The sequence below is a fragment of the Amycolatopsis sp. WAC 01416 genome (genome assembly GCF_003947485.1).
GTDB lineage: Bacteria > Actinomycetota > Actinomycetes > Mycobacteriales > Pseudonocardiaceae > Amycolatopsis.
In genome coordinates, this window is record NZ_QHHX01000003.1 from 456,675 (window position 1) to 512,943 (window position 56,269).

At 69.5% G+C, this 56,269-nt stretch carries 52 protein-coding genes (2 of these 52 only partly in view); 27 read left to right on the forward strand and 25 right to left on the reverse strand.

The features are described from left to right. Positions 1-1,508: the beginning of an AAA family ATPase gene (locus DL990_RS11995; protein WP_125798691.1), read on the reverse strand. Its footprint begins 1,618 nt before the window's first position; 1,508 of the gene's 3,126 nt are visible here — the first part of the coding sequence; its start codon is at positions 1,506-1,508; its stop codon lies beyond the left edge, outside the window. 256 nt (positions 1,509-1,764) lie between these two features. On the opposite strand from DL990_RS11995, the gene DL990_RS12000 reads away from it, so the two are divergent. Continuing rightward, entirely contained in the window at positions 1,765-3,039 is a 1,275-nt protein-coding gene (locus tag DL990_RS12000; protein ID WP_199746315.1) for a cytochrome P450, read from the forward strand. 3 nt (positions 3,040-3,042) lie between these two features. Here DL990_RS12000 and DL990_RS12005 read toward each other — a convergent pair whose 3' ends face one another. After that, on the reverse strand, positions 3,043-3,669 hold the full coding sequence (locus tag DL990_RS12005; protein ID WP_125783930.1) for an alpha-ketoglutarate-dependent dioxygenase AlkB: 627 nt from the start codon (positions 3,667-3,669) through the stop codon (positions 3,043-3,045). A 98-nt stretch (positions 3,670-3,767) separates the two neighbouring features. On the opposite strand from DL990_RS12005, the gene DL990_RS12010 reads away from it, so the two are divergent. Further along, positions 3,768-4,547, forward strand: a complete 780-nt coding sequence (locus tag DL990_RS12010) for an alpha/beta fold hydrolase (RefSeq protein WP_125798692.1) — start codon at positions 3,768-3,770, stop codon at positions 4,545-4,547. Here the strand turns inward: DL990_RS12010 and DL990_RS12015 are convergent. Next, positions 4,519-5,094 carry a hypothetical protein gene (locus tag DL990_RS12015; RefSeq protein ID WP_125798693.1) on the reverse strand — a complete coding sequence of 192 codons (576 nt, stop codon included), beginning with the start codon at positions 5,092-5,094 and terminating at the stop codon, positions 4,519-4,521. The two genes, DL990_RS12010 and DL990_RS12015, sit on opposite strands and share 29 nt — an antisense overlap. A gap of 138 nt (positions 5,095-5,232) precedes the next feature. Between DL990_RS12015 and DL990_RS12020 the strand changes: the two genes are divergently transcribed. Next, a complete protein-coding gene (locus DL990_RS12020; RefSeq protein ID WP_125798694.1) occupies positions 5,233-5,838 on the forward strand; it encodes a hypothetical protein in 606 nt (201 codons plus the stop codon). A gap of 42 nt (positions 5,839-5,880) precedes the next feature. On the opposite strand, the gene DL990_RS12025 is transcribed toward DL990_RS12020, so the two are convergent. Next, entirely contained in the window at positions 5,881-6,843 is a 963-nt protein-coding gene (locus DL990_RS12025) for an RluA family pseudouridine synthase (RefSeq protein ID WP_125798695.1), read from the reverse strand. Positions 6,844-6,873: 30 nt separating this feature from the next. On the opposite strand from DL990_RS12025, the gene DL990_RS41460 reads away from it, so the two are divergent. Next, entirely contained in the window at positions 6,874-7,980 is a 1,107-nt protein-coding gene (locus DL990_RS41460; protein ID WP_370306105.1) for a hypothetical protein, read from the forward strand. 200 nt (positions 7,981-8,180) lie between these two features. On the opposite strand, the gene DL990_RS12035 is transcribed toward DL990_RS41460, so the two are convergent. Further along, positions 8,181-8,576: a DUF5313 domain-containing protein gene (locus DL990_RS12035; protein WP_125783940.1), complete on the reverse strand. Its 396-nt coding sequence runs from the start codon at positions 8,574-8,576 to the stop codon at positions 8,181-8,183. A gap of 104 nt (positions 8,577-8,680) precedes the next feature. On the opposite strand from DL990_RS12035, the gene DL990_RS12040 reads away from it, so the two are divergent. Both DL990_RS12040 and DL990_RS12045 read left to right on the forward strand, forming a co-directional pair. Beyond that, entirely contained in the window at positions 8,681-9,124 is a 444-nt protein-coding gene (locus tag DL990_RS12040) for a MarR family winged helix-turn-helix transcriptional regulator (RefSeq protein WP_125784049.1), read from the forward strand. Between the two features lie 100 nt (positions 9,125-9,224). Next, positions 9,225-9,656: a DUF6292 family protein gene (locus tag DL990_RS12045; RefSeq protein ID WP_125783942.1), complete on the forward strand. Its 432-nt coding sequence runs from the start codon at positions 9,225-9,227 to the stop codon at positions 9,654-9,656. On the opposite strand, the gene DL990_RS12050 is transcribed toward DL990_RS12045, so the two are convergent. Further along, entirely contained in the window at positions 9,657-10,169 is a 513-nt protein-coding gene (locus tag DL990_RS12050; protein ID WP_125783944.1) for a YceI family protein, read from the reverse strand. After that, positions 10,166-10,762, reverse strand: coding sequence for a hypothetical protein (locus DL990_RS12055; protein WP_125798696.1), 597 nt, complete (start codon positions 10,760-10,762; stop codon positions 10,166-10,168). Before DL990_RS12055 ends, DL990_RS12050 begins: the two co-directional genes overlap by 4 nt. 111 nt (positions 10,763-10,873) lie before the next feature. On the opposite strand from DL990_RS12055, the gene DL990_RS12060 reads away from it, so the two are divergent. Next, complete coding sequence (locus DL990_RS12060) at positions 10,874-13,600, forward strand: AAA family ATPase (protein ID WP_125798697.1); 2,727 nt, start codon at positions 10,874-10,876, stop codon at positions 13,598-13,600. On the opposite strand, the gene DL990_RS12065 is transcribed toward DL990_RS12060, so the two are convergent. Continuing rightward, positions 13,590-14,276 carry a thioesterase II family protein gene (locus DL990_RS12065; protein ID WP_125798698.1) on the reverse strand — a complete coding sequence of 229 codons (687 nt, stop codon included), beginning with the start codon at positions 14,274-14,276 and terminating at the stop codon, positions 13,590-13,592. The genes DL990_RS12060 and DL990_RS12065 overlap by 11 nt on opposite strands. A gap of 208 nt (positions 14,277-14,484) precedes the next feature. On the opposite strand from DL990_RS12065, the gene DL990_RS12070 reads away from it, so the two are divergent. Further along, positions 14,485-15,375, forward strand: coding sequence for a TIGR03854 family LLM class F420-dependent oxidoreductase (locus DL990_RS12070; RefSeq protein WP_125798699.1), 891 nt, complete (start codon positions 14,485-14,487; stop codon positions 15,373-15,375). A gap of 88 nt (positions 15,376-15,463) precedes the next feature. Here the strand turns inward: DL990_RS12070 and DL990_RS12075 are convergent, their stop codons facing one another. Beyond that, the gene (locus tag DL990_RS12075; protein WP_125783954.1) at positions 15,464-16,984 is read right to left on the reverse strand and encodes an MDR family MFS transporter; all 1,521 of its coding nucleotides are present in this window, start codon (positions 16,982-16,984) and stop codon (positions 15,464-15,466) included. Positions 16,985-17,095: 111 nt separating this feature from the next. Between DL990_RS12075 and DL990_RS12080 the strand changes: the two genes are divergently transcribed. Genes DL990_RS12080 through ligD form a run of 3 tightly spaced genes read left to right on the forward strand, consistent with a single transcriptional unit; the run spans position 17,096 to position 20,363 of the window. Next, entirely contained in the window at positions 17,096-18,247 is a 1,152-nt protein-coding gene (locus tag DL990_RS12080) for a DUF1015 family protein (RefSeq protein WP_125798700.1), read from the forward strand. Between the two features lie 38 nt (positions 18,248-18,285). Then, a complete protein-coding gene (locus DL990_RS12085) occupies positions 18,286-19,365 on the forward strand; it encodes an ATP-dependent DNA ligase (protein WP_199746317.1) in 1,080 nt (359 codons plus the stop codon). Further along, the gene (gene ligD / locus DL990_RS12090; protein WP_125798701.1) at positions 19,362-20,363 is read left to right on the forward strand and encodes a non-homologous end-joining DNA ligase; all 1,002 of its coding nucleotides are present in this window, start codon (positions 19,362-19,364) and stop codon (positions 20,361-20,363) included. Before DL990_RS12085 ends, ligD begins: the two co-directional genes overlap by 4 nt. A 68-nt stretch (positions 20,364-20,431) precedes the next feature. On the opposite strand, the gene DL990_RS12095 is transcribed toward ligD, so the two are convergent. After that, a complete protein-coding gene (locus DL990_RS12095; RefSeq protein WP_125783960.1) occupies positions 20,432-20,698 on the reverse strand; it encodes a hypothetical protein in 267 nt (88 codons plus the stop codon). 102 nt (positions 20,699-20,800) lie between these two features. After that, positions 20,801-21,817: a GTP-binding protein gene (locus DL990_RS12100; RefSeq protein ID WP_125783962.1), complete on the reverse strand. Its 1,017-nt coding sequence runs from the start codon at positions 21,815-21,817 to the stop codon at positions 20,801-20,803. A gap of 375 nt (positions 21,818-22,192) precedes the next feature. Here DL990_RS12100 and DL990_RS12105 point away from each other — a divergent pair, with 375 nt between their 5' ends. The 4 genes from DL990_RS12105 (at position 22,193) to DL990_RS12120 (ending at position 24,773) form a co-directional block, all read left to right on the forward strand. Next, a complete protein-coding gene (locus tag DL990_RS12105; RefSeq protein WP_199746319.1) occupies positions 22,193-23,401 on the forward strand; it encodes a nitric oxide synthase oxygenase in 1,209 nt (402 codons plus the stop codon). An 88-nt stretch (positions 23,402-23,489) separates the two neighbouring features. Next, positions 23,490-23,996, forward strand: coding sequence for a flavodoxin domain-containing protein (locus DL990_RS12110; protein ID WP_199746320.1), 507 nt, complete (start codon positions 23,490-23,492; stop codon positions 23,994-23,996). Positions 23,997-24,035: 39 nt separating this feature from the next. Beyond that, positions 24,036-24,305 (forward strand): DUF1905 domain-containing protein, encoded by a 270-nt coding sequence (locus tag DL990_RS12115; RefSeq protein WP_125783966.1) that lies wholly within the window; start codon positions 24,036-24,038, stop codon positions 24,303-24,305. Further along, a complete protein-coding gene (locus DL990_RS12120; RefSeq protein WP_125798702.1) occupies positions 24,306-24,773 on the forward strand; it encodes a hypothetical protein in 468 nt (155 codons plus the stop codon). Between the two features lie 520 nt (positions 24,774-25,293). On the opposite strand, the gene DL990_RS12125 is transcribed toward DL990_RS12120, so the two are convergent. Next, complete coding sequence (locus tag DL990_RS12125; RefSeq protein ID WP_125798703.1) at positions 25,294-26,814, reverse strand: exo-alpha-sialidase; 1,521 nt, start codon at positions 26,812-26,814, stop codon at positions 25,294-25,296. 189 nt (positions 26,815-27,003) lie between these two features. Here DL990_RS12125 and DL990_RS12130 point away from each other — a divergent pair, with 189 nt between their 5' ends. Then, positions 27,004-27,588 (forward strand): hypothetical protein, encoded by a 585-nt coding sequence (locus DL990_RS12130; protein ID WP_125798704.1) that lies wholly within the window; start codon positions 27,004-27,006, stop codon positions 27,586-27,588. A gap of 11 nt (positions 27,589-27,599) precedes the next feature. Next, entirely contained in the window at positions 27,600-28,148 is a 549-nt protein-coding gene (locus tag DL990_RS12135; protein WP_125798705.1) for a hypothetical protein, read from the forward strand. Here the strand turns inward: DL990_RS12135 and DL990_RS12140 are convergent. Then, positions 28,120-28,818: a Crp/Fnr family transcriptional regulator gene (locus tag DL990_RS12140; RefSeq protein ID WP_125783976.1), complete on the reverse strand. Its 699-nt coding sequence runs from the start codon at positions 28,816-28,818 to the stop codon at positions 28,120-28,122. The genes DL990_RS12135 and DL990_RS12140 overlap by 29 nt on opposite strands. Positions 28,819-28,868: 50 nt before the next feature. Next, positions 28,869-30,293 carry a PLP-dependent aminotransferase family protein gene (locus DL990_RS12145; RefSeq protein ID WP_125783978.1) on the reverse strand — a complete coding sequence of 475 codons (1,425 nt, stop codon included), beginning with the start codon at positions 30,291-30,293 and terminating at the stop codon, positions 28,869-28,871. Between DL990_RS12145 and DL990_RS12150 the strand changes: the two genes are divergently transcribed. Next, complete coding sequence (locus DL990_RS12150; RefSeq protein WP_125798706.1) at positions 30,292-31,188, forward strand: DMT family transporter; 897 nt, start codon at positions 30,292-30,294, stop codon at positions 31,186-31,188. The genes DL990_RS12145 and DL990_RS12150 overlap by 2 nt on opposite strands. A gap of 56 nt (positions 31,189-31,244) precedes the next feature. Beyond that, the gene (locus DL990_RS12155; RefSeq protein WP_125798707.1) at positions 31,245-32,420 is read left to right on the forward strand and encodes an MFS transporter; all 1,176 of its coding nucleotides are present in this window, start codon (positions 31,245-31,247) and stop codon (positions 32,418-32,420) included. Here DL990_RS12155 and DL990_RS12160 read toward each other — a convergent pair. Further along, entirely contained in the window at positions 32,398-33,387 is a 990-nt protein-coding gene (locus tag DL990_RS12160) for a YeiH family protein (protein ID WP_125798708.1), read from the reverse strand. The genes DL990_RS12155 and DL990_RS12160 overlap by 23 nt on opposite strands. A gap of 71 nt (positions 33,388-33,458) precedes the next feature. Here DL990_RS12160 and DL990_RS12165 point away from each other — a divergent pair, with 71 nt between their 5' ends. From DL990_RS12165 to DL990_RS12175, 3 genes are all read left to right on the forward strand, one after another. Next, on the forward strand, positions 33,459-34,364 hold the full coding sequence (locus DL990_RS12165; protein ID WP_125798709.1) for a LysR family transcriptional regulator: 906 nt from the start codon (positions 33,459-33,461) through the stop codon (positions 34,362-34,364). A 154-nt stretch (positions 34,365-34,518) separates the two neighbouring features. Next, positions 34,519-36,273, forward strand: coding sequence for a cytochrome c oxidase subunit I (gene ctaD, locus DL990_RS12170; RefSeq protein WP_370451312.1), 1,755 nt, complete (start codon positions 34,519-34,521; stop codon positions 36,271-36,273). A 22-nt stretch (positions 36,274-36,295) separates the two neighbouring features. Further along, a complete protein-coding gene (locus DL990_RS12175; RefSeq protein WP_125783990.1) occupies positions 36,296-36,841 on the forward strand; it encodes a bifunctional nuclease family protein in 546 nt (181 codons plus the stop codon). Positions 36,842-36,908: 67 nt separating this feature from the next. Here the strand turns inward: DL990_RS12175 and DL990_RS12180 are convergent, their stop codons facing one another. From DL990_RS12180 to DL990_RS12200, 5 genes are all read right to left on the reverse strand, one after another. After that, complete coding sequence (locus DL990_RS12180) at positions 36,909-42,398, reverse strand: carboxyl transferase domain-containing protein (RefSeq protein ID WP_125798711.1); 5,490 nt, start codon at positions 42,396-42,398, stop codon at positions 36,909-36,911. Between the two features lie 591 nt (positions 42,399-42,989). Next, on the reverse strand, positions 42,990-44,192 hold the full coding sequence (locus DL990_RS12185) for an HNH endonuclease signature motif containing protein (protein WP_125798909.1): 1,203 nt from the start codon (positions 44,190-44,192) through the stop codon (positions 42,990-42,992). Between the two features lie 359 nt (positions 44,193-44,551). Continuing rightward, entirely contained in the window at positions 44,552-45,994 is a 1,443-nt protein-coding gene (locus DL990_RS12190; RefSeq protein ID WP_125798712.1) for a glycosyltransferase family 39 protein, read from the reverse strand. 25 nt (positions 45,995-46,019) lie between these two features. Next, the gene (locus DL990_RS12195) at positions 46,020-47,318 is read right to left on the reverse strand and encodes a GGDEF domain-containing protein (protein ID WP_370451304.1); all 1,299 of its coding nucleotides are present in this window, start codon (positions 47,316-47,318) and stop codon (positions 46,020-46,022) included. Between the two features lie 318 nt (positions 47,319-47,636). Beyond that, complete coding sequence (locus DL990_RS12200) at positions 47,637-48,896, reverse strand: MFS transporter (protein WP_125798713.1); 1,260 nt, start codon at positions 48,894-48,896, stop codon at positions 47,637-47,639. Between the two features lie 118 nt (positions 48,897-49,014). Between DL990_RS12200 and DL990_RS12205 the strand changes: the two genes are divergently transcribed. Continuing rightward, on the forward strand, positions 49,015-49,305 hold the full coding sequence (locus DL990_RS12205; protein ID WP_125798714.1) for a hypothetical protein: 291 nt from the start codon (positions 49,015-49,017) through the stop codon (positions 49,303-49,305). Here DL990_RS12205 and DL990_RS12210 read toward each other — a convergent pair. Continuing rightward, positions 49,302-50,240 carry a GlxA family transcriptional regulator gene (locus DL990_RS12210; RefSeq protein ID WP_125798715.1) on the reverse strand — a complete coding sequence of 313 codons (939 nt, stop codon included), beginning with the start codon at positions 50,238-50,240 and terminating at the stop codon, positions 49,302-49,304. The genes DL990_RS12205 and DL990_RS12210 overlap by 4 nt on opposite strands. A 92-nt stretch (positions 50,241-50,332) precedes the next feature. On the opposite strand from DL990_RS12210, the gene DL990_RS12215 reads away from it, so the two are divergent. The 4 genes from DL990_RS12215 to rnhA are packed head-to-tail and all read left to right on the forward strand — an operon-like array spanning position 50,333 to position 52,811. Then, a complete protein-coding gene (locus DL990_RS12215; protein WP_125798716.1) occupies positions 50,333-50,752 on the forward strand; it encodes a DUF6010 family protein in 420 nt (139 codons plus the stop codon). A 24-nt stretch (positions 50,753-50,776) separates the two neighbouring features. After that, positions 50,777-51,070 carry a putative quinol monooxygenase gene (locus tag DL990_RS12220; protein ID WP_125798717.1) on the forward strand — a complete coding sequence of 98 codons (294 nt, stop codon included), beginning with the start codon at positions 50,777-50,779 and terminating at the stop codon, positions 51,068-51,070. Between the two features lie 45 nt (positions 51,071-51,115). Then, positions 51,116-52,306, forward strand: coding sequence for a DNA polymerase IV (gene dinB, locus DL990_RS12225; RefSeq protein WP_125788340.1), 1,191 nt, complete (start codon positions 51,116-51,118; stop codon positions 52,304-52,306). 22 nt (positions 52,307-52,328) lie between these two features. After that, on the forward strand, positions 52,329-52,811 hold the full coding sequence (gene rnhA / locus DL990_RS12230; RefSeq protein WP_125788339.1) for a ribonuclease HI: 483 nt from the start codon (positions 52,329-52,331) through the stop codon (positions 52,809-52,811). Here the strand turns inward: rnhA and DL990_RS12235 are convergent. The 4 genes from DL990_RS12235 to DL990_RS12250 all read right to left on the reverse strand — a co-directional run. Next, the gene (locus tag DL990_RS12235) at positions 52,808-53,479 is read right to left on the reverse strand and encodes a hypothetical protein (protein WP_125788338.1); all 672 of its coding nucleotides are present in this window, start codon (positions 53,477-53,479) and stop codon (positions 52,808-52,810) included. The two genes, rnhA and DL990_RS12235, sit on opposite strands and share 4 nt — an antisense overlap. Positions 53,480-53,675: 196 nt before the next feature. Continuing rightward, positions 53,676-54,173 (reverse strand): hypothetical protein, encoded by a 498-nt coding sequence (locus DL990_RS12240; protein WP_125798718.1) that lies wholly within the window; start codon positions 54,171-54,173, stop codon positions 53,676-53,678. Next, entirely contained in the window at positions 54,170-55,594 is a 1,425-nt protein-coding gene (locus DL990_RS12245) for a HAMP domain-containing sensor histidine kinase (RefSeq protein WP_125798719.1), read from the reverse strand. The genes DL990_RS12240 and DL990_RS12245 overlap by 4 nt, the downstream gene beginning before the upstream one ends. After that, a protein-coding gene (locus DL990_RS12250) for a response regulator transcription factor (protein WP_125788335.1) crosses the window boundary here: on the reverse strand, positions 55,591-56,269 show its 3' portion. It continues 14 nt past the right edge of the window; 679 of the gene's 693 nt are visible here — the last part of the coding sequence; its start codon lies beyond the right edge, outside the window; it ends in the stop codon at positions 55,591-55,593. Before DL990_RS12250 ends, DL990_RS12245 begins: the two co-directional genes overlap by 4 nt.

A 56,269-nucleotide genomic window follows, 5' to 3' on the forward strand; every position in this document is an offset into this window, starting at 1 on the left:
GTGAGTTCCTGCCCTGGCTCGCGGCCACAAAGCCGCGCGTGCGCTTCGGTGAGCACCTTGACCGTCTCGTCGATCCGGAGGTTTTTGTGATCGGCGCGGACCAGGGTCAACGCCAGTCTGGCGAGGAGATCGTCGTCGTCGAGTTCGTGGATGAGCGCGGAGACCTCGTCGAGGACCTGTCTGCCCTCGTCCGTCTCGTGGTGACGGGTCAGGTGCGCGCCCAGTTCGAGGGCGATGCTCGCCTGCCGCCGCCGGTCTTCGGCGATCTCCATCGCCCGCCGGTAGTGCGTGGTCGTCTCCTCGACCGCCATCCGGCCGGTGGCGTCGATCGCGGCGGCCAGCAACAGGTCGATGGCCTCGGCCGGGTCGAGTTCGGGTCCGGCGAGCAGCGCGTGGCGGGCCAGGTCCGCGGGGAAGAGCCTGTCCCGTGACGTCGGCGTCTCGCGGGCCGCCGCGACGACGGCGGCGTGCTGTTTCCGGCGGTCCTGTTCGGACAGGGCCGCGTACAGCGTCTCGCGGACGAGGTCGTGGGCGAAGGCGAACCGGCCTTGCCCGTGCACCACGACCAGCCGCGCCGCGACGGCCTGGTCGAGCAGCCGGTCCACCTGGGGCACGGGCGCCGACGCCACGCCGGCGAGCAGCCTGCGATGGAATTCCCTGCCGAGTACGGAGGCGGTGGTCAGCAGATCGAGAACCGGCTGGGGGAGCAGGGAAAGCCGTCTCTGCAGGGCATCGGCCACGCCGGGCGCGATGGTCTCCGCGGAACCGCCGCTGTGCCAGAGCCGCGCCGTCTGCTCGACGAAGAACGGGTTGCCGCCGGTGCGGCGGTGGACCTCGGCGACCAGCGCGTCGTCGGGCGCCGTGCCCGCCGTCCTGGCCATGAGCGTGCCGACCTCGTCCGGGTCGAGGCCGGTGAGCGTGACCGAAGTGGCCTTCGCGAGCAACGGCAACATCAGCGAGCGAAGCGGGTGATCGGTCGCCTCGACCTCGACGTCCCGGTACGTGCCGATCAGCAGCAACCGTTCGAACCAGGTGTGCTGCGCGGCGAACTCGAGCAACCGCAGCGACGCGGCGTCGGCCCAGTGCAGATCGTCGAGCACCACCACGATCGGCTGATCGTGGGAGGCGGCCACCAGCGCGCTGGTCACCGCGTCGTACAGCCGGAAGCCGTCCGCCGCGCCGTCGCCGCGGGCCTCACCGAGCAGGACGTCCAGTTCACTGCCGGCCATCGCGGCCCAGCGCCCCTGCCCGACCGCGCGTCGCAACCCGCGGATCACTTGGGTCCACGGCCAGTAGCCCGGCGCGCTGGCCGAGTCCCAGCAGGACCCGTTGAGCACCAGGGCGCCGAGGCGTTTCGCCTCCTCGGCGGCGCCGGTGACGAGCGTGGTCTTGCCGATCCCGGCCTCGCCGGTGACCAGCATCAGCCCGCCGTGGCTTTCGGCGGCACGGGCGATCTCCGCGCGGAGAACCCCCGCGGGATGGTCGCGTCCGATGAGCACGGCTGACATGTCCGAATCCTCCCAGTAAGGTCCGACAATCTCACGACGCGCACCCGATGTCAGGCGTTGTCTCCGGTCCGTTGTGACCTACGGTGACCGAGGTCTCCCGGTCGCCGGGAACCTCCCGCGGCGGAAATCCGACTTTCTGGACGTGACTGATCGAGTCGGACGGCGGGTGAACAACCGTCGAAATTGCTGCCCTGCTGGGCGAAGGCGCCCTGTTGTGCCAGGTCAGGTGTTCAGCGGCTGGAGTAGGGTGCAGAGTATGGGGAGCATTCGCTCGCGCGTGTTGGCTTGGATCGGCCGCCGCTACCTCGCGCGTCAGCAGAAGAACGGTTTCGACCTGTCCAAGATGTCCATCATCCCGGACAACGCGCTGCTGCCGCTCAAGCGCGACGGCCTCGACCCGGTTGCCGAGCTGGGCCGGATCCGCGCGACGGAGCCGATCAGCAAGCTCGACCTGCCGTTCGGGATGAACGGCTGGCTGGTCACCGGTTACGACGAGGCCAAGGCCGTACTCGGCAAGGTGAGCGAGTTCAGCAACGACTTCACCAACCTGGTCGGGAACGCCGGCGTGACCGAGGACCAGAACCCCGGCGGGCTCGGGTTCGCCGATCCGCCGGTGCACACCCGGCTGCGGCGCCTGCTCACGCCTGAGTTCACCATGCGACGGCTGTCCCGGCTGACGCCGCGGATCGACGAGATCGTCGCCGACCAGCTCGACGCGATGGCGAAGGCGGACGGCCCTGTCGACCTGTGGGAGGCATTCGCGCTGCCGATCCCGTCGCTGACGATCTGCGAGCTGCTGGGCGTCCCGTACGAGGACCGCGACGACTTCCAGCGGCTGAGCACCGCGCGGTTCGACCTCTTCGGCGGCGCGGGCGCGTCACTCGGGGCGATGACCGAGTCACTGTCCTATCTGGACGACATCGTCAAGAAGCAGCGAGAGAACCCGGGCGACGGCCTGCTCGGCATGCTCATCAAGGACCACGGCGACGAAATCGACGACCGCGAGCTGGCGGGCCTCGCCGACGGCGTGCTGACCGGCGGGCTGGAGACCACGGCGAGCATGCTCGCGCTCGGCGCGCTCGTGCTGCTCAAGGACCGCGAGCTGTTCGAAACCGTCCGCGGCGACGACGACGCCGTCCACAAGTTCGTCGAGGAACTGCTGCGGTACCTGACAGTCGTGCAGATGGCCTTCCCGCGCTTCGCCAAGGAGGACATGGAGGTCGACGGCGTCCGGATCGCGAAGGGCGACATCGTCCTGGTCTCCCTCAGCGTCGCGAACCGTGACGGCGTCCTCGGCGAGGACATGGAGAAGTTCGACGCCACCCGCGAGCCGACGTCGCATCTCGCCTTCGGCTGGGGCATCCACCGGTGCATCGGTGCCGAACTGGCCAGGATGGAGCTGCGCACCGCGTATCCCGCGCTGGTGCGCCGGTTCCCGGAAATGCGGCTGGCGATCGACCCGGAGGCGGTGGGCTTCCGGGAGGTCTCGATCGTCTACGGCGTCGACGCGCTGCCCGTGCTGCTGGAGTGATTCTCAGGCGACTCCTCTCGGACGGAACTGGATGCTGATCCTCGGCCCGACCGGTTTGGCGGTCTTGGGGACGGCGTGTTCCCACGTTCGCTGGCAGCTGCCGCCCATGACGATCAGGTCGCCGTGGCCGAGGGCGTGCCGGACGGTTTCGCCTCCGCCACGCGGGCGCAGCGCAAGCTGCCGGGCGGCGCCGACCGAGACGATCGCGACCATGGTGTCCTCGGTGCGCGAGCGGCCGGTGTCGTCGCCGTGCCAGGCGACGCTGTCGCGCCCGTCCCGGTAGAAGCACAGACCGGAGGTCACGAACGGCTCGCCGAGCTCATCGGCGTAGTGCGCCGAGAGCGTCTCCCTCGCCTCCGTCAGGATCGGGTGGGGGAGCGGCATGCCTTCGCGGTAGTAGCTCAGCAGCCGGGGGACGGCGACGACACGGTCGTACATCTGCCGTCGTTCGGCGTGCCACGGCACGTCTTCGGCGAGCCGGGCGAACAGTTCGTCCGCGCCGGTGAGCCAGCCCGGCAGCACGTCGATCCAGGCACCCCTGGTCAGTTCGGTGCGCCGGATCCCGTCGAGCGAGCCGAGCCCGAGCGCGGCGCACTCGTCGAACAGCGAGGCTTGAAGGGCGGGGGTCATGGCAACCGAACATACCCCGATCCCGATCATTTGTCGAACGCATGTTCGAGTAGGATAAATGACCTGCGCCCGGCGGCGAGGCCGGGCACGATGGCCGCATGATCGACACAGCGAAGTCCGCCGACGGAACGCCGATCGTGTTCGAGCGACGCGGCGCGGGGCCGGTGGTGGTCGTCGTCGCGGGTGCGGGCAACGACCGGCACGGTGACGAACCGCTGGTCGCGGAGCTGGCGGCCGAGTTCTCCGTGGTGACCTACGACCGGCGGGGCCGGGGCGACAGCGGTGACACCGCGCCGTACGCGGTCGAGCGCGAGATCGAAGACCTGGCCGCTGTCGTCGCTTCGCTCGGTGAGCCGGTGATCGTGCACGGCATCTCCTCCGGCGGAGCGCTGGCCCTTCTCGCTGCCGCGGCCGGCGTGCCGATGGCGCGCCTGTCGGTCTTCGAGCCGCCTTATCGCGGCGAAACCGAAGAAGTCCCCGAGGGGTACGCCGACGAGATGCGCCGCCTGGTCGTGGTGGACCGCTGGGACGACGCCGTCGCCCTGTTCATGATGTCCGCGGTCGGCTCTCCGGCGGAGGCCGTCGCCGAGGCCAAGGAGACGCCGATGTGGGCCGAACTCCGGTCGTTCGCGCCCACGCTCGTTTACGACGCCTTCGTGATGAGGGACTCGAAGGTGCCGGGCGAACTGGCGTCGATCGCGACACCCGTCCTCGTGGTGAACAGCAACGGCAGCACGGATTGGCTCAAGGCCGCCGCACTCGTCGCCGCGAAGGCGACCCCGGGGGCGAGGCAAGTGGAGCTGGACGGCGAGTTCCACAGTGTCCCGCCGGAGCGGCTCGTGCCGGAACTCAGCGCGTTCTACCGGGATCCTCGCTGAGGCGCAGGTAGGCCGCGCCGCGTGGAGAGATCCGATAGCCGACTTCGAGGCTGAGCGTCAGCCCGAGGTTCTTGAGCTTGCGGATGTCGACCTTCAGCGGTTCCTTCTCGCGACCGAGGAGGTCCGCGAGTTCCTGTGCCCGGCGGCCGGGATTCCCGGCGATGATCCGCAAGGTTTCGTGGGTCCACGGGCGGCGTCTGTCCATCTTGGACAACCGCTTGCGGATGGCTTCGAAGTCCTTTTCGGACAGTTCCGCCGCCGCGCTGAGCGCGCGGCGGGGATCGGGCCCGAGGTAGCGCAGGTGGATGCGGTACACCGGGGCGTCCGCGGGGCCGCGCAGGGTGCCGCGGACCGCGTTCGCCGAGTCGGCTCCGGAGCGGCGGGCGTCGGCATCGGTGATCGTCGCCGGATCGACGGTCTCGACGGAGCCGACCTCGATCACGCCTGCCTCCAGGCGCATGACGTCGCCCTGGCGGACGTTCTGCTTCGACCAGCGCCGGAAGGCCAGGTCGATCGTCCCGGCCGCCAATCCTTCGAGGACCGTCATGGAAAGGATCACCTTCGTTACCCAATCAGCGGGACGTGGGAGCGTCAACGTCTTGTCGGACGACGGTTCGTGCTCGTACAGTCGCAACCTGGTCCTGGTCTGGACCATCACCGCCGCCCTGAATGCGCAGGAGGCAGGATGCGGAGACGACTTCGGACCGTCGGGGTGGCCACGGCGGCCGTCTTCGGCCTGATGGCGTCGGCGATGCCGGCGAACGCCCAGGTCGGAACGGGACCGTGGACGGCGGAGAACCCCTCGTTCAAGGTCCAGGAACGCGGGTGCGGGAATGTCGACGGGCTGAATTTCGAACTGACCTGCTCCACCGGAAGCGGGGATCAGCGGGCCGAGCGACGCTACGTGACCTACACCGGCGGCACCAGGCAGTTCGAAGGATCGTTCCGGATCACCAGCATGGCGGGCTCCCGGATCAGCCTGAAACAGACCTTCCGCGACGCGCCGACCGCCGGGCCGTACTTCATGCTCGCGGTCGAACGCGGCGGGCGGCTCTACGCCGTCCACGGCGGGGACACCCTGGGGAGCGGCGCGACCGTCGGGACGTCCGTGCGGGTCAACACCGTGCACCAGGTCGGGAGCACGCACAAGGTGTACATCAACGGTTCGCTGAAGCAGACCGTGAGCAGCAGCGGCGGCAGCTACTACGACAAGTTCGGCGCCTACCGGACGGCCAGCGGCGCCGGACCGGTCAAGGTGACCTGGAGCGGGATCAAGTTCTGGCGTAAGTGAGGCGCCGGCCGGTGCCGTGGGTCGTGAGTGGCGATTCGGGTTCTAACCCGAATCGCCACTCACGACTCGTTCCGGACCTCGGCGCCATGAGTCGAGGTCCGTCCACGCTTCGAGTGTCCGCCTGCTTTCGAACCGGCGGCGTTCCCCGGTGACCGGATCGGTGAACTCGAGGACCTTCGCCAGTAGCTGCAAGGGTTCGGTGAAGTCGTCGAGCGGAGTTTCGGTCAGCTCCGGGTAGAAGTCGTCGCCGAGAATCGGCAATCCGAGGCCGCTCATGTGCAACCTGAGCTGATGCGTGCGGCCGGTCGCGGGGATCAGACGGTAGCGACCGAGTCCGTCGCGGTGCTCGATCAGCTCGACGCGAGTTTCGGCGTTGGGCGGTCCGTCGACCTCCTGCGCGGCGATGACCCCGCGTTCCTTGACGATGCGGCTGCTGATCTCGCGCGGCATCGCGACGCCCGGATCGTACCGCGCGATCGCCTCGTATTCCTTGTGTACCAAGCGATCCCGGAACATGGTCTGGTATTTGCCGCGAAGTTCGGGGGTGCTCACGAACAGGATGAGCCCGGCGGTGACCCGGTCGAGCCGGTGCGCGGGGCTGAGCGCGGGGAGGTCGAGTTCGCGGCGGAGGCGGACCAGCGCGGTCTGCAGGATGTGCCGCCCGCGCGGGATCGTCGCGAGGAAATGCGGTTTGTCGGCGATCAGGAAATGCTCGTCGCGGTGCACGACGGAGATCTCGAACGGGGCCTCGACCTCGTCGGGCAGGTCCCGGTGGAACCAGATGAACGAGTCCGGCACGAACGGCGAATCGACGCCGAGCGGCCCGTCCAGCCCGACGATGCGCTCCTCCCGGAGCATCTCCACGATCCGCTCGGGAGCGACCCTGGGGAGCCGCTCGACGAGGTGCTCCCGCAACGTCGTCCACGGTCCCTCGGCGGGCATCTTGAGCCTCGCGGGGTCGAGCCCGTGGCGGGGCGGGAGCGGCGGGCGGAGCTTGCGTCTCATCACCGCGCACTCTAGTCGTGACCAGGTGAAGTGGGCCGGCGTGAGGTTGCGAAAGCCACTTTCGCAACCATCAACGTTGCGAAAGTGGCTTTCGCAACGTCTGGCGAGTTATCCACAGTGGGGCTGATGTGGCGAGTTGTCCACAGGTCGAGGGGAAGACGGTGGCGCGCGATGGTCCGAAGCGCCGACGATCGTGGTGTGAAATCCGGAGAGTGGGCCCGTGATCCCGAGGGGCTCCATCAGCACAGCCGCGGCGGCGTGATCACTGTCGCCCGGCTCGGGGAACTCGGCGTTCCTTCCATGACCTGCTATCGCCGGTGCCGTCCGGGAAAGCCGTGGCAACGGCTGCTGCCGGGTGTCGTGTTGCTGCATTCCGGCGAGCCGACGCGTCGGCAGCTGATCGATGCCGCCCTCCTGTACGCCGGGCCGGACGCGGTGGTGACCGGAGCCGTCTCCTGTCGACGGCAGGGATTGCGGGTCTTGCCGGACCGTCCGTTCCGCGTTCACTTGCTTGTGCCGCTTGAACACAAGATCGGCGGTTCCGGACATGTGATCATCGAACGCACGACCCGGCTGCCGCAGGCGGTCGTGTTCGATGGAGTGCCGCTGGCACCTTTGGTCCGGTCGGTTCTCGACGAGAGTCGACGGCTCGGCTCGCGACAGGAGGTTTCGGCTCTGCTTTCGGAGGCGGTGCAGCGGGGAGCGAGCCTTCCGGAGTTGTTCGGCGAGCTTGATGCCGGGAGTAGCCGTGGCACCGCGATCCCGCGCGAAGCGTTGCATCGGATCGCTGATGGTGCCCGATCGGCCGCCGAGGTCGACGCGATGCGGGTGTGGCGAATGACCGGTTTGCCGGAGCCTCAGTGGAATCGCGAGCTACGAGACGAAAACGGCGAGTACATCGCGACTCCCGACGGCTACTTCGCGGCGGTGGGCCTGGCCTGGGAGATCGATTCGTACGACTTCCACTTCGGCAAGCAGCAGTACGCCGCGACAGTGGCGAGAAACGCCAGATATGCGGCGGCGGGCATCGCGGTCCTTCAGACCTTGCCCAGTCGATTGCGAACGGAACCGAAGCGGGTCGCCGCCGAACTCGTGGCCGCGCATCGTGCCGCCGAAGCTCGTAGCCGAGCCGCCTGAGTGGCCGCAATGCGTTGCGAAAGCCACTTTCGCAACCATCAACGTTGCGAAAGTGGCTTTCGCAACGCCGGGTGACCACGCACCGCGGGATCGCCGCGCACGCTAGCCGCGCGAGAGTTCGCGAGAGCTCTCGAGAGCCGCGCGAGAGTTCGCGAGAGCTCTCGAGAGCCGCGCGAGAGTTCGCGAGAGACCGCGAAGCCTCAGCCGGCCTGGTCTCGGTACCGCGCGAGGTACCGCTCGGTCACGTCGGCCTCCGCGATGGCGGTGGCCTCGGCGCGGGTCCGGCGGCCGATGCCCGGCGGGAAGCCGTTCTTGGCGAGCCGGTGCTCGATGCTTTCCTCCATGTACGCCATCGAATAGAAGTACGCCACGAGCGCGGCCATCAGCACGATCGCCAGCCGCAGGGTGAGCGGGCCGGGCAGGAGGAGCCACACCGCGCAGAGCGGCGCGATCATCACCGTGCTGCGGGCGACGTGCCGCCAGCGCCAGCTTCCGGTGGTGGCGTCGTGGAGGATCCAGTCGTGGTAGCGCTCGGGCAGCCTGCCGCCGAGTGAGTACCACAGCCAGCGGAACACATCCGGGCGCTTGCGGGGCATCGGGCGACTCCTTCCGTCGATGCTCTCACGGTACACTAATGATTAGCACGCTAAACATTAGTGTCACGGTTAGGATCGGCGGCATGAACTCGGAGGGGCCGGAGATGAAGTCGATCGATCTGGGCGAGGACCCGCTCGCGCTGGAGCGTCAGGTGTGTTTCGCGCTGTCGGTCGCGTCGCGCAGCGTCATCGCCATCTACCGGCCGCTGCTGGAGCCCCACGGGCTCACCCATCCGCAGTATCTGGTCATGCTGGCGCTGTGGGAGCGGGGCCCGCAGGCGGTCAAAGATCTGAGTGTCGCCCTGCGCGCCGAGCCCGCGACACTGTCGCCACTGCTCAAGCGGCTGGAGGCGATCGGTTACGTCACGCGCAGGCGCAGCGCCGAGGACGAGCGGTTGCTGACGGTCGAACTGACGGAATCCGGTCGCGCGTTGCGCGTGGAGGCGGAAAAGATCCCGTACCGCGTCGTCGAGAAGCTCGGCATGGAGGTCTCGGAGCTGGAGGCGCTGCACAAAGCCCTGACTCGCGTCATCGAAGCCACGGCTTGAGCGAACCGAAACCGGGGCGTGACGAAATGAGGGTGTGAACCCGCGCCGGGGTGGGTAATTCCCGTCACGCCAACTCAATGTGACAGGAAGATGAGGGACCGTGACCACCTCGACCCCCGCGCCCACGGAAGCAGGTCTGGAGCTCGTGACCAGGCTGAACGCCTACCTGGAAGACGTGGCCGCGGCGCTGGGGATACGGAGGGATTCGTGCACGGTCGACCTCACCGGTCCGGTCGCCGCGCGGATGAGGCTGAACTGGCGTCTTCCCGGCTTCCCCGAACGTGACGTCGACCTGATGTGGCACGAGGAGCACGGTTGGTCGGCCGCCGTGGCGACGCATTCGGACGACGACCACCACGTCGTCGTCGCGTACCTCGGCGGCCGCACGGTCGCGTCGCAGCCGCGGCTGGTCGCCCGATTCGCCGAAACCCTGCGCACCGGCGAACACCAGGACTGCTGGCCCGGCCCGCCGACGTTGCGTACCGCCGGCGGACCGTCCGCGCTGGCCAAGGAACTCGCCGCCTGGGCTTGATCAGCCGGGCGGGGCGAGGACCACGTCGAGCGCGATCGTGATCTCCGCGCCGATCAGGAACCTCGGCGCTCGGACACCGAGTGCCCGCCGGTCGAAGACGGCTCCGGCGAGCACCCGCCAGGTGCCGTCGCCGTTGTCCTCCGGGCCTGTCGCGGTCACCGTGAGGGGACAGGATTCGCCTCGCGCGCCGAGGGTGCCTTCGATCGACCACTCGCCGGGGCCGCCCTCGATCCGGTCCGCGGCGAAGGTCAGCACGGGATGCGCGTCGATCGCGAGCAGACCGGGTTTGCGCAGGTCGGCGTCGCGTTTGGCGTTGCCGGTGTCGATCATGTCGAGGTCGAGTGCCGCTTCGACGGCGGTGACGCCGCTGCCGGAGACGCGCACCGAGCCGAGGCTGACCGGGATCGAGCCGTGGACCGCGCGGAAACCGAAGTTCCGGACCGTGAACGCGGCCGAGGTCCGTTCGGCCAGCACGGTCCAGGTGCCGACGCGCGCGGACGTCCCGGCGGTCATCGCGGCTCACCCACCAGACCGGGGGCGGGCAGGGACGTGTGGAGCACGCGGTGGACGTCGATGCGGTCCGGACCGGACAGCAGCGCCGGGTCCTCGCCGGGCAGCAGTTCCGTGCTCACGACCGCCTTCTGGACGGCTTCCATCGCCTCGATCGACTCGGTGAAGCCGAGGACGAGACGAGACCTGTCCTCGGCGGTCAGGATGTAGAAACCGGCGATCCCGCCGAGCCCCTGAACGGCGGGCCGGATCCGCTCTCGCCCGCCGAAGTCGGCGGCGTCGGCCTCGGCCTGGGTGAGCGGCCGGTCGAACCAGGTCGCCTGCGCGATCCGGGGCTCGGCCGTGCCGCTTTCGACGTCGGAGACCTCGTAGACGCGGGCGTCGAAGGTGCCGGGGGTGCGGTGGTCCCCGGCGGCGAGCGCGGAGCCGCGGTCGCGCCACAACGCGACGACGAGCCCGGTCAAACCGCCGATCTGGGCGAGCGTGCAGGTGCCCGGCGAACCGGTGCCGGGGTGGAGTTCCGCGGCGAGGGCGTGGCCCCAGCCTTCCGGCTCGTCGGCGTGCGAACGCCGGAACTGGTGAACGGTGGCGTACATGGGCTTTCCTTTCCGTCGGACGTGCCGACTCTGCGCTTCCGGCGGTGTCCGGACATCAGTGCCAGTACGCAGGGCGGTACGGAATCGGGCGCGGAGCGCGATACTCCTTCCGTGAACCGGGAACCGTTCGTGGGCAGGGTGGGCGAACTGGCGAGCCTGCGCGGCAGGCTCGCGGACGCCGCCGCGGGCTCCGGCGGGCTCGTGCTCGTCTCCGGGCCGCCAGGGATCGGCAAGACCAGGCTGGTCGAGGAGGCGACGGCCGCGGCGTCCGTGGTCGTGTGGGGCCGGTGCGCCGACGATCCCGGAGCACCGCCGTTGTGGCCGTGGCGGCGGGTCGTCGAGGTGCTGCCGTCGGTCGATTCGGCCGTGACGAAGGCTTTCGCCGAGATCGACGGCGCCTCCGACGTCCAGGCCGCGCGGTTCCGGCTGGTCGCCGCCGCGGCGGACGCGCTGGTGGCCGCGGCGGAGCCATCGGGACTGGTCGTCGTCATCGAAGACCTGCACTGGGCGGACGAGGCGTCCTTGCGCCTTTTGCGGCATCTGGCGGGGGAGTTACGGCGCTCGAAGCTGGCTGTGATCGCGACGCATCGGGACACCGGGCACACGCCCGCACTGGACGCCGCGCTGCCGGATCTCCTGCGCCGTCCGGGCGCACGCGGTATTTCACTGCCGCCGTTGGCCGAGCCCGACGTCCGGGCGCTGCTCACCGAACTGGCGGGGACGACGCCGGCCGAGGAGGAGGTACGCGAGGCGCATCGCCGCTCCGGCGGGAACCCGCTCTATCTCGGCGCGATCGCGCGTTCGGCGGGCAGATCGGAACTGGGACACCTCGTCCGTGCCGCGGTGGCGGCGCTCGAACCCCAGGTGCGGCGGCTGCTCGCCATCGCGGCGGTGATCGGCGAAGACGTCGAAGCCGCTCTGCTCGCGGAGGTGTCCGGCCTGCCGCTCGAAGAGGTCGTCGACGGGCTCGACCGAGCCACGGGGGCCGGGGTGCTGGGGGACGGCCGGTTCGCGCACGCCGTCGTCCGCGACGGGATCTACGCGGATCTGGGCCAGGCTGAGCGGGAAGCGTTGCACGGCCGCGCCGCCGCCGCGCTCGAGGAGCACGCCCGGCGTGATCCCGCGCTCGCCGGAACGGTCGCGGGGCATTGGCTGCGTTCGGCGTCCGCGCCGGAGAAGACGGCGGAATGGGCGGCGCTCGCGGCCGCCGAAGCGAACCGGGCACTGGCCTTCGACGAAGCGGCGCGTTTTCTCGCGATCGCGCTGGACGCCCGCTCGAAGGCCGGACTGTCCGAAATGGACCGTGCCGGGCCGCTGCTCGATCTCGCCGTCGCCGAATACCGGTCCGGCCGGTTCGCGCGAAGTCTCGACCACGCCCGCCGCGCCGCCGACGCCGGGCTGATCGTCGAAGCGGCACTGGTGGTCCGCGACGTCGCGGCGCCGGATCTCCTGCCCGGCATCCGTGACCTCGCCGCACGCGCACTCGCCGTGGACGGGGTCGACAAGACGACGCGGGCCCGCCTGCTGGCGCACAGCGCGTCTGTCGAGGCCGACTACGGCCGATTCGCCGAAGCGGGGAAGCTCGCCGACGAGGCCTTCGCGCTCGCTGAAGAGTCAGGCGATCCCGAGGCGCTGGTCGACAGCCTCCGCGCCCGGATGAAGGTCGCGCCGGACACGCTGCCGTCGTCCGAGCGGCTGCGGCTCGGGGCGCTCGCGGTGGAACTGGGCACGCGGACCGGACAGCCGCTGGTCTCCCTGTGGGGTCACAAATGGCGGATCGACGCCGCGCTGGAGGACGGGCGGATGGCGCTCGCCGACGACGAACTCGTCGCGGTGACGACACTGGCGCGGTTGACCAGACTGCCGCTGATCCGCTGGCACGACCTGCGGCTGCGCAGTTCGGTGCTGGCGTTGCGGGGAGATCTGGCCGAGGCACGCGAACTCGACTTCGCGGCGGAGGAACTGGCGGACACCGAACTCGCGGACGACTTCTCCGCGAAAGGGATGTCCTACGCGTTCCGCGTCCAGCTCGTCCTGCTCACGGGTGATCCCGGCGAGCTGCGAGGCGACTACGCGAGGTTGCTGGACCGGGCCCCGCACCTGCCGGTGACGCTGGTTTCGCGGCCGTTGCTGAGTCTGCTCAAGGGCGATCTCGACGAGGCGAGGGTGCGGTACGAGCAGCTGGTACCGCTGGTGCGGAGCCCGGAGTTCGCGCTGCACAGCACCGGCGCGCTGCCCAACCTCGTACCGCTGGTCGAGGCCTTCCACGACGTCGAGATGGCGGAGTACCTGTTGCGGCGCCTCGAAGAGGTGCGCCCGATCGTGTCCGGCGGCGCCGGTGTCTTCTGCGCCGGCTCGACCCTGGAACAGCCCGCCAGGCTCAACGCCGTCCTCGGCCGCCACGACGAAGCGGTGCGGCTGTACGAGCGGGCCATCGTCGTCAACGAAGGCATCGGCGCCCGGCCCGGTGTCGCTCAGGTGAGGCTGTTGCTCGCCGAGGTCCTTGTCGCCCGAGGCGACCTCGCGCGTGCCCAGGGCCTCGCGCGCGAGGCCCTGGGCGAGTTCCGGCGGCTGGCCATACCGGGCCCGCTCGGGCGGGCCGCGGCGCTGCTCGACCGGATCCGCGCCGAACGCCGCGCCGCCGACCCGCTCACCGGGCGGGAACGCGAGATCGTCGTCCTGCTCGCCGACGCGCTGAGCAACCGCCGGATCGCCGAGAAGCTGGTGCTTTCCGAACGCACGGTGGAAAGCCACGTCCGGAGCATCCTGGCGAAACTGGGTCTGGCGAACCGGACCGAGGTCGTCGCGTGGGCGAGCAGGGAAGGCCTCAGGGACTGACGGTCAGCTTGCCGAGGATGCGCGCGACGACGGCGTCGAGATTGGCGTCGAGGAAGAAGTGGCCGCCCTCGAACACCTCCATCTCGAACGAGCCGGTGGTGTGCTCACGCCAGTTTTCGACGTCCGACACCTCCAGGACCGGGTCCGCGTCCCCGGTGAACGCCACGAGCGGGCAGCTCACGTCGGAGCCGGGCCGGTACCGGTAGGTCTCGACGGCCTTGTAATCGCCGCGCAGCGCGGGCAACGCGAGCGCGCGGATGTCCGGATCGTCGAAGATCGACGCGTCCGTGCCGCCGAGCCTGCTGACCTCTTTGAGGAACGTGTCGTCTTCGGCGAGGTGGTGTGAGGTGTCCTTACGCACGTCCGGACCGCGGCGGGCCGAGACGAACAGCGCCGCGGGGACGAGGCCACGCGTTTCGAGGCGACGGGCGATCTCGAACGCGACGATGGCGCCCATGCTGTGGCCGAAGAGGGCGAAGGGTTTCGGGAGCGCGGCGACGACGTCCACCAGCTGTTCGGTGAGGACGTGCAGATCGTCGACGACCGGCTCGCCCATGCGGTCCTGCCGTCCCGGGTACTGCGCGGTGTGCACCTCGACGGTGGGCGAGAGGGCCGCCGAAAGCGAACGGTACGCGCTCGCCGATCCACCCGCGTGCGGGAAGGCGATCAGTCTCATCTCGGCCGAGGGCGCCGGATGAAAGCAACGCGTCCAGCGGCGAAGATCCTGCCCTGCCATCGAAAATCCCCCAATCCGCGCGCGGACGGCCCACGCGACACTGGAATGTACGGGGGATTCGCGGGGCGAGTCCATGCTTGTGCGGGGTTGTTCACGTGGGAACACTGGACGACGGCCCACATCCCGGGCCGAGCGGAAGGGAGCGAGTGTGGCGGAGGACCTGAAGATCAGGGTCGGTGCGGGGCTGGGGACCGGGACGGCGACCGAGGAGTTCGGCGCCGCGGTCGACCTGCTGGAGCGGGCAGGCGTCGATTCGCTCTGGCTGCCAGAGGCGGTGTACTCGCCGAGGATCGACCCGGTCGTGGGACTGACGCACGCGCTCGCCCGCACCACGAAACTGAAGGTCGGCACCGGGGTGATGGTGCTGCCCGGCCGTGATCCGGTCCTGGTCGCCAAGCAGCTCGCCTCACTCGCCGCGCTCGCACCGAAAAGGGTCCTCCCGGTCTTCGGTCTCAAACCCGCGCGCGACGCCGAACTGCCCTTGTTCCCGGTGCCGCCCGGACGCCGCGCCGCGGTGTTCGACGAGTCGTTGCGGCTGATCAGGGCACTGCTGGAACAGGAAGAGGTGACCTTCGAGGGCGAGTTCTTCCGCGTCGAGGGGACAGGGCTCGGCCTGCGGCCGGTCAACCGGCTCGACCTCTGGCTCGGCGGGAAGGCGCCCGGCGCGCTGCGCCGCGTCGGCAGGCTCGCGGACGGCTGGCTGGCCAGTTTCCTCACGCCGGAGGAAGCACGCGCGGGCCGCGAGGCGATCCAGAAGGCCGCCGCCGAGGCGGACCGGGAAGTCGAGGCCGACCACTTCGGCATCAGCCTCATCGTCGCGGAGGACGGGATCCCGGACGCGCTCGCGGCTTCGGTCGCGCCACGGTCCGACGCGGACCCGTCCCGGCTGATCGCGGGCAACTGGAGCGCCGCCCGCGACCTGATCGCCGAGTACATCGACGCGGGGCTGAGCAAGTTCGTGCTGTACCCGGCCGGGACGGAGCCGATCGAGCGGTTCGTCGAGAACTTCGTCGAGCACGCCGTGCCGATGCAGAACTGAGTGGGTCACCGTGGTCGTGAGTGGCGTTTCGGGTTAGAACCCGAAACGCCACTCACGACCCACTGGACCGGCGCACCACCCTCACGGACTAGTCGAACTTCAGCTCTTCGGTGCGCCGCGGCATCAGCAGCAGCGCGCCGACGCTGAGCACGGCGACCACCAGCATCGCCAGGAAGACGTGGTGCGTGGCGTCCGCGAGTGCGCCACGCACGAATGTCGTCGTCGGGGTGTCCGGGCCGTGGCCCTCCAGGACGACACTCGTCGCGTCGACGCCGGACGGCAGGCCGGTGACCCCCGCGGGCGGGTCGGCGAAGCGGCTCGCCAGGGTGGCGTTGGCGATCGCGCCGAAGATCGCCACGCCCACGGCGCTGCCCAGCGAGCGGCTGAACATGTTGGTCGCGGTGACGACACCGCGGCGTTCCCACCCGATCGTGGACTGCACGGCGATCAGCGTCGGGCTCGACGCCAGGCCCAGGCCCAGCCCGAGGACGAACGCGGCCGCGGCCGCCAGCCAGATCGACGACCCCGCCGCCAGGAACACGGTGAGCGCCGCGCCCGCGATGACGATCCCGCTGCCGATCAGCGCGGTGTCCCGGAACCCGATCCGCATGTAGACCCGGCCCGCCAGCGACGCCGAGATCGGCCAGCCGACGGTGAGCGCCGCCAGCGCGAATCCGGCGACGAGCGCGCCGGTGCCGAGCACGCCTTGCGAGAAGGTCGGCAAATAGGACGTGAGGCCCATCAGCAGCATGCCGACCACGACGGCTACCAGGTTCCCGCCGATCAACGTCCGTTTGGTGAAGATCCACAGCGGCAGCACCGGCTCGTCGGCCTTGCGTTCCACGAACACGAAGGCCACCAGCAGCACCGCGGAGGCGGCGAAGATCGCCACGCTCGGCGCGGACGCCCAGCCCCAGGCGACCCCGCCCTCCAGCAGGCCGAGGATCAGCAGCGAACAGCCGAGGGTGAGCAGCGTGGCACCGAGGTAGTCGATGCGGTGCGAGCGGCGTTCGACGCGCTCGCGGAAGTTCCGGAACAGCATCCACGCCGCCAGCGCGCCGAGCGGCAGGTTGATGAAGAAGATCCAGCGCCAGTCGAGGTACTCCGCGAACACGCCGCCCAGCGTCGGCCCGACCACCGACGAGATGGCCCACACGCTGGCGAGGTAGCCCTGCACCCTGGCGCGTTCCTCGACGGTGTACATGTCGCCGACCATGGTCAGCGCGATCGGCTGGATCGCGCCCGCGCCGATGCCCTGCACCGCGCGGGCCGCGATCAGCACCGGCATGCTCCATGCCGCGCCGCACAGCACCGAGCCCAGCAGGAACGCCGCGATCCCGAAGAACATCACCGGACGCCTGCCGAGCACGTCGGCGAACTTGCCGTACAGCGGAACGGTGACCGCCTGGGTCAGCAGATAGATCGAGAACAACCACGGGAACTGCGAGAACCCGCCGAGATCGGCGACCACCGACGGCACCGCCGTCGCGATGATGGTCGAGTCCAGCGCGATCAGGCCGGAACACAACATCACGGCGATCAGGACGGGGCCGCGTTCGGAGCGGAAACCGACCCCTTCCTTCGCGGTGACCGGGGCCGGGGGCGTCATCTGTGGCGGTCTCCTCGGGCTCATGAAGGGGGTCAACTACTTCGCATGGGTAAGCATTCCATGGAGACACCCGGTCATGGGACCGATTTTTTCCGTGAGCTATCCCGCAAAATGGATCGGATGAGCACCTGGATCCGCCCGATCGACCGTGGCTGGGTTGTCCGCGACACCGTCCCGGGACCCGACGTCGACGAGTTCGCCGACCCGGACCGGGTGGCCGCCGCGCTCGCGGAGGCACGCGGCGACAGCCTGCTGGCGGTCCAGCATCCGGCCAGGACACCGGCCGCGCTGGCGGGCGGTCTCTCGATCGAGGCGGCGTTGCCGCAGGCCAGGGCCACCTTCGACCGTATCCGGCAGCGGCACTACCGGCCTGTCGCCGACGTCTTGGCGCCGTATCGCATCGACGGGCCGGGCGGCGTCGCGCTGGGCGTGCTGTGCCTGGTCGACCCGGCAGCGGTCCGGGACGACGGGGTGACGCGGGTCCGGCACACCGAGGACGTCTACCCCGACGTCGTCGAGGAACGGGCCGCGATGCTCGCCGGACTCGGCGTCGCCACGAGTGCGGCCATGCTCGTCCCCGCGACCGGCGGCCGTGAGCTGACCGCGCTGATCGAACGGCTCTGCCGGGGGCAGGCGCCCAGCCTGTCCACAGTGGACGGCGCGGGCCGGGTGCACGAACTGTGGCTCGCCGGTCCCGGTGAGGGCCAGTCCGAACTGCTGGCGGCACTGGACGAGATGGATCTCCTGGTCGCGGACGGAAATCACCGCGTCGCGGCCGCCGCGAAATCGGGGCGCGGCGCGTTGCTGGCGCTCGTCACCGGCGGACCGGAGCTGCGGATCGGCCCCATCCACCGGGTGCTCACCGGCACCGGATTCGACGCGGACACGCTGGCCCGGCGATGGAAGGACGCGGGGTTCGACGTCCATCCCGGACGGCCGGACCCGCCGACCGAGGAGGGTGAAATGACCGTGCTGGCGGGCGGATCGGCCTTCCGGGTGGTGCTCGGCAAAGCCGGCGGTGACCACGCCGTGGTCGAACAGAAGCTGCTCCGCGGGGCACTCGGCGTCGATCCGGAGGGGCCGAACGTGCGGCCGTTGCTGCCGGGCGTGCCGGTGCCCGAAGACGCGGACGCGGTATTGCTGCTGGCCCCGGTCCCGTACGCGCAGGTGCTCGCCGTGCACGCGGCCGGGTCGCGGATGCCGAGGAAGGCCACCTATTTCACGCCGAAACCGCGCAGCGGGCTCCTGCTGGCCGAGCTTTGAGCCGCGCTTTTGTCGGTGGCCCGGCCTAGGATCACCTCGTGGAACTGCCCGTGATGCCGCCCGTGAAGCCGATGCTGGCCAAGGCCGTGCACGAACTGCCGCGCACGCCGGGGCTGCTGTACGAGCCGAAGTGGGACGGCTTCCGCTGCGTGGTCTTCCGCGACGGTGACGAGGTCGTGCTCGGCTCGCGCAACGACAGGCCGCTGACGAGATACTTCCCCGAACTGGTGGACCTGCTCAAGGACGCGCTTCCCGAGCGCTGCGTCGTCGACGGCGAGATCGTGCTGGTCACCGAAGGCGGGCTCGACTTCGAGGCGCTCCAGTTGCGCCTGCATCCGGCCGCGTCCCGGGTGACCAAACTGGCCGCGGAGACGCCGGCCAGTTTCGTGGTGTTCGACCTGCTCGCCCTCGGCGACCGTGATCTGACGCCGGAGCCGTTCGAGGAGCGGCGGAAGCTGCTCGAAAGCGTCGTCGACACGAAGTTCGCGCGGGTGCATCTCACCCCGCTGTCCGAAGATCCCGACGTCGCCCAGGACTGGTTCACCCGCTTCGAGGGCGCGGGGTTCGACGGTGTGATGGCCAAACCCGCCGACGCACCGTACGAACAGGACAAACGGGTGATGTGGAAGGTCAAGCACCAGCGCACCGCGGACTGCGTCGTCGCCGGATTCCGGTGGCACAAGGACGGGGTCGGGGTCGGATCGCTGCTGCTCGGGCTCTACGACGACGAAGGCGTCCTGAACCACGTGGGCGTGGCCAGCAGTTTCACTGCCGCGAGGCGTCGTGAACTGGTGGACGAACTCGCACCGCTGCGCGAGAACGCGCTGGAGAACCATCCCTGGCGCGAGTGGGCCGAGGCGCACGAAGAGGCGGGCGGCCGCATGCCGGGCGCGGGCAGCCGGTGGGCGCCGAAAAAGGATCTGAGCTGGGAGCCGGTCCGCATCGAGTGGGTCGCCGAGGTCCGCTACGAGCACGTCGAGGGCACGCGGTTCCGCCACGGCGGGCGGCTCGTGCGCTTCCGCCCGGACCGTGAACCGGCCTCCTGCACGTACGCGCAGCTCGAAGAGGTTCCGCCCGCCGAGCTGGCCACCTTGTTCACCGAGCTGGGGGAAGCATGAAAGCGGAGCCGGTCACGCTGGACCTCGACGGTGTCGAGTTCACGGTGTCCAATCCGGGCAAGGTCTACTTCCCGGAGAACGGCGAGACCAAATTGGACCTCGTCGAGTACTACCGCGCCGTTTCGGGGCCGCTGCTGGCGCAGCTCGGCGGCAGGCCCCTGCTGCTGGAGCGCTATCCGGACGGCGCGGGCGGGAAGTCGTGGTTCCAGAAGCGGGTCCCGAAGAACGCGCCGGACTGGCTGACCACGACGGTGGTGTCCACTCCGAACGGGACCACTTCGGACGCGCTCGTGGCGAAGGACCTCGCCCACGTCGTCTGGGCGGTGAACCAGGGCTGTCTCGGCTTCCACGTCTGGCCGAACCGGGCCGACGCGCCGGACATCAGCGATCAGTTGCGCGTCGACCTCGACCCGTCGCCGGGGATCGGTTTTCCCGAATTGCGGCACGGCGCCGTCCTGACGAAGGCGCTGCTCGACGAGCTGGGCATCGCCGCACAGCTGAAGACCTCGGGCTCGCGCGGCCTGCATCTCTACGTGCCGCTGGAACCGAAGTGGGACGGCTACGAGGTCCGCGCGGCCGCCGGCGCGCTCGCTCGCGAACTCGAGCGCCGCCACCCGGAGGAGATGACGGCCCAGTGGTGGAAGGAAGAACGCGGCTCGCGGGTGTTCGTCGACTTCAACCAGAACGCGCCGCACAAGACGGTGTTCGGCGCGTGGTGCGTGCGGCCGCGGGTCGGCGGACAGGTGTCGACACCGATCGGCTGGGACGAACTGGACACCGTCGAGCCGGACGAGTTCACGCTGTCCACTGTGCCCGCTCGGCTCGCCGAACGCGGAGACCCTTGGGCGGGAACGAAACCGCAGTCGATCGAGCCGCTGCTGGAAATGTCGCGAAAGGACATGGCGAGCGGGCTCATGGACGCGCCATGGCCACCCGTCTACCCGAAGATGCCGAACGAACCGCCCCGGGTCGCCCCGAGCCGGGCGAAGAAGGAGTAGCACGCAATTCGGCACCTGGTTGCGATGGTTGCGAAGGGCAAGGATCGCAACCAGGTGCCGAATTGCGGTCAGAGCGGCAGGTCGAAGGCGAGCTGGGTGTGCACGGCGGGTTCGGCCTTGCGGGTGGACCGGTGGCTCGGCAGGGTCGCGGCGCAGCGCGGGCACGGGGCGACGTCGGTGCCGGTGAGATCCACCGGCGTCCACAGGCGGGATTCCTTTTCCCCGCAGGCGGAACGCCGGTAGCGGAGGTCTTCGGAGCGGGTCATCAGGTGCGCGGCGGGGGAGTCCTCCGGCAGCGCGCCGACCAGATACCAGCGTCCGGCGGTGTTCGTCATGGAACTGTCCTCCCGATACAGGTGGTCCAGCTCGAGATTCCTTCCGCAGGCCAGTGTCAACGAGACTCGCCGCGATTCGCGGTATTTCGGCCTTTCGGCGTGTCAGTCCTGAATGAACCGCAGGACGCGCAGCATGCCCCGCTCGTCGACGACCTCGGGATCGTCCGCGACGCACTCCTCGAGACGCGCGGTGACGGCCTCGGTGTCGATTCCTGAGCCGATCAGCACCAGCTCACTCCGGCGCGGCAGGCCGGACGGCCACGCCGACCGTTCCAGCTGGATGAACGAGCCGACCGTGTGCAGGCCGAACCGGGACTGCCGGCCGTTCGGACCGAAGTCGAGGAAACCTTTGATCCGGTAGAGCCCGCCGGGACGCTGTTCGAGGAAGTCCATCAGCCGTCGCGGGTCCAGCGGCCGTTCGGTGGTGAAGGCGACGCTGTCGTACGCGGTGTGGAAGTGGTGCTCGTGGTCGTGCTCTTCCTCGCGCAGGTCGTCGAACGACAGCTGCCCGGCCCGTTCGCGCGGCCGCGCGTCGAAGAACAGGGTGGGGTCGATCCGGCCGTGGGAGGTCGCGATCACCGGCGTGCCGGGCGCGATCTCGTCGATCGTGCCGCGCAGTTTGGCCAGGGTGTCCTCGTCGGCCCGGTCGGTCTTGTTGAGCACGACCAGGTCGGCGAACCCGAGGTGTTCGTCCAGTTCCGGATGCCGCTTCCTGGTCGTCTCGAACTCGGCCGCGTCGACGAGTTCGACCAGCCCGCCGTAGGCGATGGCGGGGTTTTCGCTGGCGATCATCAAGCGGATGAGGTCACGTGGTTCGGCGAGTCCGCTGGCTTCGATCACGATGACGTCGATGCCTGCCTCGGCCTCGGAAAGCTTGGCGAGCATGGCGTCGAGGCCGCTCGCGTCGACGGCGCAGCACAGGCAGCCGTTGCCGAACGACATCATGGTGTCGACCTGGCCCGAGACGGCCATCGCGTCGACCGCGATGCTGCCGAAGTCGTTGACCACGACACCGATCCGCGCGCCCTGCCGGTTGGCCAGCAGGTGGTTGAGCAGGGTGGTCTTGCCGGAGCCGAGGAAGCCCGCGACCAGGATGACCGGAATCCGCCTGTCGACCACGATTTTCCTTTCCGTCGGAGCTTCCCGCACTCTAGCGACGGCGGACGCGGGGCAATACACCGGTCCGGGGAAAGAACAGAAGGGCCTGCGGATGAATACGCTCGAAAGAGTGATTAATGACGATCATAAAGCGATCTTGGGTGAGCGTGATCATTTCGTGCGGCGCAATTCGGTGAATCTTCCGCGAAGTCGCAGGCAATTCCAAATATTGTCGTCGGCAAGCTTTCTGCCTGCTGAAATGTCAGTGAGGACGAAGCTTCTGCCATTTGGTGGATAGTGGCCTTCTTTCGGTGGGGTATCGTCTTTCGTCTGGTCCGGACCCGGCCGGCTCGCCGTGCGAGCATGATCCTCCGGGCATTTCCGAGTGCAGGAGGAATGGTGATCGTTCCCGCCGCCGGTGCCGGTGTCGAATTCGGAGAGTGGGAGGCCGAGGTGGCGACGGCCTCCATGCGGGTGACGGATATCCCCCGCTTGCCTCCGGAGGTGGTGTCGCGGGAACGGAGCGTGGACCTGGCCGAGGCGGAGGACTTCCTCCGGCTCTTCCACACCGAAACGGACGGCGGGACCGCGGGACTGGGCGAACGGCTCGACCGGGTCCGCGCCGAGATCCACGCGACGGGGACGTACCGGCACACCGCGGCCGAGGTCGAGTTCGGCGCCCGGGTGGCCTGGCGGAACTCCGCGCGGTGCATCGGCAGGCTGTACTGGCAAGGGCTGAAGGTGCGGGACCGCCGTGACGTCGTCGGCGCCGCCGCCATCGCCGAGGAGTGCGTCGCCCATCTGAGGGAGGCGACCCGAGGCGGCCGGATCCGCTCGACCATCACCGTGTTCGCGCCGGACGGTCCGGCGGGACCCGGCCCGAAGATCCACAACGACCAGCTGATCCGCTACGCGGGCCATCGGCTCGGCGACGGCTCGGTGCTGGGCGATCCGCGCCATGCCGACTTCACCGAAACCGTCCAGGAGCACGGCTGGCGCCCGCCCGAACGCAAGGGCTCCTTCGACGTGCTCCCGCTGCTCATCGAGTCCGAACCGGGGGAGCGGAGTCTGTTCCGGCTGCCGTCGGACGCCGTGCTGGAGGTCCCGTTGTCGCATCCCGACCACCGCTGGTTCGCCGGGCTCGGACTGCGCTGGCACGCGGTGCCGGCGATCAGCGACATGCGGCTGGTCATCGGCGGGATCACCTACCCCGCGGCGCCGTTCAACGGCTGGTACCTCGCCACCGAGATCGGCGCGCGCAACCTGGCCGACACCGACCGCTACGACCTGTTGCCGGTGATCGCGGACCTGATGGGACTGTCGACGAAGTCGGAACGCACCCTGTGGCGCGACCGCGCGCTGGTCGAACTGACGCTGGCCGTCCAGCATTCCTTCGACGCGGCGGGCGTGACCGTCGCCGACCACCACACCGAATCGCGGCGGTTCCTCACGCATATCGCCAAGGAGGAGCGTGCGGGCCGTCGGTGTCAGGCGGACTGGAGCTGGATCGTCCCGCCGCTGTCCGGCGGGCAGACCGCCGTGTTCCACCGCTACTACGACCAACCCGATCCGGCCGCGAGACCGGCGTTCCTGCCTCCCGGGTAGCGCTCCGACGGGTGAAGAGGTGAGCCGAATGCGGCGTGTCGATGGACCGGGCGGTGGCACGGGTCGCGGCCGCGCGGAGAATGGCGGCATGACCGCAGTGCTCGTCGCCCACGCCGGCAGATCCGGTGGGACAAGGGAGATCGCCGAGGTGATCGCCGCCGAACTGCGGGAGGCCGGGCTGACGGCCGATCTGCAGGACGCGGCCGAAGTCGAGGACGTCGAACCGTACGGCGCGGTGATCGTCGGGAGCGCGCTGCACCGCCGGCGCTGGCGCCCCGAGGCGGTGCGGCTGCTCACCGAACACGAAGAGGCGCTCCGGAACCGTCCGGTGTGGTTGTTCCACAGCGGGCCCTGTGGGCCCCTGGCCGCCGGCAAACGGGTGAGCTTGCCCGCGGGGGTCGCCTTGCTGGCCGCGAGGATCGACGCCGAGCGCACGGCCACCTTCGGCGGCAGGCTCACTCCGGCCACCGCGAGCGGCCTGTTCTGGAAGATCATGGCCGCGGGCCCCTGGGCGGGCGACTTCCGTGACTGGCCGTCGATCCGGGCCTGGGCCCGCGACGTCGGCCGCCGCGTGCGCATCCGCGTCACCCTTTGAAGTACCGGTTTCGTCGGTGGCCTGTCGTACGATGCCTTCATGGACAAACGGTTCACTGCGAAGCTGCTCAAAAGCCCGGAGAAGGGCGGCTGGACGTACGTCGTCATGCCCGGCTCCGCCGAGTACTTCGGCACCAAGGGGCTGGTGAAGGTCCGCGGGACCATCGACGGACATCCGTTCCGGAGTTCGTTCATGGCGCTGGGCGACGGCACCCACAAGCTCCCGGTGAAGGCCGATGTGCGCAAGGCGATCGGCAAAGAGGAAGGTGACACGGTGGACGTCGTCCTGCTCGAGCGGCTCGAGGGCTGAGTGGCCGCGGAGTGGAAGCCGTCCCCGGTCATCAAGATCTACGAGGCGCTCGGCGCGGTGGCCGACGGCCGGGTCGAGATCGACGGTGACTCGGCGCGCGTCGCGTCGTCGGACCGGGCCAAGACCTACGACGTCCGCCACGATCCGGCCGCGGGGTCGATCACGGCCAACGACAACGGGTCCTACTGGCAGGGCTATCTCGGCTACCCGGGCATCGCGTACTTGATGGCACGCGGCGTGCTCGCCTACGACAGCGGCCTCACCGCCGGGCTGGCAGGCGTGCCGTGGAAGGAACTCGCCACCCGGTACCGCAACGACTGGGCGAAGGTGGAGAAGGACGTCCGCGACGACCTGGCCGACAAGGGTGTCGATCTGGACCGGTTCGACGCCGGGATCGCGGAGATTTCGAGACGGTTGGAAGCGTTGGCGCTCACCAAGCTTTCCCCGCGGCTGCGCCCGCCTAAGTGACTTCTTGCGGCGCGGCCGCAGCCGCATGGCCGGTCCGTGAAGGCCTCCTTGAGGGACCCAGAGTCCCTCAAGGAGGCCTTCACTACCCGCCGATGCGATCCCTGGTGACGCAGCGACCACCGTGATGCCGGCACAGTGCGCCCGCGTCCGGTGCTGAGGTCCGTGAAGGCCTCCTTGGGGGCACCACAGTTGCTTACCCACTACTCGGGGGCTCGCGCTCTGAGATCCCCTTGGTCGTCGTGTGGTCTTAGGCGTAACACGCGTGATTGGACACGGAACTCACGTGATTGGAAGCGGAACTCACGGCGGACCCGGTCACGGGCGAGATCGGCCTCCAATCACGCGAGTTACGCGCTCAATCACGCGAGTTACGCCTTCGATCACGCGCGACGCCCATCGGCCTGGTGATGACATCACCTCACGACCCACCCGCCAACCCGCAGGTCAGACGTAGACAGAGGTCCGTGAGGGCCTCCTTCCCTACCTTCAGGGTAGGCAAGGAGGCCTTCACGGCCGATGCTCAGCCGCAGTGTTCCGACGGGCTGTTGTACGTCGTCCCGCCCGCGGAACCGCCCCACTTCACGCATTTGCCCGCGGCGGCCGCCCGCACCGGGCCGGCGAACCACGAGAACGACCCGGAGTCGGTGATCCGGGAAGCCCCGGCCACCTCGAGGTAGGCCGACGTCGCGGTCGCGGTTCCGGTGGCCGCGCTCTTCATCGTGCTGACACAGTTCTGTCCGTTGGAAGCGTTGTAGGACAGGTAAACCGTGCCCGCCGTCCCGAGCGGTTCCGAGTCGATCACGCTGTATCCGCCGCCGCACACCGGGGCTCCGAGCGTGGTCTCGGTGACCGTCGAGAAGCGGATGGTCTCGTTGGCGTTGCCCGCCGGACCCGCTTCGTACAGCACGCCGACCGAACCCGAGGACAGCTGGACCATGTCGGAGTACGCGGCGTCGCCGCTCCACACCAGCGTTCCGGCGGAGTTGCCCTGCCAGTTCGCGCCCTCGTCGAACGAAGACCGGACGACGAGTTCCTTGCGGCGGTCGCAGACCGACGGTGCGGCGAACAGGATCCGGTTGTACTTGCCCGCCTTGTCGGTCGCGGTCATCCGCGCGGTCGAAGCCTGCACCACCGGGGTGATCAGATCCTCCTCGAAGGTGAACTTGGTGGAGAAGCTCGCCCCACCGTCGGAGCTGATGGCGTAGGCGCGGTTCTTCGCGCCGCCGCTGAGGCATTTGTCGCCGTTGTTGGCCTGGTTCCGCGCCGCGGCGTAGACCCGGCCGTCGAGCAGTTCGGTGACGCTGATTTCCTGCGGGTTCAGCGCGGCGGACAACGCCGGGGTGTCGGTGGCGCCGCGCTTCCACGTGACACCTTGGTCGTCGCTGTAGACGAGCGCGCCGCTGTTCTTGCCGTCGATGGTGTAGCTCATCCCGGCGACGATCCGGCCGGCGTGCGCGCCGCGGGTCAGCACGATGCCGTGTGACGGGCCGGTCGCGAGCCAGCCCGGCGCGGTGCCGAACCCGAGCTGGGTGGTGAGCACCTTGGGCGCGGTCCAGGTCTTGCCGTGGTCGTCGCTGATCGAAACGCGCGGAATCCGGTTGCAGTCGGGGTTCTTGACGCATTCCATCACCGAGAGCAGCACGATCCGCCCGGTGGACGGGATCACGATCGGCGTCGGGTTTCCTTTGGTGTCACCGAAACCTTCGATGACGATCTTCGGTGCGCTCCAGGTCCTGCCGTTGTCCGCCGAGCGTTTCACGACGAGATCGATGTCGCCGCTGTCGTTGCAGAAGCTGGCGCCGCCGTTGCGGCCTTCGGCGAACGCGAGCAGTTCGCCGTTGTTCGCCTTGACGATGGCGGGGATTCTGAAGCAGTCGTAACCTTCTGTTTTCTCTTTGTACACCAACGTGTTCCCGACGGCGGCGGCCGAGATCCGGTCGCCGGTGTCCGTGGTGGCGAGAGAGGTGGCCGGGGATGCGCCGACCGCCGCGGTGGCGACGAGGGCCGCGAACAGGCCCTGTGCGACGCGGGAGATCTTCACGGGAGTGCTCCGTCCTGGATTCGATTCCGGGTGACGGGACATCAGGGTCCTTCCGGCTCGTACAGCCGTCGTACAAGGCGCGTACAACCCGGTTTCGCCTTCTGTGTCAGGTGACGCAGAACGACGGCGGTTTCCCTGCCAAGCTCGTTCCCGTCGGACACGGCGCGAGATCGGAAGGGGGAGGGGCCGATGAAGGTGTTCGATCTCGAGGGGCGCGAGTGGACGATCGATCGCCGGTTCGCGCCGTGGCGCCGGTGGGTCCAGCCGATCGCGGGACTCACCGGCGGTTACCGGCAGCACAAGCTCACCGCGGACTGGAAGTTCCCTGACGACGACACCATGGAGGAGCCCGAGGGAGAATTCGTGCACAAGGTGGCCCGCGGGCTGATGGGAACGCTGGGCGTCGTGGAGATACTCGTGAACGTTCCGCTGTACTTGCTGCTGGGACTCCTCCTGCTGCCGTTCCTGGCGCTGGAACTGCTGTGCCAGGGCGTCGCGGGTTCCTTCGCGCGGATCGTGCGGTGGTTCCGGAAGGCGCCGACGCGGGTCGACGTCGCCGGATGGCACAAGGAACATCGCAGTCTCGCGTCGCTGACCATCCTCAAGGTGCGTGACGATCTGGCGGCCCCTCTGGTGGCCGAGCTGAGCGGCCTGCTCCGCGGACGCGTCATGTTCGATCCCGGTGATCCGGCCGTGTACGAGGTGCTCACCCGATTCGACGTGCGGGTGGAACGCCATCGGACCTTGCTTCGTCGGAGATCCGTGCGCCGATGAGGGGAGACGCGATGCGGGTGACCGATACCGACGGCGGCGAGTGGCTGATCGTGCGCCGGTTCGCGCCGTGGCTGCGCCGCATCCGCCCGCTCGCCATCGTCACCGAAAGCGAGCGCTACCGGGAGGTGTCGTTCACCCGGCTCCGCGGCCGGTCCGGCGCGGAAGAGCGACTTGGCTTCGAGGACTGGCTGATGCTGGGGTTCGCCGTCGGGCAGGCTGCCGGGCTGGCGCTGATCCTGTCGCCGGTCATCCTGGTGGAACTGGTGGCCTGGGCGGTGACGGGGACGGTCCTCTGGTCGGCGAGGCTGACCGGTCTGGCTCGCGCCCGGATCGACCTCGTCGCGCCGCCGCCTTCCGCGCGCAGCCTCGCGCCGGTGCGGGTGCTGCTGGTGCCGGGGAAGGCCGCGGCCGAGCTCACCCGCGAACTCGTGACGCTGATCGAAACGACGCCGGATTTCGATCCGGGGAACGAGCCGCGCGTACGGAAACTCGGAGCGCGCGTGGAACGGCACTTCGGCCTGCCATGGCGGCTCAGTGGTCGTCGGGTGCCAGCTGCCTGAGGTCGTTCAGGCTCCGGACGACGAGCCGCTGGCGGCCGGTGCTGAGGAGCCCGTCGGCGCGCAGGGTCCGCAGGGTCCGCGCGACGGCTTCCCGTGACGCGGACGCGAGTCCCGCCAGGTCGCGCTGGCTGATCCGCAGGGCGATCAGGATGCCTTCGGGGACGGGCACGCCGTACCGCTCGGCGAGGTCGACCAGGATCGCGGCGATGCGTTCGGCGGCGGTGCTGTCCCCGAATTCGGTGCGGCGCGAGTTGGCGTAGCGCAGGCGGGAGGTGATGATCCGGAGCAGGACGACGGAGATGCCCGGCTGCTCGCGGAGCACGGAGTTGAACGCCCGCGAGGACAGCCACAGTCCGGTGACCGGCTCGACGGCGATCGCGGTGGCCGAGCGCAGGCTGCCGTCCATCGACGCCATCTCGCCGATGATGTCGCCCGGATCGCGGACCGCCAGTACGGCGTCGTAGCCGCCGGTGGACACCGATGTGATCTTGACCCGCCCGGTCATCAGGATCAGCACCCAATCCGACCGGTCACCCTCCCGGATGATCACCGTTCCCGCCGGGTACCGGCGCAGTTCGGCCTCGGCACGCAGCGCCTTGCGCTGGCCGTCGTCGAGCAGTTCCCAGAGCCTGCCGGGTGGGTCGTGCGGCTCCGCCGCCGGCTGTGTCATGCCTTCTCGTCGCCTCCGTGCGCGATCGTACGAGCAGGCCCGGCCGGGCGTTAACCGGGGATCTCTTGGTATGCCTGGGAAAGGCGCTGGACGCCGTCGCGCAGTTGCGCGCCTGTCGCGGCGCTGACATAGCTCAGCCGCAGATAGGGCCCCGGCGCCTCGGCCGCGAAGTACATCCGGCCGGGGGTGACCGCTACTCCGGCACGGAAAGCGGCGCTGGTCAGCGCCACTTCGTCGGCGAAAGCGGGGAGCGGCTGCCACAGGTGATAGCCCCCGGTCGGGACCGGGACGGCGGTCCAGGACGGCAGGAACTCCCGCAGTGCCGAGACGGCGACGTCGCGGCGTTCCCGCAGCGCGGCGGCGAGGGTCCGCAGATGGCGCGACCAGGCGGGAGAGCTCACCAGTTCGAGCGCGGTTTCCTGAAGTGGCCGCGGTACGAAGAAGCTCTCGACGGCGTGGAGCCCGCGCAGCCGCTCCAGTGCCGGGCCGCGGGCGGCGAGCGCGCTGATCCGCAGGCTCGGTGACGCCGGTTTCGTGAGCGACCGGATGTGCACCACGACGCCGTCGGGGTCGTCGGCCACGAGCGGGGGCGGGGGAGCCGGGCTGCCGGGGTGCGCCATCAGCCGGGCGAAGTCGTCCTCGATGATGAAAGCGCCGGCGTCACGGGCGATCCGCAGGACCTCGGCACGGCGTTCGGCGGACAGCACCGCGCCGGTCGGGTTCTGGAACGCGGGCTGGCAGACGAACAGCCGCGCGCCCGTGTCACGGAAGGCGTCGGCGAGCAGTTCGGGCCGGACGCCGTCGCGGTCGATCGGCACCGGGACCGGCCGCAGTCCCGATGCCCGCGCGATGGCCAGCATCCCCGGATACGTCGGGGATTCCACCAGCACCGGCGCGCCGGGGGCGGCGAGCGCGCGCAACGCCGTGGTCAGCGCGCTCTGCCCGCCCGAGGTGATCAGCACGTTCTCGACGTTCACCGGGCTGCCGATGTCGCGGGCGAACCAGGCCCGCAGTTCGGGCAGGCCACAGATCGGCGGCCGGGTCCACGCGCCGGGGCGGCGTCCGGCGCGGGCCGACGCCGCCGCGAGTTCGCGTTCCGGCTGGAGGCTCGGATGCGTGTAGCCGCCGTTGAGGTCGATGACTCCCGATGGCGGGTCGCTCAGCGCGGCGAGCACGCCGCTCGCGTCGATGGCGCGGGCGCCGGATTGGGAACTCAGCGCCACCTCCTGCCACGACACGTCGCCGGTCACCGTCACTTCGCGGGGTGGCGGGGCACGGAAGACACCGGCGCCGGGACGGGTGATCACCAGGCCTTCGGCGGCCAGGGCGGCGATGGCGCGTGACACCGTCACCGGGCTCACTTTCAGCCGCCGGACCAGCTCCCGACTGGAGGGCAGCTTTCCTTCGATCGGATAGCGCTCCAGCTCAGAACGCAGCTGTGTGGCCAGGCTCGTGACGCTGCTACTATCGGACATGAGACTGGATGATAGCGCTATCGCTGACCGAGCAGTAGCGGTCCGCTCCGGGACCGCGCTGGCGGCGCTGGGGGTCCTCGCCTTCTCGTTCACGTTCCCCGCCACCGTGTGGGCACTCAAAGGCTTCGACGCGTGGACCGCCACCGGGCTGCGCAGTGTCCTGGCCGCGCTGGTCGCCGGCACCTGTCTCCGCGTCTTCCGGGTCCCGCTGCCGAGACGCGATCAGTGGCGTGGCCTCGCCGTGGTCGCACTCGGTTGTGTCCTCGCGTTCCCGATCCTGACGACGCTCGCGTTGAAGACGTCGTCCACGGCGCATTCCGCGGTGGTGATCGGGCTGCTGCCGCTGGCCACCGCCGTCATCTCGTCGAGGCTGACCGGGCACCGGCCGTCCCGCCGGTTCTGGCTCGCCGCCGCGGTGGGCGCGAGCGCGGTCGTGGTGTTCACCGTCGCGCAGAGCGGCGGCGGACTGTCCACAGCGGACCTGTTCCTGTTCGGCGCGCTCGTGCTGTGCGCGTTCGGGTACGCCGAGGGCGGCAGGCTGGCCAGGGAAATGGCGGGCTGGCACGTGATCGCGTGGGCGCTGGTCCTCGCGCTGCCGGTCACCGGCGCGTTCGCCGTCTTCGGGCTCGCGACCGAACCGCTGCACGTCACGGGCGAGGGGATCGCCGGCCTGCTGTACGTCGCGCTCATTTCGCAGTTCGGCGGGTTCTTCGCTTGGTACCGGGGAATGGCCGAAATCGGCGTCGCGCGGGCGAGTCAGTTGCAGCTCGCCCAGCCGCTGCTGACGCTGGTCTGGGCGGTCCTGTTGCTCGGCGAGCACCTTCCGGCCGCCGCGCCGGTCGCCGGGCTGATCGTCGTCGCCTGCATCGTGGTCACTCAACGCTCCCGCAGCTAGATCAACGTCGCGAATCCGCCAGACCGCGGTGCCCGCGCGGTGATGGGCTGAAGCACATGACCGCTTCGACCCTCGACACCTCCGCGCGGACCCCGCTGAAGGGATGGCTCGCCGTCCTCGCGGTGACATTGGGGATCTTCTCCCTCGTCACCACGGAGATCCTGCCGATCGGCCTCCTGACCCCGATCGGCGACGACTTCCGGATCACGCCGGGGACGGCGGGCCTGACCATGACCCTGCCCGGATTCCTCGCCGCGCTCGCCGCCCCCGCGGTCACCGTCGCGGCCGGGCGGCTCGACCGCCGGATCCTGCTGTGCGCGCTGATGGTGGTGCTGGCGCTGGCCGACGTCCTCGCGGCGACCGCGCAGGCCTACTGGGCGATGCTCGTCTCGCGAGTCCTGGTCGGGCTGGTGATCGGCGCCTTCTGGGCGATCGGCTCCGGGCTCGCCGAACGGCTCGTCGGCCCTCGGCACGCGGGCAGGGCGACCGCGGTGATCTTCTCCGCCGTGCCACTCGGTTCCGTACTTGGCGTGCCCGCGGGGACGTTCGCCGGCGAGTTGCTCGGCTGGCGAGCGGCGTTCGCGGTGATGACGGTGTTCACGATCGGCGTTCTCGCCGCGCTGGCCCTCTCGCTGCCTCCGCTGCCGTCGCGGGGCGCCACCCGGCTCGGCGTCCTGCGTGAGATGACGCGGGGGCGGGTGACCAGGCTCGGCCTGCTCGTCACGGTCCTGGTCGTGCTCGCCCATTTCGGGACCTACACCTACGTCACGCCGTTCCTGCGCCAGGTGACGCAGGTGGGCCCGGAGCTGATCACCGTCTTCCTGCTCGTCTACGGCACCGCCGGGATCGCCGGCAACTTCGTCGCGGGCGCCGCGATCGCCCGCGATCTCCGGCTGACCTTCCTCGCGGCGGCGGGGTCGATCGGCGTCGCGGCACTCGCGTTGCCGTTTCTCGGTGATTCGAAGCCGGGCGCGCTCGCCCTGTTGGCGGTCTGGGGTTTCGCCTACGGAGCCGTCCCGGTCTGCTCGGGAACCTGGTTCGCGCGAGCGGCACCGCAGGCGCCCGAAGCGGCGTCGGTGCTGTTCACGTCGTCGTTCCAGGCGACCCTCTCGGCGGGGGCGCTCCTCGGCGGGATGGTCGTCGACGCGGTCTCCGTCCCGGCCGTGATGGTCACCGGCGGGGTGATCGCGCTGCTCGCGGCCGCCGTCCTCAGCCGAGCACGGTCAGCGTGACCAGCGCGGTGGTCCCGACCAGGAGGGTGGAGAGCAGACCGAGCAGCAGGGCGCGGCCACCGGTGCGGACGAGCTTGCCGATCCGGACCGCGCAACCCAGGCCGAACAGCGCCCCGGCCAGCAGCAGTGTGCAGGCGATCTTGGCGACGTCGAGCGCGAAACCCGGCACGACGCCGGTGCTGCGCACGGCGGCCATCGCCAGGAAACCGAGGACGAACACCGGGACCAGCGGCGGCCGCTTCCCGTCGGCGGGGCGATGCCGTTCGTGCATCCCGACCGCGGCGACCATCGGGGCCAGCAGGACCACGCGGCTGAGCTTGATCACGATGGCGACCGCGATGGCGGCACCGCCGGCGGGGGTGGCCGCGGCGACGACCTGCGCGACCTCGTGCACGCTGAGCCCGGCCCATTCGCCGATCCGGACCGCGTCGAGCCGCAGCCAGCCGCCGATCAGCGGGACGGCCGCGATGGCGAGCCCGCCGTAGAAGGTGACCAGGGCGACGGCGGTGGCGACATCGGAGTCTTCGCGTTCGACGACGCCTTCCATCGCGGCGATGGCCGACGCGCCGCAGATGGAGAACCCGGTCGCGACCAGCATCGCCAGGCCACGCGGCACGCCGAGGAGCCTCCCGAGGCCGATCGTGCCGAGGAAGGTGACGCCGACCGTGAACACCGCGGCGAGCAGCGTCCCGGGGCCCAGCGCCAGGACCGAGGGGAGCGAGAGCTGAAGGCCCAGGAGCACGACACCGGCGCGAAGCAGCTTCTTGGTGGTTCCGGAGATCGCCTTCCGGGTCTCGTCCGACAACGACGGCAACGAGCCGGCGAGGATGCCGAGCACGACAGCGATGGTGAGCGCGCTGACGACCGGGAACGCGGTGCCGACCAGATACGCGGCGCCCACCCCGGCGCCGGTGACGGCCACCGCGGTCAGGAAGGGCTTCGTCGGTCTCGCGTGCGTGGTGCTCATGGTTCGAGCGTCGTCCGTACGGGGTGACCTTGGTAGCCGGGAATGCGAGGGGTAGGTCATACACTTGGGCTATGACCACACCCGACCTGGACTCCCTGCGCCTGCTGGTGCTCGTGGACGAGCTCGGCAGTATCGGGCAGGCCGCGGCCAGCCTCGGGATCGCGCAGCCGTCGGCGAGCAAACGGCTGTCCACAGTAGAGCGACGGCTGGGACTGGTGCTGGTCGACCGTACGCGGCGCGGTTCCGCGCTCACTCCCGACGGCCGGGTCATCGCGGGCTGGGCGCATCGGGTGCTCTCCGAACTCGATGGTCTGCTCGACGGCGCCGAAGCGCTGCGCACCCAGCACGAGGCACATCTGCGGGTCGCCGCGAGCATGACGCTGGCCGAGTATCTGGTGCCGGGCTGGATCGGCGAGCTCAAACGCCTCGACCCCGGGCTGTACCTCGGACTGGAGGTCACCAACTCCGACCAGGCCGCCGAACTGGCACGGGAGGGCAAGGTCGATCTCGGGTTCGTCGAGTCGCCCGGCGCGTTGCCAGGGCTGTCGTCCCGGCGGGTCGCCACCGATCACCTGGTCCTCGTCGTGCCCGGAAGTCATCCGTGGGCGCGCAAGCGCCGGCCGGTGACCGCGGCCGAACTGGCGATCACGCCGCTCGTGGTCCGCGAACCGGGTTCCGGGACCAGGGAGACCGTGGACGCCGCGTTGCGCAAGGCCGGTGTCGGTCCGGCGAAACCGTTGCTGGAACTGGGTTCCGCCTCCGCGGTCGGCAACGCGGTGATCGCGGGCGCCGGTCCGGCGGTGATCAGCGAACTCGCCATCGTCCGGGATGTCGCCGAAGGCAGGCTCGTCCCGGTCGCGGTCGACGGGGTCGATTTCGGCCGGGAACTGCGCGCGGTGTGGCCCGCCGGGCGACGGCTCGCCGGTCCGGCCGCGGCGCTGCTGAGCATCGCGGTCCGCTCTGCGAAGTCCCGTTGAGTCCTTTCATAAAAGCGGAGTGCCGGACTCCGGGTAACCGGCCGGATCGCGTATCGGAGGCTTTACTCCTCTAGCTCTTGAAAAGCCCGCGTGTAGGGACTCTCCTGGAGGGGTACCAGCTTTTCGAAGGTGTGTCCTCGTGCTGGGAGTCGTCATGACCGCGGTGAAGGCAGCGCCCCGCCCGGACGCCGTCCGCTTCGGCGGGCGAACCCGGGCGCCCAAGGGCAGCGTGTTCCTCAACGTCGTCCGCACCACCGATCACAAGACGATCGGGCTGCTGTACCTCACCACCTCGTTCGGGTTCTTCGTCGCCGGCGGTTTCATGGCGCTGCTGATGCGCGGTGAACTGGGCAGGCCGGGCATGCAGTTCCTGTCGCAGGAGCAGTACAACCAGCTGTTCACCATGCACGGCCTCATCATGCTGCTGCTGTACGCGACACCGAACCTCTTCGCCTTCGCCAACTACATCCTGCCGCTGCAGATCGGGTCCCCGGACGTCGCTTTCCCGAGGCTGAACGCGTTCTCCTACTGGCTCTACCTCTTCGGCGGGCTGATGGTGCTCAGCTCGTTCCTCACCCCGGGTGGCGCGCCCGACTTCGGCTGGACGATGTACACGCCGCTGTCCAACGCCGCGCACACCCCGGGCGTCGGCGCCGATCTGGTGATCATGGGCCTGATCGTGTCCGGACTCGGGACGATCCTCGGTGCGGTCAACATGGTCACCACGATCCTCTGCCTGCGCGCACCCGGAATGACCATGTGGCGGTTGCCGCTGTTCACCTGGAACATCCTGTTCACCACGATCCTGATCCTGGCTGTCTTCCCGATCCTCACCGCGGCGCTGTTCGGCCTGATGGCGGACAGAAGGCTCGGTGCGCACGTCTTCGATCCGGCCAACGGCGGGGCGATCCTGTTCCAGCACCTGTTCTGGTTCTTCGGGCATCCCGAGGTGTACATCGTCGCGTTGCCGTATTTCGGCATCATCACCGAGATCGTCCCGGTGTTCAGCCGGAAACCGCTGTTCGGCTACAAACTCATGGTGTTCGCGACGATCGCGATCACCGCCCTGTCCTTCGCCGTGTGGGCGCACCACATGTTCGCCACCGGTGCGGTGCTGCTGCCGTTCTTCTCCATCATGACCTTCCTCATCGCGGTACCGACCGGGATCAAGTTCTTCAACTGGATCGGCACCATGTGGAAGGGGCAGCTCACCTTCGAATCACCGATGCTGTGGTCGATCGGCTTCATGGTGACGTTCCTGCTCGGCGGGCTGACCGGGATCATCCTCGCCGCGCCACCGCTGGACTTCCACATCCACGACACCTATTTCGTGGTGGCGCATTTCCACTACGTCCTGTTCGGCACCATCGTGTTCGCCACCTTCGCCGGCATCTACTTCTGGTTCCCCAAGATGACCGGGCGGATGCTCGACGAGCGGCTCGCGAAACTCCATTTCTGGACCACCTTCATCGGCTTCCACACGACGTTCCTCGTCCAGCACTGGCTCGGCAACCAAGGCATGCCGCGCCGCTACGCCGACTACCTGAGCAGCGACGGTTTCACCTTGCTGCACACCATTTCCACGATCGGCGCGTTCCTGCTCGGCGCGTCGGTGCTGCCGTTCGTCTGGAACGTCGTGCGCAGCTACCGGTTCGGGGAGGTCGTCGAAGTCGACGACCCGTGGGGACACGGGAACTCCCTGGAATGGGCGACGACCTGTCCGCCGCCCCGGCACAACTTCCACGACCTGCCGAGGATCCGGTCCGAACGGCCCGCGTTCGAACTCCACTACCCCCACATGATCCCCCGGCTGCGCGCCGAGGGGCACACCACCCCGTTCCAGCGCCGCGATCAGCCCACCCCGTCGGAACTGGTGGCGGACAAGGTACTGAAGGACGACACCGCCTGACCGAGGGAATGAGGTACCGCGCATGATCCCCATGGACGTCGAAGGGATGGCAGTCCTGGCTCCGGAAGCGGCGCCGGTGATGTTGCTGCGGGAGCGGGAGGGCGAACGCCGCTGGCTGGCGATCACGATCGGCGGCCCCGAGGCGAGTGCGGTGGCGCTCGCGCAGGAGAAGATCCGGCTGCCCCGTCCCGGCACGATCGAACTGATCGGCCAGGTGGTCGAATCGTTCGGGCACCGGGTCACCGGTGTCCAGGTCACCGCGCTGCGGGACGGCATCTTCTTCGCCGACCTGGTGCTCGATTCCGGGATCCGCGTCTCGGCCCGGCCGAGTGACGCGGTCGCGATCGGCCTGCGGGCCGGAGTCGGGATCGAGGTGGCGGACGCGGTGCTCGAGGTCGCTTCCGTACGGGTCGAGATCATGGGCTCCGGACCCGACGCGGAACTGCCGTCGGTGCCGCCGGACCCGGTCGCGCAGGAGCGGGAGGTCGAGGAGTTCAGGGCGGCGCTGGACAAGATCGTGCCCGAGGACTTCGGGGACTTGCCTCCCGAACCTGGACCTGGCCACTGACCCGTGCAATGAAGGGGCCTTTCATAGCAAATTTTGCTATGAAAGGCCCCTTCATTGCGGTTAAGTACTACTTCTTCGCCAGGCCCTGTTCGATCGCCTCGATGATGCGCGGCCGCATCTCGGCCGCGCTGATGATCGCGTCCACCGAGCCGACCTTCACCGCGCGCTCGATGCTGTGCACGCCGTCGAACTCGGCCGCGACCGCGCCCAGCTTCTCGGACCGCACCGACGACTGGAGCTCCGCCAGTTCCGCGGCCAGCGCGGCGCGTTCGGCACCGGTCGCCCCGCCGACCTTCTCGGTGAGCGATCGCACCCGCGGGTCCGCCGCCGTCCGCGCGTTGACCTCACCGGCGAACACGACCGCCGCGGCGGGCGCGCCACCGAGCACGGAGGCGAACGAGCCTTCCAACGCCAGCACCGTCATGTTCGGGTTCAGCGCCTTCGAGAACACCACGAACGCGCCACCGTGGTACCGCGAGATCACGGTGAACACGATCGGGCCTTCGAAGTTGACGATCGCCCGGCCGATCTCCGCGCCGTACTCCAGTTGCAGCTTCCGCATCGACTCCGGCGAACCGTCGAAACCGGACAGGTTCGCCAGCACCACGAGCGGCCGGTTGCCGCTGGCCGCGTTGATCGCCCGCGCCGCCTTCTTCGACGACCGCGGGAACAGGGTGCCCGCGGTGTAGGTGTCCGGTCCGTCGGTGGGCGGGAAGCCGCGGCGCGGCACCGAACGCGACTCGATCCCGAGCAGGCACACCGGCCGCCCGCCGAGGTGCACGTCCTGCACGGCCGCGGTCTCCGCGTCCGCCATTCCCGGCCAGCGCTCCAGCACCGGGTGGTCCTGATCCGACAGCGCGCGCATCACGGTGCGGATGTCGAACGGCTTCTTGCGGTCGGGGTTGGCCTCCCGCGAGAAGATCTGGCCGACCGTGGTGAAGTCGCTGTCGACGGCCGCGTGCGGGAACGACGAGACGTCCCGGTCGATCGGGTCGTTCGTGACCGCCTTGCGGGGACCGGATTCGCCCGGCGCCACGTAGGTGTGGTCGTAGTGCGACATCAGCACGTCCCGCGCCGCGGCGAGGTTCGGCGCCCAGTACTGCGCCTGGCCGTTCGGGCCCATGACACGGTCGTAGCCGCCGATGCCGAAGTTGTCCTCCGCCGAGACACCGCCGGAGAAGTCGAGCGACTGCTTGCCGGTCAGCACCATCGCGGAATCCGGCGTCATCACCAGGATTCCCTTGGTGTGCATGAGCATCGTCGCTTCGGCGTTCCAGTACGGCTGGGCGCCGACGTTGATCCCGGCGACCACGATGTTGATCTCGCCGCCGTTCTGGGTGAAGTGCACGATCCGCTTGAGCGCGGCCGCGACCCAGTCCATGTTCTCGGTGCCGGACTCCATCGAGATCCGGGCACCTGCCGAGAGCGCGTACCACTCCAGCGGGACCCGCAGCCGCTCGGCGAGATCCAGCGCCGCGATCACCCGCGAGCACTCCGGCTCCGACAGCGCGCCGAGCGCCTTCGTCGGGTCGCCCAGCAGCACGACGCGCTGGACGCCCTCGGGGTAACGCTCGGTCGGCGTGGTGACCACACCGGCGACGATCGCCGCCTTGTTGCGCCCCTTCTTCCGGTCGACCGGAACCAACGTATTGGTGTCGTCCATGTCGTACTCGGTGAACGAGCCGAGCATCTCGGTCAGCTCGTACGGGTACACCGTGTCGCGGCGGCGGGCGCGCAGGACGTTCTGGCGGTAGTCGTCGAGCGGGAGGATCGGCTCGGTGACGGGTTCGGACACCGACATCTGCACGCCACCGCTGACGTCGTAGCCGATCCGCACGGCGACCTCGTTGACCTCACCGGTCGCGCGGTCACGCTGCCTGCCGAGGAACTGGACCTCTTCGAGACCCGCGCCCGCCGTCGACGGCTGCACACGCTGGGCGACCGTGTCCAGCTCTTCGCCGGTGAGCTCACTGGTCGGCCACACGTACAGCATGATCCGGTTGGTGTCGAAACGCTTCCTCGGCGGAAGCTTCGCCTGCACCCCGCGGATCGCGTCGAGGCAGCCCGCCAGCGTGCCTTCGACCGCGGGCAGGGCCAGCAGCTTGCCGTCGTTGTCCCGCAACGGGGTCAGGTCACGGACCTGGGCGAGCGCGACCAGCCGCTGATCGGACGGGTTCATCGGCGAGACGCACTTGAACAGGTAGACGTCCTCGTCGCCGGACGGCAACCGGGTGAGGTCGAAGTTCGCCAGCCGCTGCAACTGCATCCGCTGCGCGATCAGCGGGTGCAGGCCGCGGATCAGCCGCTCTTCGCTGAACCCGGTCGAGGACGGGCGGAAGGTGAAGTGGTGGTGCATCACCGCGCCGCCGTGTCCGGCGACCGTGGTGGTGATCCGCCGGACGCGGCTGGGCAGCGACCCGGCCACGAGGACCTCGCGCAGCCCGGCCGCCATCGCGTCGTCGTCGGCCGACTCGTCGTCCCACGTCAGGTAGAGGTCCGCCTCGACGTCGGTGTCGGCGGGCAGTTTCGCGGCGAGATCGGCGACCGCCTCGATCGCCCCTGGCAGCCCGGCGCGGTCGACGGCGGTGGTCGCCATGTGGAACCGCTCGTTCTCGTCGGTGTAGTCACCGGTGACGAAGGTGCAGCCGCCGACGGTGACCTGCTGGACACCGGTGAGCGCGCGGTTGCCGTAGTAGCGGCGGCTCAGCACCTCCAGCAGCGGGGTGTGATCGGTGCCGGGGCGGCCGATCCGCTGCCCGAGCAGGCGCACCAGCGGTTGCGCGCTGGCCAGCATGCTCGCGATCCGCTCGGCGCGGTCCGGAGAATCCGGATGCCGGTCGAGGTGGCTCAGGTGTTTGCGGACCTCGCTGTACACCTCGGCGCGGGTGCGGCGGAGCAGTGGCTGGGCGAACCAGCGGAACACCACGCTGCGCGCCAGGTCGCCGACCACCGGGAAACGGAGCTGGGTGGCGGCGATGAGCGCCTCCAGCGCCTTGCCCGCCGGCTCGCGCATCGACTCGAAAGGCTGCGGCTCGGTGAGCCACTGCCGCAGCAACGCGGTGACGATCGCGACGTCGGACGAGGTCCGCTGCTGGGCGAGGAAGATACGGAAGACCGCCTCCTCCAGTTCCGGCGTCCGCTCCAGATCCTCGATGCCGTAGTGCGCCAGCACCTTCTTGAGCTTGTTCTGGAACGACTCGGACAGGCCGGCGCGTTCGACATCGAGGCTCTGCAGGTAGGCGTGGAAGAACTCGCGGGAGCTGTGCACCCGGGTGTCCGTCTTTACCTCCTCGCGTGCCGGCTTGTTGCGCATCAGCTCGGACAGGTCGGCGAAGACGGTCAGCAGTTCGACCTCGCCCTCCAGCGGGCGGTCGCCGTTGTCCTCCAGTTCGGCACGGGCGGCCAGGTACGCGCTGAGCGTGCGGCGTTCGTCGTGCGGGCCGTCGTCGAAGCCGAGCAGGAGGCTGCGCAGATCCTGCTGTCCCCGCGTGATCCGCTGCGCGGCCGACGTTCCGCCCGGTTCGGCGGGCAGCTCGATCTCGACACTGCCCTTGTCCTCGGCGACCTCGGCGCCTTCCTCCGCCAGCGGCTCGAGCCGCAGCAGGGGAGCGCCGGTCTCGACCTGGCTGCCGACCGAGACGACGCACTCACGCAGCTTCGCGCGGAACGGCGCGCGGAGCACCGTCTCCATCTTCATGCTTTCCAGCACCAGTACGGGCGCGCCTGCCTCGACCTCCGCGCCGACCTCCAGCGGCGTCGCGACGACGAGCGCGGGCGCGGGGGAGCGGACGACGCCGCCCTCGTCCCGGCTGACGCGGTGGGTGACGCCGTCGACCTCGATCAGGTGGATCGGCCCGTGCGTGCCGGTGACGAGGCGGAACCGGGTGCCGTTGACGGTGATCTGGCCGGTGTGCTCGTCGAACCGGTCGACCTCGACGTCGGCGGGGTGGATGTCGCCGCCGCCCGCCGAGACACCGACGCGGAACCGGCGGTGGCCGATCCGGGCGACACTCACGCGGTACGCGGCGCCGCGCAGCTTGAGGTCGAGCGGACGGCCGCTCTCGTGCTGAACCTGCGGGCGGCCACCGTGTGCGGTGGAGAGAAGTCGTTGGCGCTCAACGGCTTCCTCGTCTTCGTAGGCCTCGATCGCGGCGGCCGCGAGCGCGATCGCCGAGTGGCGATGCGTGACCAGCTTGCCTTCGCCGCGAACCCGGTCGATCCAGCCGGTGTCGGCGGAACCGTCGATCACCTCGGGCTGGTCGAGCAGGTCGAGCACGAAACTCTTGTTGGTGGCGCCGCCCTCGATGATGACCGTGGTCTGCGCCATCGCGCGGCGCAGCCGGCCGAGCGCCTCGTCACGGTCGCGGCCGTAGGCGATGATCTTCGCGATCATCGAGTCGAAGTCGGCCGGGATCGTGTCGCCTTCGCTGACCCCGGTGTCGACCCGGATACCGGGGCCGGCGGGCAGGTCCAGACGCGCGATGCGGCCGGGCGACGGCGCGAAGTCGCGATCCGGGTCCTCGGCGTTGAGCCGTGCCTCGACAGCGTGACCGGATTCGGCGGGCTGGGGGCCTTCGAGCTTGCCGCCGGCGGCGACGTGCAGCTGGGCCTTGACCAGGTCCATGCCGGTGGTCAGCTCGGTGATCGGGTGCTCGACCTGAAGGCGGGTGTTCACCTCGAGGAAGGCGAACAGCTTGTCGCCGGGGTGGTAGAGGAACTCCACCGTCCCGGCGCCGCTGTAGCCGACCGCGAGCGCGAGCCGCTCGGCGGACCGCTTGAGCTCGTCGGCCTGCTCGAGGCTGAGTACGGGGGAGGCGGACTCCTCGATGATCTTCTGGTTGCGCCGCTGCACCGAACAGTCGCGGACGCCGAGCGCCCACGCGGTGCCCTGGCCGTCGGCGATGACCTGGACCTCGACGTGCCGGGCGCCGGTGACCAGACGCTCCAGGAACACGACGCCGCTGCCGAAGGCGCGCTCGGCCTCCAGGCTGGTGCGCTCGTAGGCGTCCTCGAGCTCGTCCGCGGAGGTGATCACGCGGATACCGCGGCCGCCACCGCCCGCGGTCGCCTTGAGCATCAGCGGGTAGCCGATCTCGTCGGCGGCCTTGATGGCGGCGTCGAGATCCGCCACGGCACCGCGGCTCCACGGCGCCACCGGCACACCGACCTCTTCGGCGATCAGCTTCGCGCCGATCTTGTCGCCGAGCTTGCGCATCGCGTCCGCACTCGGCCCGATGAAGGTGACACCCAGCCGCTCACACAACTCGGCGAAGGCCGGATCCTCCGCCACGAACCCCCAGCCGACCCAGGCCGCGTCGGCCCCGGTTTCGGTCAACGCCCGCTCCAGCACGGCGAAGTCCAGATACGGACGCGCCGACGCCGGACCCAGGTTGTGGCTGATGTCGGCTTCCCGCACGAACGTCGCCGACCGGTCCGCGTCCGTGTAGAGCGCGACGGTCTCGATCCGCCGTCCGGTCTCCGCCGAGAGCTCGCGGACGGCGTGGATGAGCCGCATCGCGGCTTCTCCGCGGTTGACGATGGCGACACGACTGAACACCGACTGAGCCTCCCAAATGCGCGACACTGTCCCACCGGATCACGCGCGGGGCAGTCTTCTGTACCTGTCTAACAGCCTGCCTCTTACCGGCCGGTACGAGAATGTCGTCGGTGGCGCATGCCGAGGGCCGGGTCTTGTAGGAACCCGCCAAAAAGTGGCCTGGAACACCTCGTCGAGGGGCCCGATGACGTCATGAAGTGGACAACTGGGGGTTCGGCTTGGTAGCCGGGTTCGCGAGGTGTCATCCGGTGTTCACGCCGGTTTCATCGGGTGGGGTTCCCGTCGTTTGGCCGGTGAGGGATGAGTGGCCGGTTTTCGGCTGGTGGTTCCGGGGTCGGGCAGTGGCTGCTCGGGATGCCTCAGGGGTGAATCTCCAGCGTGGGTTTCGGGTGGCGACGTTTGTCCGGGCGTCGCGTCGTCGTTTTCTCTGGCGACGCCCAGGAAGGCCGGATCGGGAGGGTCGAGGAGGCGGTTGCGGGCCATCGTGGTCGGACTCGGGCGAGGCACGTCCAGTCAAGGGGACAGTGGTTCCTCGGGTCGAGGGCGCGGCGACGGTGCGGAAGACAGCCGTTGCCGTTTTCCGGCGATGGTTCAGAACGGTGGTGGTTCGGCGGCCATCCGGGGTTCGTGCAGCGGCGGAGGCGAACTGTCGTAACGCTGCCCTGTCGGTGTGGTGACGGTGAGGGTGCCGTCTGGGGCGAGGGAGTAGGTCCAGCCGGGTTCGTCTTTGAGTCGGTGGTCGCGGCGGCACAGGTCGATCAGTTCATCGGCGTTGGTGTGGCCGCCGAACTGCCACGGCACCACATGATCGAGGTCGCAGGCTTGGGCGGGACGCTGGCAGCCGGGTCTTCGGCACTCACGATCCCGCACCCGCACGAACTCACCCACCCCCGCCGTCGGCCGATACCGATCCCGCCCCAAATCCAGCACCTGCCCCGACAACGGATCCGTGATGATCCGCCGCAACACCGTGTCCGGCCCACCAGCGATCTCCCGCGCCACCGACGCCGGAATACACCCATGCCCAGCCAACTCCGCCGGACCCTCGTTCACACCGAGGTAGGTCGCCAGATCCATGTAGAGGAACACCTCCGCCCGCTCGCTCTCGCCGCCCCGGCCACTGAGCAGGAGGTCGAGGGCGACGTCGGCACGGAGCTGATCCAGCGTGCGGGGTTCGCCGCCGGTCTTGAGGGCGCGTGCCTCCCGATCGATCCGCGTGTAGGCGGCGGCGACCTTCTCCACCGGCCCGTCTTCCACCTCGATCGACGCCACCCCTGCCTCGCCGTGGCGCACCGTGAGGCGGCGGCCCGCCCGAGAATGCTCAGCCCGGCGAGAAGCACCCTCCCGATCCACCGTCATCGCCGCATGACTCGCCGCTTTGCGGATCTGCTCGGAGTTCTTCCCCTCCAGGCGATCCTCCAACAGAGCATCTGCGGCCCGGGCGTCTTCGTCGGAGAGCCACGACGTCGCCGCCGCGACCTTCGCCGCCCCGAACCCATCCACCACCCCACGGTCCATCAACCCGAGTGTCCGCGGCAGCCGGGTGGTCAACGCCTCCGCGGTGGAGACCAGGGTGCCCGCGTGACCGTCCACAACAGACAACGCGAACGCCACCTCCTGCACCACACTCGAAACCCCGCCACGATGCCGCCCCAACCGTCCGATAGCACGGAACCGCACCGCCTCCAACCGTGCGATCCCCACCGACGCCGCCACCGCAACATCCACCACATCCTTATCCCCCAACGAATCCAGCGAACCATTAACCTCCCCCAACACATCCGACTCGGTCATTTCCTTGAGTAGCGCCACAACGGCGTCAGAAGTATCCACACACAGAACGTACAACCGACCACCGACAGTTTTCGATCTCATAGACATCGCTGGCGTTGCCGTTTTCCGGTGACGACGCAAATTGGTTCGGTAGTGGTGCCGCTACTCGCCCAACGGTGGGGCCGGGAAGTCCCATACGCAGGGGGATCTTCCAGCGTCCGGTTCACAGGTGCCACGAGCGTCGCCGTTTTCCGGCGACGACGCAAACCGGCTCGTAGTGCTGCTACTCACCCAAGGTTGGGTAGTCCTGAACGTAAAGGAGATCTCCCGACATCCGTCCCCGTGAGCGTCGCCGTTTTCCGGCAACGAAACAAACCAGCTCAGTAGTAGTGGCGCAACTCGCCCCACAACACGGACCATGGCCGGGAAGTCCCCGTGCACAAGGAAATCCGCACCCCTTGCTCGTCGTTCTCCACTCCGAGCCCGTTGTCGTGAACGGCTTCCTCGCGACATCCGGTGAACCACGCCGGAAGATACGGGCCCACGACGACCACGGGTCCGACAGCCTCAGCGGGCGGCGGCCCCCAGTCCGCATAGGACATGTGTCCCGAGTGGACAGTGGGAAGCCCGTAGTACTCCAAGGCCCCGGCTTGCCCGTAGTTCCGCGTGAAGATCACCGCGGTGGATCGCTGCTCGGCGGGGATCCGTGACCAGACCTGCGTGACCGTCGAAGCCAGCTCCGGCCAGCCTGCCTGCTCGCCTTGTTCTTTGTTCACCACCAAAACCGGCGCCAGCGCGGACACTGGCAGCAAGGGCAGTCCGACGACGAGGGAGACGGCCGCGCCGACGAAAGCCAGCGCGGCAGCGAGAGCGCGGCGCCAGGTGCGGTCGAGCAGGCGCAGGCAGGGTTCGGCGCCGGCGGCCGCGAGCAGTAACAGAAAGGGTGCCGAGTAGTACGGTTTTCCGCCCAGTACCAGCAAGATCACGCACAACACCGGATAGGCCAAGGCCAACGAGCGAGCCCAGCGCAAATCCGGATCGCGCCAGAGCCGGAGGGCGCCGGCGACCCAGACCGGCACGACCACGGGGGAGAGATAGAGCAGCTGCATCGGCACGAACAGGATCCGGTTCTCCGCACCGTCGTCCTCGCTGATACCGGAAGCCACGGTCAGCAAAGGGAAACCGTGGGCCGCCTGCCAGATCAGTCCCGGTGCGGCCAGCGCCAGCGCCAGTAGAATCCCGGCGGGAAGCCAACCGCTGCGGAAGATCTTCCGCGGGCCGACGGCGAGGAGCGCCAGGCCGATCGAGGCGACCATCAGCAGGACGAGCCATTTGGCCGCCAGCCCGACGCCGACGTCGTCGACGATCGCGAGCCACCACCGTCCGTCGCCGGTGCGGAGAAGGCGCAGCACCACCAGGCCGAGCGCGCTCCAGACCAGCATGTCGACGGTGGCCGTCGACAGCATGTGCCCGTCGACCACGACGAACGCGGCCAACGCGGTCATCGCGGCGGTGAGGACCTGCGCGCCCCGGCCACCGCCGAACTCGCGGGCGACCAGTGCCAGCAGGACCACCGTCGCGGCGGCGCACAACGTGGCGGCCACGCGCAGACCGGCAGGAGTGGCGCCGAAGACGTCCGTGGAGATCCTCGCGAGAAAGGGTGTCAGCGACGGCTGGTCGACATAGCCCCAAGCGAGCCGCTTTCCGGCGGCGAGAAAGTACAGCTCGTCCCGGTGGAAGCCGTACCGGCCCGACACCAGGGTCAACACCAGGACCTGTATCGCGACGACCAGACCTACCGGACCCCGAGCGAATCGCTCCATCGCGCCTCCCCAGCCGAGGGGGAGCCTACTGCGTGGGAGGGGCGAGCTCGACGCGGTTGCGGCCACCTTGTTTCGCTCGATACAGCGCGGTGTCCGTGGCGACGAGAAGGTCGTCGACGCTGGTGATGTTGGCCGCCGGGTACAGCGCTCCGCCGATCGACACCGTCAGATCCGTGAGCACGGTGTCGCGATCGGGCAGCGCGACCGAGACCACCGCCACCTGGTGCCGGATCCGTTCGGCCACTTGGCGCAGCGTCTCCTCGCCGTGGATGTCCGGGATGACGATCGCGAACTCCTCGCCGCCCCACCGCCCGCAGACGTCCTGCTCGCGGATCTCGGCGCGCAGCGCGTCGCCGACCGCGCGCAGGACGAGGTCGCCGTTGGGATGCCCGTAGGTGTCGTTGATCGTCTTGAAGTTGTCGAGGTCGAGGAACAACACGCCGAGGTTGCGGCCGGCGCGCGTCCGGCCGAGGTGCTCTTCGGCCAGCTGACGCCACCGGCGTTTCGTGACGAGGCCGGTGGTGGCGTCGGTGTGCGCGTCGCGCCGGTACTGCGTCAGCAGCAGCCCGCGGTGCAGCGCGACCAGCGCGATGACGACCCCGACGAGGACCAGCGGGTTGGCCTGCACGAGGACGACGGCCGTCACGAGACCGAGGCCGAGCGCGCCCGCCTCCAGGATCTGGTCGCCGAAGCCGGAGAACAGTTCGCCGATCGACTTGGGCGGCGAGGAGAGCGCGATCGCGATCATCACCAGCACGGTGTTGATCGCCCAGCGCAGGGCCGCGGCCACGATGATGACGGCGAGATCGCCCAGCCCGGCGAGCAGCCCGGAGTCGGGCGAACCGGGGTAGTGGCGCATGCCGAGGCTGAGGACGACGACGGCGGCCTGCGTGCCGCAGAGCACCGTCGCGGCGGAAAAGATCCACCGATGGGGGAGTACCGGCCGTTGGTGTGGCCAGATCCGCAGCCATGCGATGGTGTAGGTCACCACGACCATCGCGGCGGCGAGTACCGGAGGCAGCGCGATGACGGCGGCGACGCTCCAGACCGCCTTGGTGTCGACGTAGGCGACCGACGGGGCCCTGTCGTACTCCCGTTGGCGTTCGATCTGCCGGGTGCCCTCGATCGCGATGGCCGCGCACAGCGTCAGGACGCCGAATCGGACGAGGTCGGTACCGGTCACCGGGACCAGCCGGGCCGTGGCGGCGGTCGAGAGGACTGCGATGAGATTCACGACCAGGACGTAGGAACGCACAGGTCGCGGCAGGCTCCACAGGTGCCAGGCCCTGAGCCGCCGCCGCGCGCCGCCGAGTCGTCCGTCCACGCACCCTCTTCCGTCGGTGATCTACACCGTAATCGAACCGGGACGGCGACGACCGCGTTGTCTCCGACGATAAGACACACGGCCGCGAATTCCCCCGGACAGCCCAACCAAACCGAGGGAGGTGCACCGATGCAGGACAACAACTGGTGAGTGTTTTGCCGGATAAATCGCTATTTCGCGGGAGGTGAACGACGTGCGGGACAACAACTGGACCTGAGTGATCCGGCCCACAAGAGCGTGCGGCTCCACGAAAGGAGGTGAACGTAATGCGTGACAACAACTGGACGACCCGTCGTGACAACAACTGGACGTGATGTGTCAGGAACCGTGCTCGCCAACGGGTGTCGTCCCGCCGGCCGGACCCGCGGGATCTTCGGATTCCTCCGGGCCGCGGCGGGACGACACCGCCCGTGACCAGCCCGCCCCGGCGACGCACGCGGCGGCCACGCCCGCGCCCGCCGCGACGGTGACCACGGTGGTCGGCGCGACGAGCTGGGCCAACAGCCCGGCCGCCGCGATCCCGGCCGCCTGAGCCGCCCGCAACGCCGCTATCGCGACCCCGATCACCTGGCCGCGATGGGCGGCCGGCGCGGCGAGGCTGTACTGCGTCTGAGTGATCATGTCGTGCGCGGAGAACACCCCCGAGAGCGTCCACAGCACGACGATCGTGACCAGGCCCGGCGCCCAGCCGGTCGGGATCAGCACCAGGCTGCTCGCCACCGTCAACGCGCCCAGCACCTTGACCTGCCGTTCCCGCGGGATCCGGCTCAGCAGGATCCCGCCGAGCACCGAACCGACCGGGTTCGCGGCCAGCAGCCACGGCAGCGCGTCCGCGCCGCCCAGTTCGGCGGCGACCGGGACGGCGAGGCCTTCGGGTACGACGTAGAAACCGCAGCAGCAGGCGATGAGCAGCAGCCAGCGCAGCTTACGGTCGCGCGCCACCAGACGGCAGCCCGCGATCAGGGACGGGCGCTTGTGATGGCTCGGTGCCGACGGTGGGAACCGTTCGAGCCCGAAGTGGAGCATGAGCGCGGAAAGCGCGAACGTGCCCGCGTCGATCAGCAGCGCGCCGGGTACGCCGAGGCTGGTGACGACTGCGGCTCCCGCGCCGAAGCCGACCACGAGCCCGGCTTGGTAGGTGGAGGAGATGACGGCCTGTCCGACGACCAGCCGGTCCGGATCGAGCAGGTCCGGCAGCATCGCCTGTCGGGCCGCGTGGAACGGCCCGGCCATGAGCTGCACGACGAACAACAGCGCGGCCGCGGCGGGCAACGGCAGACCGGGCACCGCCATCAGCGCGATCAGGACCGCCCGGCCGACATCGGTCACCACCATCACGGTGCGCCGCGAGAACCGGTCCGCGATGCCGCCCAGCGCGCCGCCGAGGAGATCGGGCACGAACGTCAGCGCGTACGCGGCCGAAGCCCAGCCCGCCGAGGACGTCCGGTCGAACACCAGCACCGTGAGGGCGACCCTGGCCAGCTGGTCACCGGCGACCGAGAGCAGATGCGCGAGCCAGATCCGGCGGAATCCGGCGACCGCGAAGACGCTGCGGAACGACGCCGCCCGTGCTGGCATGCGCTTCAGGCTGTCGTGAGGCGGCCACTTTGCGCAACCCTCGAGAAAAATCCGGCCGCCGTGTCGAACCACCGAGGGCCCGTTCGACGTGTGGGTAAGAGAAGGAACGGAGAATCCGATGTCGCATTCACTGGGCCCGCTGGCGAACAACCTGGCCGCCTACGCCATCTACTCGACCGCGCAGACCGAGATGCGCCACGCCTACAAGCTGATCGAGGCGGGCGACTACCTCGGCGCCGCCGCGGAGATCGATTCCGCCGCGCACGCCGCCGAGGTGCTCGCCCGCGCGACCTCCGCACTGGACGCCGAGCGTTCGGAACGATGGCTCAGAGTCGTCGCCGCCCGAAGGCGGTTCGCCGAACAGGCCCGCGTGCGCGCCTCGGACACCGCGCTGGCCCTTGCCGCTTAACGGAAAGCGCGTCGATAAGTGCCGGGGCTGACGCCGGTCGTGCGCTTGAACCGGTCGCGGAACGCGGTGGGCGAACCGAAACCGACTTCGGCGCCGATCCGTTCGACGGCGTACTGGGTGGTCTCCAGCAGATGTTGTGCCTGCCGGACACGCGTCCGGTGCAGCCACTGCAACGGTGTCGTCCCCGTCTGTTCACGGAAGTGCCGGATGAGCGTGCGCGTACTCATCCCCGCGTGTGCGGCGATGTCGGCCAGTGTCAGCTCGCGCGCGAGGTTTTCCTGCATCCAGAGCAAAGTGGGTTCCAGCGCCGAGCCGCGGGGAGCGGGAGGATGCCGCAACGCGATGAATTGTGCCTGTCCGCCTTCGCGTTCCAGCGCCATCACGGAAAGGCGGGCGGCATCGGCCGCGATCGCGGAGCCGTGGTCCCGGCGGATCAGGTGCAGGCACAGGTCCAGGCCCGCGGCGGCGCCCGCCGACGTCAGGATCTGCCCGTTGTCGACGTAGAGCACGTCCGGATCGACGTCGACCTCCGGGTACGCGGCGGCCAAAGTCTCGGCGGCGACCCAGTGGGTGGTGGCGCGAAGCCCGTCGAGCAGGCCCGCGGCGGCGAGGATGAAGGTCCCGGAACAGATCGAGGCGATCCGCGTACCTCTTTCGGCGGCCGAGGTGAGCGCGTCGTGGACGGCTTCCGGCAACGGTCCGGTGGGGTCGGCGGTGCCGGGGACGATGATCGTGTCGGCTTCGCGCAGCGCCTCCAGCCCCCACGGGGCGCGCAGAGTGAAGTGCCCCGCGTCGACGTCCGGCTGTTCGGCGCAGACGATGACCCGATAGCCCGCGCTCCCGTCGGCGAGCCGCGTCCTGGTGAAGACCTCGATCGGTGTCGAGAGGTCGAACGGGATCACCTTGTCCAGCGCGAGGACGGCGACGGTGTACATGACCGCAACCTACCCGCCCGGTGGCGAGATCCCGTTGGAAGGCGTCGTTCGCGCCACTGGGACCGGGCTCCGCCCGCTTCTAGCGTCGAACCATGATGATCATCGCGCCGATTCTCGTCGGCCTCCTCTACGTCGTGCTGATGTCGCTGATCCACGAGCCACATCGCCGCCGTTTCAACGCGGTCATGGTGGCGGGCGCCGGAGCCGCCTATCTGAGCGGAGGCGGCCTCGGGATCTGGGAGTTCGCGTTCACCGCCGTCGTGACCTATGTGGCTTACCGCGGCCTCGAGTCCTGGACGTTCATCGGTATCGCCTGGCTGCTGCACACCGGCTGGGACGTCGTGCATCACCTCAAGGGCGCCCCGATCATCCCGTTCGCCGGGCATTCTTCGTTCGGCTGCGCGATCTGCGATCCGGTGATCGCGATCTGGTGTTTCGCGGGCGGGCGATCGGTGACGGATTTCTTTCGCGCCCGTGTCGGTTCCCGTCGTTCGCGTTCGTCGGTGGGGTGAAGGACCGAACGAAGGGATAGCGAGATGACCGTGATCGTTGCGGGCAAGGTGTACGTCGACCCGGAGGAGCGGGACCGGTACGTGGCCGGGCACCAGGTGATCGTCGAGAAGGCGCGGGCCCACCCCGGATGTCTCGACGTGGTGATCTCGGCGGACACGCTCGAGCCAGGCCGGGTGAACATCTTCGAGTACTGGGAGTCGGAGGAGGTGCTGAACGCGTGGCGCGCGATCTCGCCGAGGCCGACGTATTCCGCCGAGATCCTGGACGGGGAGGTCTTCAAGCACCGGGTTTCCCGCTCCGGACCGCCGTTCGACTGATCGGGCGGCTTGGCCCGTGGGCCGTTCGATGCGAACATACGTTCTATGACGCCCGAGGGTCCTATCCTGCACGCCGACCTGGATTCGTTCTACGCGTCGGTCGAGCAGCGTGACGACCCGAGCCTGCGCGGACGTCCGGTCATCGTCGGCGGGGGCGTCGTCCTGGCGGCCAGTTACGAGGCCAAGGCGTACGGCGTCCGCACGGCGATGGGCGGCGGCCAGGCGCGGCGGCTGTGCCCGCACGCGATCGTGGTCCCGCCTCGGATGCGCGCGTATTCCGAGGCGAGCAAGGCGGTCTTCGAGGTCTTCGGCAACACGACGCCGCTGGTGGAAGGCATCTCGATCGACGAGGCCTTCCTCGACGTCGGCGGGCTGCTGAAGATCGCGGGCACGCCGAGCCGGATCGCCGCGAAGCTGCGGAAGGACGTCCTGGAGCAGGTCGGCCTGCCGATCACCGTCGGCGTCGCGAGGACGAAGTTCCTCGCGAAGGTGGCCAGCGGCGTCGCGAAACCCGACGGTCTCCTCGTCGTGCCGCACGACAAGGAGCTGGAGTTCCTGCATCCGCTCCCGGTCGAGCGGTTGTGGGGCGTGGGCAAGGTGACGGCGCAGAAGCTCCGCGAGCGCGGCGTGACGACGGTCGGGCAGATGGAAGGCTTCGGGGAGAAGGAACTCGTCCGGATGCTCGGCCGCGGCGTCGGCGCCCACCTGCACGCCCTGTCCCACAACGACGACCCCCGGCGCGTGCAGACCGGCCGCCGTCGCCGCTCGATCGGGGCGCAGCGCGCGCTCGGCAGCAGGCCGCGTTCGCCCGCGGAACTCGACGCGACGCTGCTGACGCTGGCCGATCGCCTGTCCCGCCGTCTGCGTTCGGCGCACCGGGTGTGCCGCACCGTCGTGCTGCGGATGCGGTTCGGCGATTTCACCAAAGCGACGCGTTCGCACACCCTGCTGGAGGCGACCGAACAGACCGGTGCGGTCGTCGCGGCGGCCCGTGGCCTGCTCGCCGCGGCGAGACCGCTGATCGACGAACGCGGGCTCACGCTGATCGGGCTCGCGCTCACGAACCTGTCGAAGGACGACGCCATCCAGCTGGCCTTGCCGTTCGGGGCGAAGCCGAGGGACCAGCTCGACGCGACGCTCGACACCGTCCGGGACCGGTTCGGCTCGAAGTCCATCACGCGCGCGGTGCATCTCGGGCAGGCCGAGGAGCCGTGGGTGCCGCTCCTGCCGGACTGAACCCCGTCGCTAGGGTGTCCCGGTGGCGGAAGTCGAGATCTACACCGATGGTGCGTGCAGCGGGAATCCCGGTCCCGGCGGCTGGGGCGCGCTGCTGCGGTACGGCACGGTCGAGAAGGAGATCTACGGCGGGGATCCCGGGCCGACCACGAACAACCGGATGGAACTGACCGCGCCCATCGAGGCGCTGGAAAGCCTGAAGCGCCGGGTCGCGGTCGACATCTACACCGACAGCACCTACGTCCGGAACGGCATCACCAGCTGGGTGCGGAACTGGAAGAACAACGGCTGGATGACCTCGGCCAAGACACCGGTCAAGAACGCCGATCTGTGGCGCCGTCTCGACGAAGCCGCTTCGAAGCACGACGTCGAATGGCACTGGGTCAAGGGCCACGCCGGGCATCCGGAGAACGAGCGAGCGGACCGGCTCGCCGTCAAAGGCGTGGAAGAGGTCGTGGGGCGACCCGTGATCCAGCCCGGCGAGCGGTCCGCTCCGCGGCGCTAGCAGCTGACGTTGACCTTCGCGCCCTTGGCGAAGGAGACGTGCACGTGGTCCATGTGGTTGGCGGTCGCGCCGCCGCGGTCCTCCATGGTGTCCCAGCCGCTGCCGTCGTTGTAGCGCTGGCGCCAGATGACGTAGGTGACGCCGAAGTCCTTCTGGTTGGCCAGGAGGTACTCGGCGATGGCGTTGCCGGTGGCGGTGTCCACCATGAAGTCCAGCGCGAGGCCGGAGGGGTGGTCGCTGGCGTTCGCCCGGCCGGCGACGCCGCCGACGTTCTTGACGCCGAACTTCGCCTTGACGTGGTTTCCGACCTGGGCCACATGCGGCTTGGTGCCGGCGAGGTCGGTCGAACACGCCGTCGCGGCGGGCACGGTCTTCTTGACCGGCGCGGGGGCCTTGGTCGACGTCGTCGGCTTCGGGGGAGCCGAGGAGGTCGACGGCGGCGGGGTCGTCGTGCTGGAGGAGGGCGGGGTGCTGCTGGTCGACGGCGGGGGAGTCACGCTGGAGACCGGGGGAGCCTGCAGCGCGAGCGCGGCACTTGCCGCTTCGACGTCAGGGGAACCTGCGGTGGTCAGCCACATCGACGCCGGGAGCGCCGTGGCGACCGCTGCCGCGATACCCGCGGGGAGCTTCCACTGCGGAGCCTTGTTCTTGCGATGTCTGCCGGCCATTTCTCTGATCACTCACCACTTCGGGGACGGGAACTCGCGTCGGGGGCCGCGAGCTCCGGGCAACATTACGAAAAGGACACGGCAATGTCACGCCCGAGTGTGTTCGCCCACAGTTACCTTGATCGTTGAACCAAAAGAGGCTCACAGCCGTACCGACACAAGAAGTGCTTTTATGTGACCACCGTGAGTGACGAAGTCAGTCCGCTTTGCAGGACTGGAAGTACATGTCCCCGTCCGGCGAGGTCACGTTCACTCCCGAGGAGCTCGGAGTCCGCGTGGTCGCCGCCGAGGCCGCGATCGTGGTGCAGACCAGCTGGTTGATGGCCTGATTCGACAGTTTTCGCATACTGAACGGCAGCACGATGGCGGTCGGATCGCCCGAGTACACCTCGACCCGCCCCACCTCCGCCGGGACGAACGTGGTGAGCCCCTGCGCGGCTTCCCGCTCCGTCGGTCCCTTCAGCAGCATCGTGAGCGCGCCTTCGGGTGACATGAAACCTTCGGTGGGCCGCGTCACCGGGATGACCCGGCCGTCGGAGACGAAGTACAGCGTCAGACCGTTGCCCACGTTCGGCCCCGTGGTGGCGCGGATCGACGGCCCCGGCCCGGCCGGGACGACGCCGGTCGGCTGGACGCCGCAGGCCGCCACCAGCGCCGCGGCCGCGAGCGCGGCCAGCGCCCGGATCCTCCTCATCGCGTCCCTCCTTCGGTCCGGTGCGGCAGGCGCAGGACGAACCGGGCGCCGTGCCCGGTGTCGGCGGCGGTGAGGTCACCGCCGTGCAGGCGGGCGTTCTCCAGCGCGATCGCCAGTCCCAGCCCGCTGCCCTCGGAGCGGGCGCGGGCGGTGTCGGCCTTGGTGAACCGGTCGAACACATGCGGCAGGACCTCGGGATCGATCCCCGGCCCGTGATCTTCGACCTCCAGCGTGACGCCGTCGTCGCCGGCGCGCAGGCGGACTTCGACCGGGGCCGCGCCGTGCCGGAACGCGTTGCCGACGAGGTTGGCCACGATCAAGTCGAGCCGCCGCCGGTCCACCCGGGCGAGAACGCCTTCCGGCAGGTCGGTGACCAGGTCTTCGCCGTCGCGCCAGCCGCGCGCGTCGAGGCTGTCCCGGATCGCCGTCGCGAGATCCCATTCGTCGAGCACGAGTTCGGCGCGGCCCGCGTCGAACCGGGAGATCTCCACCAGGTCCTGGACGAGCCGGGTCAGCCTGCGGGTCTCGCCCGAGACCAGCCGCGCCGCGACGGCGGTGTCCGGCGGCAGCGTCTCCGCGTCCTCGTCCAGGACATCGGTGACCGCGTTCATCGCCGCGAGCGGTGTGCGGAGCTCGTGCGAGACGTCGGCGACGAACCGGCGCGCGTCGGCCTCCATGGCTTTCAGCTCGCCGACCGTACGTTCCAGCTCGGCGGCGGTGTTGTTGAACGTGGTGACCAGTTCGGCCAGCTCGTCGGATCCCTTGGCGGGCAGCCGGACGTCGAGCCTGCCTTCGCCGAGCTGGGCGGCGGCGGTGTTGAGCGCCCGGACGGGCCGCAGCACCTGTCTCGCCGCGAGCAGGGCGAGCGCGGCGGCCAGCGGCAGCACCAGCGCGGCCGTCTGCCAGGCGGATCTCGCGAGTTCTTCGATGGCCTTTTGCTGCTGGACGAGAGAGGTGAGCGAGTACACCTCGACGCCGCTGGGCCCCATCAACCCGTCCGGCTGCCGCACCAGCACCGGCAGGCCGACCAGGAGTTCGGGGATGGGTTCCGGGCTGGCGTCGCGGTTCACCCGCTGGAACTGGATCCGGGTGTTGTTCGCGATGCTCTGCCGCAGCTCGGGAGAGAAGGTGGTCAGATCCGGGCCGTTGACCGACCGCAGGTTCCGGTAGACCGCGACCGCGTTCAACCGCAGGCTGCCCGCGAAGTCGTTGAGCTGTTCCTGTGTCGGCGGCGTGGACAACGGGCGGCTGTAGGCGCTGACCCGGTCCTTCAGCTGGTCCATCGCCGCGTCTTGGACGGATTTGAGGATCGCGTTCCTCGCCGAGACGTAACTGACCCCCGCCGTGGCCGCCGCCCCGATGATCGTCATCGCCGCGAAGGCCAGGATGAGCCGGGGCCGCAGCCCGGAGAGCAGCCTCATGAACGGCCGAATCGGTACCCGAAGCCACGGACGGTCTGGACGTGTTCGGGTTTCGCGGGCACGTCTTCGATCTTCGCGCGCAGCCGCTGGACACAGGCGTCGACCAGCCGCGAGTCGCCGAGGTAGTCGTGATCCCAGACGGCGGAGAGGATCTGCTGGCGGCTGTAGACCTGCCCCGGCGTGCGCGAGAGCTCCAGCAGCAGCTTCAGCTCGGTCGGGGTCAGCGAGACCGGCTCGCCGTTCTTCGTGACCACCAGCCCGGCCCGGTCGATGACCAGACGGCCGTGCCGTTCCCCGCCGGGTTCGTCGTCGTTCGCGGGTTTCTCACTCACCGCGCGCCGCAGCACGGCCCGGATCCGGGCGTCGAGCACGCGGGGTTCGATCGGCTTGGTCACGTAGTCGTCGGCGCCCGCCTCCAGGCCGGCCACGATGTCGAAGTCGTCGCTGCGGGCGGTGAGCATGATGATCGGCACCTCACCGGCCGAGCGGATGCGGCGGCAGGTCTCGAAGCCGTCGATCCCGGGGAGCATCAGGTCCAGCACGACGATGTCGGGCTGGAACACCCGCAGTTTCTCCAGCCCGAGCTCACCGCTCTCGGCGGTGTGGACGGTATGCGCCTGCCGGCGCAGCGCGAGTTCCAGCCCCTCCCGGACGGACGCGTCGTCTTCGATCAAA

Bases quoted from the DNA above. Each gene is read 5' to 3' on its own strand.
- DL990_RS12000 (WP_199746315.1), top strand. From the start codon at position 1,765: ATGGGGAGCATTCGCTCGCGCGTGTTGGCTTGGATCGGCCGCCGCTAC.
- DL990_RS12005 (WP_125783930.1), bottom strand. From the start codon at position 3,669: ATGACCCCCGCCCTTCAAGCCTCGCTGTTCGACGAGTGCGCCGCGCTC.
- DL990_RS12010 (WP_125798692.1), top strand. From the start codon at position 3,768: ATGATCGACACAGCGAAGTCCGCCGACGGAACGCCGATCGTGTTCGAG.
- DL990_RS12015 (WP_125798693.1), bottom strand. From the start codon at position 5,094: ATGACGGTCCTCGAAGGATTGGCGGCCGGGACGATCGACCTGGCCTTC.
- DL990_RS12020 (WP_125798694.1), top strand. From the start codon at position 5,233: ATGCGGAGACGACTTCGGACCGTCGGGGTGGCCACGGCGGCCGTCTTC.
- DL990_RS12025 (WP_125798695.1), bottom strand. From the start codon at position 6,843: ATGAGACGCAAGCTCCGCCCGCCGCTCCCGCCCCGCCACGGGCTCGAC.
- DL990_RS12035 (WP_125783940.1), bottom strand. From the start codon at position 8,576: ATGCCCCGCAAGCGCCCGGATGTGTTCCGCTGGCTGTGGTACTCACTC.
- DL990_RS12040 (WP_125784049.1), top strand. From the start codon at position 8,681: ATGAAGTCGATCGATCTGGGCGAGGACCCGCTCGCGCTGGAGCGTCAG.
- DL990_RS12050 (WP_125783944.1), bottom strand. From the start codon at position 10,169: ATGACCGCCGGGACGTCCGCGCGCGTCGGCACCTGGACCGTGCTGGCC.
- DL990_RS12055 (WP_125798696.1), bottom strand. From the start codon at position 10,762: ATGTACGCCACCGTTCACCAGTTCCGGCGTTCGCACGCCGACGAGCCG.
- DL990_RS12065 (WP_125798698.1), bottom strand. From the start codon at position 14,276: ATGAGACTGATCGCCTTCCCGCACGCGGGTGGATCGGCGAGCGCGTAC.
- DL990_RS12075 (WP_125783954.1), bottom strand. From the start codon at position 16,984: ATGACGCCCCCGGCCCCGGTCACCGCGAAGGAAGGGGTCGGTTTCCGC.
- DL990_RS12080 (WP_125798700.1), top strand. From the start codon at position 17,096: ATGGATCGGATGAGCACCTGGATCCGCCCGATCGACCGTGGCTGGGTT.
- ligD (WP_125798701.1), top strand. From the start codon at position 19,362: ATGAAAGCGGAGCCGGTCACGCTGGACCTCGACGGTGTCGAGTTCACG.
- DL990_RS12095 (WP_125783960.1), bottom strand. From the start codon at position 20,698: ATGACGAACACCGCCGGACGCTGGTATCTGGTCGGCGCGCTGCCGGAG.
- DL990_RS12105 (WP_199746319.1), top strand. From the start codon at position 22,193: ATGGTGATCGTTCCCGCCGCCGGTGCCGGTGTCGAATTCGGAGAGTGG.
- DL990_RS12110 (WP_199746320.1), top strand. From the start codon at position 23,490: ATGACCGCAGTGCTCGTCGCCCACGCCGGCAGATCCGGTGGGACAAGG.
- DL990_RS12115 (WP_125783966.1), top strand. From the start codon at position 24,036: ATGGACAAACGGTTCACTGCGAAGCTGCTCAAAAGCCCGGAGAAGGGC.
- DL990_RS12130 (WP_125798704.1), top strand. From the start codon at position 27,004: ATGAAGGTGTTCGATCTCGAGGGGCGCGAGTGGACGATCGATCGCCGG.
- DL990_RS12135 (WP_125798705.1), top strand. From the start codon at position 27,600: ATGCGGGTGACCGATACCGACGGCGGCGAGTGGCTGATCGTGCGCCGG.
- DL990_RS12140 (WP_125783976.1), bottom strand. From the start codon at position 28,818: ATGACACAGCCGGCGGCGGAGCCGCACGACCCACCCGGCAGGCTCTGG.
- DL990_RS12150 (WP_125798706.1), top strand. From the start codon at position 30,292: ATGAGACTGGATGATAGCGCTATCGCTGACCGAGCAGTAGCGGTCCGC.
- DL990_RS12145 (WP_125783978.1), bottom strand. From the start codon at position 30,293: ATGTCCGATAGTAGCAGCGTCACGAGCCTGGCCACACAGCTGCGTTCT.
- DL990_RS12155 (WP_125798707.1), top strand. From the start codon at position 31,245: ATGACCGCTTCGACCCTCGACACCTCCGCGCGGACCCCGCTGAAGGGA.
- DL990_RS12160 (WP_125798708.1), bottom strand. From the start codon at position 33,387: ATGAGCACCACGCACGCGAGACCGACGAAGCCCTTCCTGACCGCGGTG.
- DL990_RS12165 (WP_125798709.1), top strand. From the start codon at position 33,459: ATGACCACACCCGACCTGGACTCCCTGCGCCTGCTGGTGCTCGTGGAC.
- ctaD (WP_370451312.1), top strand. From the start codon at position 34,519: ATGACCGCGGTGAAGGCAGCGCCCCGCCCGGACGCCGTCCGCTTCGGC.
- DL990_RS12175 (WP_125783990.1), top strand. From the start codon at position 36,296: ATGATCCCCATGGACGTCGAAGGGATGGCAGTCCTGGCTCCGGAAGCG.
- DL990_RS12185 (WP_125798909.1), bottom strand. From the start codon at position 44,192: ATGACCGAGTCGGATGTGTTGGGGGAGGTTAATGGTTCGCTGGATTCG.
- DL990_RS12190 (WP_125798712.1), bottom strand. From the start codon at position 45,994: ATGGAGCGATTCGCTCGGGGTCCGGTAGGTCTGGTCGTCGCGATACAG.
- DL990_RS12200 (WP_125798713.1), bottom strand. From the start codon at position 48,896: ATGCCAGCACGGGCGGCGTCGTTCCGCAGCGTCTTCGCGGTCGCCGGA.
- DL990_RS12205 (WP_125798714.1), top strand. From the start codon at position 49,015: ATGTCGCATTCACTGGGCCCGCTGGCGAACAACCTGGCCGCCTACGCC.
- DL990_RS12210 (WP_125798715.1), bottom strand. From the start codon at position 50,240: ATGTACACCGTCGCCGTCCTCGCGCTGGACAAGGTGATCCCGTTCGAC.
- DL990_RS12215 (WP_125798716.1), top strand. From the start codon at position 50,333: ATGATGATCATCGCGCCGATTCTCGTCGGCCTCCTCTACGTCGTGCTG.
- DL990_RS12220 (WP_125798717.1), top strand. From the start codon at position 50,777: ATGACCGTGATCGTTGCGGGCAAGGTGTACGTCGACCCGGAGGAGCGG.
- dinB (WP_125788340.1), top strand. From the start codon at position 51,116: ATGACGCCCGAGGGTCCTATCCTGCACGCCGACCTGGATTCGTTCTAC.
- DL990_RS12235 (WP_125788338.1), bottom strand. From the start codon at position 53,479: ATGGCCGGCAGACATCGCAAGAACAAGGCTCCGCAGTGGAAGCTCCCC.
- DL990_RS12240 (WP_125798718.1), bottom strand. From the start codon at position 54,173: ATGAGGAGGATCCGGGCGCTGGCCGCGCTCGCGGCCGCGGCGCTGGTG.
- DL990_RS12245 (WP_125798719.1), bottom strand. From the start codon at position 55,594: ATGAGGCTGCTCTCCGGGCTGCGGCCCCGGCTCATCCTGGCCTTCGCG.